44 protein-coding genes and 1 pseudogene (1 of these 45 running past the window's edge) are annotated in these 57,671 nt (G+C 63.0%); 18 read left to right on the top strand and 27 right to left on the bottom strand.

What is annotated here, in order from left to right:
* Positions 1–31, bottom strand: partial view of a hypothetical protein gene (locus tag ASE79_RS19340; RefSeq protein WP_056420714.1) — the 5' portion only. It extends 893 nt beyond the left edge of the window; 31 of the gene's 924 nt are visible here — the first part of the coding sequence; it begins with the start codon at positions 29–31; its stop codon lies beyond the left edge, outside the window.
* A gap of 136 nt (positions 32–167) precedes the next feature.
* On the opposite strand from ASE79_RS19340, the gene ASE79_RS21340 reads away from it, so the two are divergent.
* Positions 168–1,430 (top strand): hypothetical protein, encoded by a 1,263-nt coding sequence (locus ASE79_RS21340; protein ID WP_056420711.1) that lies wholly within the window; start codon positions 168–170, stop codon positions 1,428–1,430.
* Entirely contained in the window at positions 1,427–2,458 is a 1,032-nt protein-coding gene (locus tag ASE79_RS19330; protein ID WP_056420705.1) for a rhamnan synthesis F family protein, read from the top strand. The genes ASE79_RS21340 and ASE79_RS19330 overlap by 4 nt, the downstream gene beginning before the upstream one ends.
* Positions 2,459–2,465: 7 nt before the next feature.
* Here ASE79_RS19330 and ASE79_RS19325 read toward each other — a convergent pair whose 3' ends face one another.
* The 6 genes from ASE79_RS19325 to ASE79_RS19300 all read right to left on the bottom strand — a co-directional run bounded on the left by ASE79_RS19325 (position 2,466) and on the right by ASE79_RS19300 (position 10,179).
* The gene (locus ASE79_RS19325) at positions 2,466–3,275 is read right to left on the bottom strand and encodes a glycosyltransferase family 2 protein (protein ID WP_056420702.1); all 810 of its coding nucleotides are present in this window, start codon (positions 3,273–3,275) and stop codon (positions 2,466–2,468) included.
* Positions 3,272–4,546, bottom strand: coding sequence for a hypothetical protein (locus ASE79_RS19320; protein ID WP_156359780.1), 1,275 nt, complete (start codon positions 4,544–4,546; stop codon positions 3,272–3,274). Before ASE79_RS19320 ends, ASE79_RS19325 begins: the two co-directional genes overlap by 4 nt.
* Positions 4,546–5,838, bottom strand: a complete 1,293-nt coding sequence (locus ASE79_RS19315) for a hypothetical protein (RefSeq protein ID WP_156359779.1) — start codon at positions 5,836–5,838, stop codon at positions 4,546–4,548. The genes ASE79_RS19320 and ASE79_RS19315 overlap by 1 nt, the downstream gene beginning before the upstream one ends.
* Before the next feature lie 15 nt (positions 5,839–5,853).
* Positions 5,854–8,040, bottom strand: coding sequence for a GumC family protein (locus ASE79_RS19310; RefSeq protein ID WP_056420692.1), 2,187 nt, complete (start codon positions 8,038–8,040; stop codon positions 5,854–5,856).
* 26 nt (positions 8,041–8,066) lie between these two features.
* A complete protein-coding gene (locus tag ASE79_RS19305) occupies positions 8,067–8,774 on the bottom strand; it encodes a polysaccharide biosynthesis/export family protein (RefSeq protein ID WP_082445467.1) in 708 nt (235 codons plus the stop codon).
* 73 nt (positions 8,775–8,847) lie between these two features.
* Positions 8,848–10,179: an O-antigen ligase family protein gene (locus ASE79_RS19300; RefSeq protein ID WP_056420688.1), complete on the bottom strand. Its 1,332-nt coding sequence runs from the start codon at positions 10,177–10,179 to the stop codon at positions 8,848–8,850.
* 1,361 nt (positions 10,180–11,540) lie between these two features.
* Between ASE79_RS19300 and ASE79_RS19295 the strand changes: the two genes are divergently transcribed.
* The gene (locus tag ASE79_RS19295; RefSeq protein ID WP_235517081.1) at positions 11,541–12,761 is read left to right on the top strand and encodes a sugar transferase; all 1,221 of its coding nucleotides are present in this window, start codon (positions 11,541–11,543) and stop codon (positions 12,759–12,761) included.
* On the opposite strand, the gene ASE79_RS20580 is transcribed toward ASE79_RS19295, so the two are convergent.
* The 5 genes from ASE79_RS20580 to asnB form a co-directional block, all read right to left on the bottom strand.
* Positions 12,762–13,172 carry a DnaJ domain-containing protein gene (locus tag ASE79_RS20580; RefSeq protein WP_082445465.1) on the bottom strand — a complete coding sequence of 137 codons (411 nt, stop codon included), beginning with the start codon at positions 13,170–13,172 and terminating at the stop codon, positions 12,762–12,764. It abuts the gene before it with no gap.
* Positions 13,169–13,927, bottom strand: coding sequence for a M48 family metalloprotease (locus tag ASE79_RS20575; protein ID WP_162237074.1), 759 nt, complete (start codon positions 13,925–13,927; stop codon positions 13,169–13,171). Before ASE79_RS20575 ends, ASE79_RS20580 begins: the two co-directional genes overlap by 4 nt.
* Before the next feature lie 338 nt (positions 13,928–14,265).
* The gene (locus tag ASE79_RS19280) at positions 14,266–14,499 is read right to left on the bottom strand and encodes a hypothetical protein (RefSeq protein WP_156359778.1); all 234 of its coding nucleotides are present in this window, start codon (positions 14,497–14,499) and stop codon (positions 14,266–14,268) included.
* A gap of 241 nt (positions 14,500–14,740) precedes the next feature.
* On the bottom strand, positions 14,741–15,736 hold the full coding sequence (locus tag ASE79_RS19275) for an NAD-dependent epimerase/dehydratase family protein (RefSeq protein ID WP_056420673.1): 996 nt from the start codon (positions 15,734–15,736) through the stop codon (positions 14,741–14,743).
* A 74-nt stretch (positions 15,737–15,810) separates the two neighbouring features.
* Complete coding sequence (asnB, locus tag ASE79_RS19270) at positions 15,811–17,772, bottom strand: asparagine synthase (glutamine-hydrolyzing) (RefSeq protein ID WP_056420670.1); 1,962 nt, start codon at positions 17,770–17,772, stop codon at positions 15,811–15,813.
* Between the two features lie 180 nt (positions 17,773–17,952).
* Here asnB and ASE79_RS19265 point away from each other — a divergent pair, with 180 nt between their 5' ends.
* The 3 genes from ASE79_RS19265 to ASE79_RS19255 are packed head-to-tail and all read left to right on the top strand — an operon-like array spanning position 17,953 to position 20,968.
* Complete coding sequence (locus tag ASE79_RS19265; RefSeq protein WP_162237073.1) at positions 17,953–18,753, top strand: FkbM family methyltransferase; 801 nt, start codon at positions 17,953–17,955, stop codon at positions 18,751–18,753.
* Positions 18,750–19,853 (top strand): glycosyltransferase, encoded by a 1,104-nt coding sequence (locus ASE79_RS19260; protein WP_056420666.1) that lies wholly within the window; start codon positions 18,750–18,752, stop codon positions 19,851–19,853. Before ASE79_RS19265 ends, ASE79_RS19260 begins: the two co-directional genes overlap by 4 nt.
* Before the next feature lie 2 nt (positions 19,854–19,855).
* Entirely contained in the window at positions 19,856–20,968 is a 1,113-nt protein-coding gene (locus tag ASE79_RS19255) for a glycosyltransferase family 4 protein (RefSeq protein WP_056420663.1), read from the top strand.
* Here ASE79_RS19255 and ASE79_RS19250 read toward each other — a convergent pair.
* The 5 genes from ASE79_RS19250 to ASE79_RS19230 form a co-directional block, all read right to left on the bottom strand.
* On the bottom strand, positions 20,950–22,041 hold the full coding sequence (locus ASE79_RS19250; protein ID WP_056420659.1) for a glycosyltransferase: 1,092 nt from the start codon (positions 22,039–22,041) through the stop codon (positions 20,950–20,952). The genes ASE79_RS19255 and ASE79_RS19250 overlap by 19 nt on opposite strands.
* Entirely contained in the window at positions 22,034–23,443 is a 1,410-nt protein-coding gene (locus tag ASE79_RS19245; protein ID WP_162237072.1) for an oligosaccharide flippase family protein, read from the bottom strand. Before ASE79_RS19245 ends, ASE79_RS19250 begins: the two co-directional genes overlap by 8 nt.
* A gap of 107 nt (positions 23,444–23,550) precedes the next feature.
* Positions 23,551–24,024: an N-acetyltransferase gene (locus tag ASE79_RS21955; RefSeq protein ID WP_056420651.1), complete on the bottom strand. Its 474-nt coding sequence runs from the start codon at positions 24,022–24,024 to the stop codon at positions 23,551–23,553.
* The gene (locus ASE79_RS19235; RefSeq protein WP_056420648.1) at positions 24,021–25,118 is read right to left on the bottom strand and encodes a DegT/DnrJ/EryC1/StrS family aminotransferase; all 1,098 of its coding nucleotides are present in this window, start codon (positions 25,116–25,118) and stop codon (positions 24,021–24,023) included. The genes ASE79_RS21955 and ASE79_RS19235 overlap by 4 nt, the downstream gene beginning before the upstream one ends.
* On the bottom strand, positions 25,115–25,531 hold the full coding sequence (locus ASE79_RS19230; protein ID WP_200910420.1) for a sugar 3,4-ketoisomerase: 417 nt from the start codon (positions 25,529–25,531) through the stop codon (positions 25,115–25,117). Before ASE79_RS19230 ends, ASE79_RS19235 begins: the two co-directional genes overlap by 4 nt.
* A gap of 152 nt (positions 25,532–25,683) precedes the next feature.
* On the opposite strand from ASE79_RS19230, the gene ASE79_RS19225 reads away from it, so the two are divergent.
* On the top strand, positions 25,684–26,610 hold the full coding sequence (locus ASE79_RS19225; RefSeq protein ID WP_056420646.1) for a glycosyltransferase: 927 nt from the start codon (positions 25,684–25,686) through the stop codon (positions 26,608–26,610).
* 3 nt (positions 26,611–26,613) lie between these two features.
* Here ASE79_RS19225 and ASE79_RS19220 read toward each other — a convergent pair whose 3' ends face one another.
* Positions 26,614–28,521: an acyltransferase family protein gene (locus tag ASE79_RS19220; protein ID WP_082445462.1), complete on the bottom strand. Its 1,908-nt coding sequence runs from the start codon at positions 28,519–28,521 to the stop codon at positions 26,614–26,616.
* 167 nt (positions 28,522–28,688) lie between these two features.
* On the opposite strand from ASE79_RS19220, the gene ASE79_RS19215 reads away from it, so the two are divergent.
* Entirely contained in the window at positions 28,689–30,611 is a 1,923-nt protein-coding gene (locus ASE79_RS19215; RefSeq protein WP_162237071.1) for an acyltransferase family protein, read from the top strand.
* A gap of 35 nt (positions 30,612–30,646) precedes the next feature.
* Here ASE79_RS19215 and ASE79_RS19210 read toward each other — a convergent pair whose 3' ends face one another.
* A complete protein-coding gene (locus ASE79_RS19210) occupies positions 30,647–31,864 on the bottom strand; it encodes an EpsG family protein (RefSeq protein ID WP_082445460.1) in 1,218 nt (405 codons plus the stop codon).
* Between ASE79_RS19210 and ASE79_RS19205 the strand changes: the two genes are divergently transcribed.
* Positions 31,812–32,933, top strand: a complete 1,122-nt coding sequence (locus tag ASE79_RS19205; protein WP_056420636.1) for a glycosyltransferase family 4 protein — start codon at positions 31,812–31,814, stop codon at positions 32,931–32,933. The genes ASE79_RS19210 and ASE79_RS19205 overlap by 53 nt on opposite strands.
* 11 nt (positions 32,934–32,944) lie before the next feature.
* Here the strand turns inward: ASE79_RS19205 and ASE79_RS19200 are convergent, their stop codons facing one another.
* From ASE79_RS19200 to ASE79_RS19185, 4 genes are all read right to left on the bottom strand, one after another.
* Positions 32,945–34,291 (bottom strand): O-antigen ligase family protein, encoded by a 1,347-nt coding sequence (locus tag ASE79_RS19200; RefSeq protein WP_056420633.1) that lies wholly within the window; start codon positions 34,289–34,291, stop codon positions 32,945–32,947.
* The gene (locus ASE79_RS19195; RefSeq protein ID WP_235517080.1) at positions 34,288–35,448 is read right to left on the bottom strand and encodes a hypothetical protein; all 1,161 of its coding nucleotides are present in this window, start codon (positions 35,446–35,448) and stop codon (positions 34,288–34,290) included. Before ASE79_RS19195 ends, ASE79_RS19200 begins: the two co-directional genes overlap by 4 nt.
* Positions 35,449–35,572: 124 nt before the next feature.
* A complete protein-coding gene (locus tag ASE79_RS19190) occupies positions 35,573–37,819 on the bottom strand; it encodes a GumC family protein (RefSeq protein ID WP_056420630.1) in 2,247 nt (748 codons plus the stop codon).
* 27 nt (positions 37,820–37,846) lie between these two features.
* Positions 37,847–38,674 (bottom strand): polysaccharide biosynthesis/export family protein, encoded by an 828-nt coding sequence (locus tag ASE79_RS19185; RefSeq protein ID WP_082445459.1) that lies wholly within the window; start codon positions 38,672–38,674, stop codon positions 37,847–37,849.
* A 35-nt stretch (positions 38,675–38,709) separates the two neighbouring features.
* Here ASE79_RS19185 and ASE79_RS19180 point away from each other — a divergent pair, with 35 nt between their 5' ends.
* Together ASE79_RS19180 and ASE79_RS19175 are read left to right on the top strand one after the other, a co-directional pair.
* The gene (locus tag ASE79_RS19180; RefSeq protein ID WP_056420628.1) at positions 38,710–39,024 is read left to right on the top strand and encodes a hypothetical protein; all 315 of its coding nucleotides are present in this window, start codon (positions 38,710–38,712) and stop codon (positions 39,022–39,024) included.
* Positions 39,021–39,392 carry a hypothetical protein gene (locus ASE79_RS19175; protein WP_056420626.1) on the top strand — a complete coding sequence of 124 codons (372 nt, stop codon included), beginning with the start codon at positions 39,021–39,023 and terminating at the stop codon, positions 39,390–39,392. The genes ASE79_RS19180 and ASE79_RS19175 overlap by 4 nt, the downstream gene beginning before the upstream one ends.
* On the opposite strand, the gene ASE79_RS19170 is transcribed toward ASE79_RS19175, so the two are convergent.
* Together ASE79_RS19170 and ASE79_RS19165 are read right to left on the bottom strand one after the other, a co-directional pair.
* Entirely contained in the window at positions 39,384–40,190 is an 807-nt protein-coding gene (locus tag ASE79_RS19170; RefSeq protein WP_235517078.1) for a metallophosphoesterase family protein, read from the bottom strand. The two genes, ASE79_RS19175 and ASE79_RS19170, sit on opposite strands and share 9 nt — an antisense overlap.
* A 45-nt stretch (positions 40,191–40,235) precedes the next feature.
* Positions 40,236–41,522 carry a nucleotide sugar dehydrogenase gene (locus ASE79_RS19165; protein ID WP_056420833.1) on the bottom strand — a complete coding sequence of 429 codons (1,287 nt, stop codon included), beginning with the start codon at positions 41,520–41,522 and terminating at the stop codon, positions 40,236–40,238.
* Between the two features lie 337 nt (positions 41,523–41,859).
* Here ASE79_RS19165 and ASE79_RS20570 point away from each other — a divergent pair, with 337 nt between their 5' ends.
* The 7 genes from ASE79_RS20570 (at position 41,860) to ASE79_RS19135 (ending at position 56,444) form a co-directional block, all read left to right on the top strand.
* Positions 41,860–42,273 (top strand): glycosyltransferase, encoded by a 414-nt coding sequence (locus ASE79_RS20570; RefSeq protein WP_082445458.1) that lies wholly within the window; start codon positions 41,860–41,862, stop codon positions 42,271–42,273.
* Between the two features lie 138 nt (positions 42,274–42,411).
* Positions 42,412–43,413, top strand: a complete 1,002-nt coding sequence (locus ASE79_RS19160; RefSeq protein WP_056420623.1) for a site-specific integrase — start codon at positions 42,412–42,414, stop codon at positions 43,411–43,413.
* A 571-nt stretch (positions 43,414–43,984) separates the two neighbouring features.
* A complete protein-coding gene (locus ASE79_RS19155) occupies positions 43,985–44,701 on the top strand; it encodes an FkbM family methyltransferase (RefSeq protein WP_162237070.1) in 717 nt (238 codons plus the stop codon).
* 467 nt (positions 44,702–45,168) lie between these two features.
* A complete protein-coding gene (locus ASE79_RS19150; RefSeq protein WP_162237069.1) occupies positions 45,169–46,908 on the top strand; it encodes a TolC family protein in 1,740 nt (579 codons plus the stop codon).
* The gene (locus ASE79_RS19145; RefSeq protein WP_056420620.1) at positions 46,905–48,653 is read left to right on the top strand and encodes a type I secretion system permease/ATPase; all 1,749 of its coding nucleotides are present in this window, start codon (positions 46,905–46,907) and stop codon (positions 48,651–48,653) included. The genes ASE79_RS19150 and ASE79_RS19145 overlap by 4 nt, the downstream gene beginning before the upstream one ends.
* Positions 48,654–48,664: 11 nt before the next feature.
* Entirely contained in the window at positions 48,665–49,966 is a 1,302-nt protein-coding gene (locus ASE79_RS19140; RefSeq protein ID WP_056420618.1) for an HlyD family type I secretion periplasmic adaptor subunit, read from the top strand.
* Positions 49,967–50,129: 163 nt separating this feature from the next.
* On the top strand, positions 50,130–56,444 hold the full coding sequence (locus ASE79_RS19135; protein WP_056420616.1) for a Calx-beta domain-containing protein: 6,315 nt from the start codon (positions 50,130–50,132) through the stop codon (positions 56,442–56,444).
* A 125-nt stretch (positions 56,445–56,569) separates the two neighbouring features.
* Here ASE79_RS19135 and ASE79_RS19130 read toward each other — a convergent pair whose 3' ends face one another.
* Both ASE79_RS19130 and ASE79_RS20565 read right to left on the bottom strand, forming a co-directional pair.
* Positions 56,570–56,845: a hypothetical protein gene (locus ASE79_RS19130; protein WP_162237068.1), complete on the bottom strand. Its 276-nt coding sequence runs from the start codon at positions 56,843–56,845 to the stop codon at positions 56,570–56,572.
* Positions 56,846–57,065: 220 nt separating this feature from the next.
* A pseudogene (locus ASE79_RS20565) lies at positions 57,066–57,671 on the bottom strand (IS5 family transposase); the annotation flags it as partial.

The following is a 57,671-nucleotide window of genomic DNA, read 5'->3' as shown; positions in this document are numbered from 1 at the left end:
CCAGCGCCTGCGCATTCGCAAATGCTGCCATGCCGCATCGGGCTGAGGCGGGTGGAACCGGTATGGTCTTTAGACGGGTGGAACCCGCATTGGCTTGAGGCGCGCGGATCGGCCGATTAGGACGATCGTGTGCCGGCGAACCTTCGGCGATGACATTTAGGACTTTCATGGCCTTTCTTCGGCGCGCCTTTGCTGCGCTGCCCGTTCAGCTCCAGCGTCCGATCGTCCGGGTGATGAAGCGCCGTCGCCAGGATACGAGGCTGCAGTCGGTAGCGACGCTCACGCAGCAGGCGCTGGGGGACTTGCGGCCGTTGCGGACGATCCACGATCCCGCGCTGCCACCCCGGATCATGCTCGTGATCGACAGCATCGTTCCCGAACAGCTGATGGGCGGGGCGGGGACGGCGTTGTTGCTGGCGGTTGCGTTGGCGCAGGCGCGGGATTGCGGCATCTGCATCGTCACGCGCCAGCAGCGCCACGACCTGCCGGCCCTGCATGCGCTGCTCGATCTTCAGGGGTCGGCATTCGGTGGCCCCATCGAGGTTCGCCACTTCACCGGCGCTGCAGGTGATGCGCCCGTACCGCTGGGAGCCCGGGATCTGGTCCTCACCACGTCCTGGTGGAGCACTTGGGCGGCCCGCCACGCGGTGCCGCTCGAGCAGATCGTGTACCTGCTGCAGGAAGACGAGCGAATGTTCTACCCCGGGGGCGACCAGCAGCTGCTGTGTGCCGAGGTACTGGACGACACGCGGCTGCGCTATGTCGTCAATACGCAGCTCCTGCTGACGCATTTTTGCGAAAGCGCCACGGCCGGACCGACCGCGCACGGGATCGCGTTCGAGCCCGCATTCCCCGCGTCGATCTATTACCCGATCGCGCATGGTGGGCGGCGCAACCTGTTCTTCTATGCGCGGCCCAATCACCCCCGGAACCTGTTTCTACGCGGTATCGCAACGCTGGAGCGTGCCTTTGCCGAAGGCCTGTTCCCGGTCGAAGACTGGGACGTGCACTTCTTCGGGATCGATGTGCCGCGGATTGATATCGCCGGCCGCCCGATCCAGTATCACGACACCGTACCCTGGGCCGATTATGCACAACTGGTGCGGACCGCGGATCTTGGCCTGTCGCTGATGTATACGCCGCATCCGAGCTATCCCCCGCTCGATCTGGCCGCGAGCGGCGCCGTCGTCGTCACCAATCGGTTCGGGCCTAAGGGGCGCACCAACGACTATTGCGACAACATACTCTATGCCCCGCTGTCGATCGACGGACTGCTCGATGCACTCAGGGCAGGGGTCGAGCGGGTCGGCGACACCGAGACCCGGCGCGCCGCCTTCGATCGCGCGACGCTCGGTCGAGACTGGACCACGAGCTTCGCCCCGGTCGTGGCTGCGCTGGCCGACGTTGCACGGCCCGGCGCCTCCTCGTGAGCGACCAGCCATGGGCGCAGGTCGACCTTGAGCGCCTGCGTCGCGCACGCCGCCTCTGCCTGTTCGCGCATTATCATCAGGATGCGGTCGTTGCCGAGCATGTCCTGCGGTATCTTCAAGCACTCGGTGCGGCAGGCTTCACGGTTCTCGTCCTGTCGACGTCGCCACTGCCCGATGCGGAATGCGCCAAGCTGCGCGCGGTCGGCGCAGAGGTCGCCTTGCGCGAAAACCGCGGGATGGATTTCGGCGGATGGATCGAGGCCTGCCTCGAGCTGTTCCCGATCGAAGCAGAACTGCTGTTGCTCGCCAATGACAGCGTCTACGCGCCGCTCGGCGACCTGCCCGCCTTTGTCGAGACTCTGGTCGACACCGAGGCGGATTTCTACGGCGCGCTGGAATCGCTCGAGGTAGCACCGCATCTTCAGAGCTGGTTCGTGCTGCTGCGCCCTGCCGCCTACACCTCGGACGCGTTTGCCGCGCTCATGCGCACACCGATGCCCGAGATGGGCAGCAAGCTTGCGCTGGTACTGCGGTACGAGATCGGCCTGACGCGCAATCTGGCGGCTGCGGGGCTGCGCTATCACGCCGCCTTCACGCTTGCGGGACGCGCCGGAATCGCCGGCGCACTTCCTTACAATCCCGCGCATCTGCTCTGGCGCGCGCTGATCGAGGCCGGTGTACCGTTCCTCAAGACAGAGGCACTGCGGCTCAACCTGATGCGGATCGGCGACATCGGCCAATGGCGCGACGTGGTCGCCCGCCATGCACCCGACATGGTCGCGCCGATCGAAGCGGATATTGCGCGCCGCGGAATGGCGCGGCGCCCCGGTGTGCTGCTGATGAGCCGGTCGCGGCCGATCTACTGGCCCGAACTGCGTCCGCTGATCCTGGCGGATTATCGCGCCGGACGTACCCGATCGCGGCTGCTGCTGGCGCTCAGCCGCACCGTGATCGCTGCGATGTGGGCGCCGCGCTGGGGGATCGCCAAGGCCATCGGCGCAAGGATGAAATTGCAGCGCCGAGGCTGATGCGCCGTCAGAACGGCCGCATGCCGTGCTTTCGGACATAGCGGGCGAGGCTGCGCAGATGCTGTCGACCGCTCCGGGACAAGGGGCCGGACGCGCTGGCGCGTTGATGATCGTGGATCAGCACGGCATCGACCGCGGCGACGACGCGCCAGCCGGCATCGGCGACGCTCTGGCAGAGATCGACGTCCTCCATGTAGAGGAAGAAATCGGTATCCATGCCGCCGACCGCATCGAATGCCGCACGACGGATGACGAAACCGGTCCCCATCACCCAATCGGCTGCGAAACTGTCGCCCACCCAGCTGCGCGTCATCAGGTGGCGTGCATCGCGCCTGGCAAACGGCGCCAGACGTTTCAGTCGCGAACGACGGATCGCGATGTCGACCAAACTGTAGAAGCGTCGCGCCGAATATTGCCGGCTGGTATCAACGTTCCGCAGATCGAGACCGACGATCCCGATCGTCGGGTCGGCCCGGAGCAACGCGACAGCCTTGGCGAACGACCGATCCACGAACCGCGTGTCCGGGTTCAGGACGAGTATGAATTCGCTCTGCGTGTGCGCCACGCCAAGATTGACGCCCGCGCCGAAGCCCTGATTGTCCTGCGTGACGACCAGCGGGATGTCCGGCAGCTCGGCGCGCAGTCGCGTTGCCGAATCGTCGCCCGACCCATTCTCGACGACGACGATCTGGTCATCGGGAATGATGCCGTGGTCGCGTATCGAGCGGACGCAGCTAACGACCAATTCGGGTGTGCGGAAATTGACGATGACCGCATCGCACGCATGGGTAGCGTTCCGGGCTGATGACCGTGTCATGCGAACTGCTCGCGATCCTGCGCGACGGGGGCGCTCAGTCTTGTTCGATCCCGACGAAATTCCAGGAACAGATACGCGACGACAAGCATGAAGACGGTACCGGAAAAATATCCCACGCCTCTGACGAACATCTCGACCGCGAAACCGACGATGAAGCTGTAAGGGGCTATCATGCTCAAATTCGGTGCGGCCTTGCCGAGCGCCGCCTTACGCAGGCGAAGAGCAAGCCTGCTGGCAAGGACTGCAAAATAGAGCGTCATCCCGATGCCGAAAACGCCAAATTCGCTGACGATCTTGGATACGCCAAAGCCACCATCATACACGTTGAGTGAATCACCCCTCGTGATCGCATAAATGACGTTCGAGGCTAGGCTTTTCATGGGAATTACGCTGAGTTGCTGAAAGCCCATGCCCCAACCCGATGTCAGGTCGAAGCTATCGATCATGAATTCATAACCCTGGATATAAACAAGCGCGGAGAGATTGGTCGTGTCAGCGGACAGATCGAGGCGAGAGAGATAATAGGTCAGATCCATACTGAGGGCCGCACCGGCTATAACGATCATCAAGATGACGATCTGCCACAGCGGAGCGGTAATCAGCGCGACCAGGGCGAAGCCGATCAATACCGTCAAATTTTGCAGCAGCAGCGCGATCAGTAGTCCGACGACAAGCCATACCGACCGGCGCCAGCCGCGCGCGCGAACGCATCCGTCTAGAAGCAGCGGTGTGAAGACCAGCGCGAAATGGGAATGCTCGGTGAACGGAAAGATCGCCTTTTCCGGAACGCTGAGATCTAACCGACGGGGTTCAAGATGCAGGATCGACAGGATCGCGACCAGGACCATGCCGATCCTGAGCCAGTGCAGCGCGCGCTGGAGCACCGTGTCGGGGAGCTCGACCAGCCACTGCGCCACGAAATGCGCGGCTAGGATCACGCCTAGCAGCAGGACCAGCGATGAGGCGAACCGCCCCGTGCTGGCCGGGATCATGTAGCGCGCAACGAAGAAATGGCCGAAGATCGCCGCAACTAGGATCACCATCGCAAATACCCTGATCCGAAACCGAACGACGGGCGCAAGGAACAGGCTGGCAACTGCCGCCATGAGCGCGGTGCCGACGGCCTGCGATGATGTGAGAAACAGATAGGATGCCGCGGACGGTGTGGCCAGGATGATGCCGAGAAGAAGCGCCGCGAATAGCGGCGTCCGGATGAAGCGCTGGTACCCTGTCGACGTGCCGACCGAGCTCTCGATCGTGATCGCGTTCATCATCGACCGATGCGCTGAACGACGATCCGATCAATCCAGGGATCGCTGTCGACCGGGTCGAACGAGGGCGTGTTGCGTATCGCGATCCATTGCGCGGGGCAGTTGGCCGGTACGGTGAACATTCCCTGCATTGCAGCGGGCTTAGCGCCGGCAGCGGCAAACGGCGCCGACATCACCGCACGATTGTCCGAAACGCAGCTGATGGTGAGCAGCGGGCGGGTTTCGCGTTCCTGACGCACATTGGCCGTATCGGCCGACAGGCGATATTGCCCGGGCACGAGCAGAAGCAGCTGGCGCGCGACATCATTGGCTTCGGTCCCGGCGATCGTCAGCACATTGCCGTGCGGCCAGCCGGTGCGCGTCTCGATGATCCCCGAATAGGTGGGTTCGCTAGCGATGATCCAGTCGAACGGCTGAAGCGTGTTCGCCCGCTCGAAGCTGGCGTTGCGAACCGTCTCGTCCGCCCCGCCGACTGACCGCCGGTACAGCGTGCGCGCTTCGCCATAGGCGCCCAGCGCCACCAGGCGGTTGAGCGTCATCGAGACGAAGGGGGCCTGTCCAGGGTCGCGCCCGTCGAACGCCATGACGTTTGCGATATGCGCCAACGTTGCGGGATTTTCCCCCTGTCCCATCAGCCGCTGATAGAATTCGGGCAGCCACCGCGGCTGGGTCTTGAGAAGCTTGGCAAGCTCGGTGGCGACGTTGGGCTCGGCAGAGGCCGCGATGAGGATGTTGCCCAGCATCGCCCGGCTCTTCACCGAAACGCTCATGGCGACATCATAGTGATGCAAGGCGGCGCGAATATCGCCACGCGTCACATTGGATTCGATCCAGTAGAGTTCCGTCGGCAAGTCGCGTCGCGAAAGGCGCGCGGCGTAGGTGAAGGCGCGGCCCGCCGTCGCATTGTCCCGTGCCGATAGCGCGGCCACGCCGATCGCGCGGGCCGCACTGGCCTGCACCGGAGACCGGTCCAGCGCCTGCTGCGCCAGCGTGCGGGCCTTGGCGATCGTGGCAGGATCGGCCGCCGTGCCGGCACCCGTGGCGGTCGCGGCACTGCCCGCCGTATCCGTCGCCGTGTCGGTTGCTAGCGCGGTGCTCTGCACGATCTTAGCCTGTGCGCTCCACGGCGCCCATCGCAACGCGACCACGGGATCGCGCCGCGCGAAGACGCCCTCGAACGACACGGCGACCGACAGCCAGAGCAGCACGATCAGGACCAGACCCACCGCCACCTTGTACGCGATGCCTTGCCTGTGAGCGATGCCGGGGAAACGGCGGGACGTGGAAGTCATCGCGCGGACCAATCGTTAAGCAGGCTTCTTGGCGGTATCGCCGTACCCGTAGCCATAGCCATATTCATAGCCCGAGCCGAACAGGCCGCGCTTGGTATCGAACTTCGTCAGCACCGTGCCGAAGATACGCGCATTGGCATTCTGCAACCGGCCGAGCGCAACCTTGGCCATCGACACATGCGTCCCGCTGGCCTCGATGACGAACACCACGCCTTCCACCGCACTGGCGATCAGGGGGGCGTCCGCGAGACCCATGACGGGCGGAATGTCGAACACGACATGGTCGTAGCGTGCCAGCAATTCACCGATCAGCGTGCGGAAGCGATCGCCCGACAGCAATTCCGGTGCGCTGGGCGGCTGCGGCCCGGCGGTCATGATGGCCATAGGCTCGTCCGCGGCGCGGACGATCAGATTGTCGAGATCGTCCTCGCCGGTCAGGTAGTTGCTGAAGCCGCGGTCGTTGCTCAGGTTCAGAAGGTGGTGGACCGAGGGTGAACGCATGTCGGCGTCGACGAGCAATACGCGCCGCTTGGTGCGACCCAGCGACTGCGCGATCGCAAACGCGGTCGTCGACTTGCCTTCCGCGGCTCGCGAACTGGTGACCGCGAGCGAGGCAGGGAAGCCGCGATGCGTCGAGAAGCCGAGATTGGTCTGAACCGACAGATAGGCTTCGCTGATCGCAGTCTTGCGATCCCCCAGCAGGGTGACAGGATCGCCTGCGAGTTTTGGGGTCGTGCCCAGCAGAGGAACGCCGAGCGCGCCCTCTACCTGACCCGGATCGGTGATGCCCTGATCGATCTGCTCGAGCAGGAAGGCTGCCAGGGCGCTCAGGCCGATGCCCAGCACCAGCGCGATCGCCATGTTCAGCAGCAGCTTGGGGCTGGACGGCCGGGTCGGAAGTTCGGCGGTATCGACGACCGAGATATTGTTGACCCCGACGCCGCCAGCGACGCCGATCTCCTTGTAGCGCTGAAGCAGTGCATCATAGAGCTGGCGGTTGGTATCGACCTCGCGCTGCAGGATGTTGTACTGGATGCTGCGCCGACGGAAGTCGAGCACGCCCGACTTCAGCGTCTTCATACGCTGTTGGAACTCGGTTTCCCGGCGTTCGGCCGATGCGAAGGATTCCTGCAGCGTCCGCTGGACGCGACTGACCTCCTGCGCGATCGAACGATCGACCTGCGCCATCTGCTGACGCAGCGCCCGCGCGGGCGGATAGCCGGGTTCGAACTGCGCCATCATCTTGGCATAGTCGGAAGCCTGTTCGGCCCGGCGCTGACGCAGCGAATTGATTGTTGAGTTGCCCAGCGCCTCATCGACCGCACCGCCATTGTTGAGACGGCTTTGCGCACGAACACGATCGGCCACGGCACGCCCGAGTTCGCCATTGGTGTTGGCAAGATCCTCGGCAACGATCGAGCGCTCGCCCCCGGTCGTGCTGGCAGGCAGGTTCACGATGCCCTGGCGGGACGCGTAATCAACCAGCTGGCGCTCGCTGTCGTTGATCCGCGACCGCAGCTGGACCAGGCGCTGCTCGAGGAAGTTACGCGCATAGGACGTGGCATCGTAGCGGCGCGCCAGCGTCATGCGGATGAAGTCGGTGCTCCAGGTGTCAATGACACGCTTGGTGAGGGCCGGATCGGTCCCGGTGAATTCGATCGTTACCAGACGCGAGAATCGCTCCGGTTCGACCTTGAAGCGGGCAAGAAGATAGGCGGCCGCTGCGCTGGTGCGGTTCCGACGGTCCTGCGCGGAGATCGCGGTGGTCGGCGTCGCCGCATCATCGTCCTCGACGATACCGGCCGCCTTGAGGAAGTCGGTGTTGCTGTACAGCGCCAGATCGTTCGCGACCCGCTCGGCGAGCGACTTCGAGCTCAGCAGGCCGTATTGCGTCTGATAGAATTCCTGATCGGCGATATTGTCGCTGCTGGTCGCGCCTTCGACCTTCACGAAGCTGCCGGTCTCGCGCTGGATCTCGAGTACCGCGGACGCGGTGTACTTGCGCGTTGCGAGCAGCGAAAACAGCAGCCCGACCACCAGCAGCGCCGAGATGATGACCGCGATCAACGTGCGCCGACGTCGGATGACCGACAGTATCTCGGCTAGAGCCGACGGCGCCGATCGTTCCTGAAGATGTGGCGTCATTGTTCGCGGCGCGGTTGCGTCCGCGGCCCCGACGCCCTGCTCGATCATCCTGTTCATGCGATGTATCCGTAATTCTCGAGCGGTCAGTTCAGGATGGCGATCAGCGGACCGCTCAACAGCGCAGCGCTGCTGATGAGGGTCTGAATCAGGCGGCGGTTGGCGTCGTCGCCTACGAAGATGATATCGTTCGTGAAGACCTCGGGATCCGCATACTGGCCGCGCCGGACGGCGCGCAGGTCATAGACCCCGGCCATCTGACGATCGCCGACCTTGCGGAACACGACCACGTAGTTGGTATTGGCATAGTCGGTCACGCCCTGCGCCGAGGCGATCGCCTTCTGCAGCGTCATCTTGCCGAGGACCGGATACAGACCCGGAGTCTTTACCTGTCCATCGACGGTGATGATCTGGTTGGTCGTATCGGCATTCACGGTCACCTGCGGGTTGCGAACGAAGCGCCCCGTCAGGCCGGCGGTGATGAGACGCGACAGTTCGGCCGGCGATTTGCCCGCTGCATCTATCGTACCAAGCAAAGGCAGCGAGATCTGGCCGTTGGCGTCCACCTGGAGCGTGCGGGTCAGCTCGGGGACGTTGTAGACCTCGATCACCACCTTGTCGCGCGGACCGATCAGATAGGGCCTGCGCTCCAGAATCTGGTCGGCATCGGTTGGCGCCGGAAGATCGGAGAACTCCATGACCGTGAGATCGGAGCGCCCGATCATCTTGTCGGGGGATGCACATCCCCCGGAAAGGAGCAGAAGGAACGCCGCTACTCCAAGCCGAATATTCATACGTATCAAATCCCCACCGTGCAGGGCGCACGAGGCTGCCGGGTGCCTAGCGATATGCTGCACATTTTGCAATTCACCCTTCGCCTTCAAGCAGTTTGGGCGAACTGCGATAGCCGTTTTCGAGCCACATGCAGGCCAGAGTGAAGACCGCCGTGATCAGCGGCGTGCGAACGGGATAATCGGTGATACTCGCCAGGATCAGGCCGAGGATCACCACCGCCGACATCCGCGCGTAGATCGCCGGCAGACCGCGTTCATTGCTGCGAACCAGGACGATGCACCGATGCATGAACCAGCCGGCGAACACCAGCATCACCGCGATAGTGAACAGTCCGCCTGACATCGCCAGTTCCAGCAGGTCGTTATGCGCGCGGTTGAAATAGGTAGGGGTCAGCAGCGCATCGGGCTCATAGGCCCGGAAGACGGGTTCGAACGCGCCATAGCCAAGGCCGACCGGGAAGAAGTCCTTGAGCATCTGGATCATCACCGGGGCGGCCAATATGCGCTTTTCGGCGCGCAGTTCGTTGGTGTCGAGCAGGCGGCTGATCGAGGTGGCCTGATCACTGGACACCATGTAGCCGATCACCGCCACGACCAGCAGGACGACCGCAAGCGCGGCATAGGTCACGATCTGCGACCGCGTATTCCCGAGCCGACGCTTCAAGCTGACCCGGAGGATCCACGGCAGCAGCAAAAGAACGCCGAACGCCATGATGAGGCCCGAGCGCGACCCGGTCAGGATGATGACGGGCATGAACAGCAAGAGGCCACCAACAACCAACGCCACGCGGATCGGCAAGGCCACCTTGCCGCTGCCGCGCAATCCCCAGACGCTCAGCGGCGCCAACGCCAGCGCAAGGAAGACCGCCTGATGGTTACGGTTGGCGAACAGCCCGACGGGCAGGCCCTGCGATGTCGGGCGATAGAGATAGGCAGGGCTGTTCCCGCCGCCGAGGATCTGGACAAGGCCCAGCATGGCGCTGATTGCAGCAATCGCGACCAGCCATGGCAAGAGGCTTAGTCGCTGCGCAGGGTTCAGCCGCACATAGCCCAGAATGACGACCAGCGCCGGCAACAGTGCGATGAGCGCATTGAGCGTGAGATCGGGATAGAGCGAAATCGGGCGCCATCCTGCCGCCGGTCCGGCAAGATCGAACGACGGTGCGAATAGGCCATGCCCCGGCAGCGCGAGCCATATCTGTGGCGGCAGCGGGATGAGCTGGACAGCGATGGCGGCGGCGAAAAGCGCGAGGAATATCCCCGGCGCGCGCGCGATCGCCCGATCGGCACCGCCCGCGATCAGCAGGACGCCGCCGAGCAGCGCCACAACGACCGGACGCAACAGAAGCAGCGCGCCGGCATCGGGGCGCGAGGAACCGCCCAGCAACGCCGTCGCGGCGATCAATGCTGCGACCAAATAGAAGTGTGCGGAACTGCGCCAAGTTCCAGTTCTGATCCCCAGCATGTATACTCGTCTTTCACATCGCTCGAAGGGGGCGGCTCTAGCGACATTATCGCAAGTTCGGAAGCCGTGGTGGATTCCAAGCCGCTCAATTCATCTCGCGGGCTCTGGGGCGGGGTAATCCGGGGTGACGACAGTCGCCGCTACGAGTTCTGCGATCGAACACCGTGTCGCGGGGGTGTTGCGGTGAAGGAAGGACTAGGCATCAATGCCCGTGGCGCTTGATTCCGCGTCTGCGCAGACGGTCGCGGTGACGCTTGAGCTGCATGCGGATGATGACGGGAACTGAGATGACCACAATGATGGCGATGATTGTATACGCAATTGTTTCTCGCGTTATCTCAATCATCGGAAAGCCATCGCATAAATCGGATCTCGTTTTATCATGGTTCCAGCTAATAACGAATATGGATCAAATTTACAGCCGTTTAGCCATGGTGACACGTCAGCAGCGAGTTGGTCGACAAAACGAATGACACGGCCACCACTTCTAAGCCCGCATAGTCGGGTGAAGTATGGGGGGTGGGAGGCGTAGACCGCCAGCAAGGTTGCCGAGCGCTGCGCTATTGGTTGATGGGCGAGCGGTGGAAAAACGATGGGTGATTAATCTGGATGGACGGTGTGAGATCAGGCGATATTAACCGGGATTATCATACCAAGGTTTTATTCGTTATAGGCCATATAAATAGTATTAATTATTTGAGGTAGGGAAGTGTATTTATTAAGACTAGACACATAATTATCTGAAATGTAATTTAGTTTATTATATATTTTAACGTATTAACTTATAAGATGGCTGGATGGCCGTCATACCGTTGCAAGGGACCATAGCTCTCATACGTTGCCTAGTTGGTCGTAATAGTGGGGGGGGGCTCGTCAACAGTGAAAGTTCGGGATCGACACCATTGCGTTCGTGGTTCAGCGTCAAAGTACGGCAGGATTTAATACCTTTATTGCGCAGCGCACTTCGGATGGGAGGCGCTAGGTGTATCAGTTGGCGCAAATTAAAGCCTGAGCATCCAATCGCCTATTTGATCCAGATGCGTGTTTGGCCAGCTTGCGCTCGCAAAACTGTATTTTAGCTTCAAAATTCTGGTGTTTGTAAGCTTCTGCGTCTTGCCGAAAGCCACCATGGGCCATACGGGGGCATGGCCTTGCCGGGCAGGTTGGCTCTACTACAGCCCAAAAAATATAGCGTTTGAGTCTCTGACTCCGGTATGAGGTGTGTGTTGCTGATAATTGGCGATCATGGGCGATCAACGCGCGCGAGTCATACGGACGTTCGCTTGCTAAAACCGCTATTGATGGTCGGATTGGCGGCCTATCTCGTCCCACTTGTTGCGCCATTGATAACGTTCGGAACGTTGTCTCTGGATCTTCCAAGCACAGTCAATACACAGCTTACGTCGCTGATTGCAGCAGTCGTCGCTTTGCTTGTTTTCCGTCGGGTAACAGTTTACCCAGGCGCACGTGCGTTCGCCTTTATCCTGCCCGCCTTCTCAACAACGTTCGGCGCCGCTGCGGCCGTGTTGCTGTTTTCGCGATCAAGCTACAGCGGTTCGATGCTGTTGGCGGGTTATCTCGCTTCGGTCGGTGTTGCCTTTGTGTTGGGCTACTTCAACCAGCGTGCCGAACCGAAACGCATGTACTACGTCCCTGTCGGCAAGACCGGCATCGTTGGCGATACGCCCGACGTCGACTGGATCAGGCTTGATGAGCCGATTGTCCCGAACGATCCAAACGCATCGATCGTCGTCGATTTGCGCTCCGATCATTCGCCCGAATGGGAGCGGATGCTGGCGCAGGCAGCGCTGTCCGGGATACCCGTCTACCATACCAAACAGCTGCGGGAGTCACTGACGGGGCGTGTCCAGATCGAACACCTCTCGGAGAACAGCTTCGGGTCGTTGCTGCCGGGGCTCGGCTATCGGGGGATCAAGCGGACGATCGATATCGTTGCGAGTATCGTTTTGTTGCCGATCCTGGTGCTGCCGCTGATCGTCGTCGCGCTGATGGTGCGTGCGAGTTCGCCTGGACCTATCTTGTTCCGTCAGCGTCGGATGGGATATCGCGGCATACCGTTTGACATGATCAAGTTCCGGACAATGGTACAGCAGGTGGTGACGACCGGTGACGATGCTGCGCGCCATTCGGCGATTACGCGCGATGCCGATGATCGTATTACTAAGATCGGCCGGTTCCTGCGGCGGTCGCGGATCGACGAGCTTCCGCAGATCGTCAACATTCTCCGTGGTGAGATGAGCTGGATCGGTCCGCGACCGGAAGCCGTATCGCTATCGACTTGGTACGAGAATGAACTGCCCTTCTATGCCTATCGCCATATCGTACGGCCTGGGATTACTGGATGGGCGCAGGTCAACCAAGGTCATGTGGCAGGGCTCGACGAAGTGCACGTCAAGCTCCACTATGACTTCTATTATATCAAGTTCTTCTCGTCATGGCTTGATCTGCTGATCGCGATCCGCACCATCGGGATCATGGTCACCGGTTTCGGCGCAAAATAGTCAGCCAACCAAGGTGAGTATGCGTGCCAGAATGGTCGCGCTTACCGTCGCGACCAGTAGCGATGGCCAGCGGATACCCCGAAGGCGGGAGCGTGAATCGGGCTGGGGGCGGGGCTGTGGATGAGGATGACGCCCATCATAGCGGCGAAGGCGGTGTTGCACGCTGCGCTGGCGTGCAAAGTGAAGTCTTTCACTTTCCTTAAGTGCCAGATCGTGCGCTGCACGCGCGCTGTCATCAGAAAGGCAGCGATAAGCCTGCTGCACCTCCTGCAAACGCCCCGGAAGCTCGCTCGCGTTGCGGGCGTGATCGGGATGGTGATGCTTGGCTAGCCGTACGAAAGCCGCGCGAATATCGGTGGATGATGCAGTACGGGTCACGCCGAGAACCTGATAGAAATCGCGTAGGCTCATCGCGGGATCCGTGCATTTGCTAGAACGCGCATCGCAGCGATGCGTTTGCCCGCAGAGTCGTGCGCAGCAAACAGGTCGATACCCAGATCGCCCCCACCGAGGCGCTTAAGTATGGCGGCTCCCCTGACAGGATTGAAGCCAGCATCAATCATCAGATCGCCACCGAGCGCGTCTGCCTCGCGCTCCGTCTTTCGCACAATCTGGCCGCTTCGTCCCAACGTATGTTCGAGACCATGTTTCACGTCGCCACCCCGCATGATAGTCGCATGATGCAGGATGTTGTGTGCCATCTCGTGCGTAATGATGAACGCTAGCTCGTCATCATTCTGAAGTCGTGACAGCAGGCCGGTCGTCAGGAAAACATGGCGTCCGTCGGCATAGGCATTGCGCTGGTTTGAGCGTGCAAGGTGGGCATGCGATGGGCAAGCGGGCAAGGGAGTCACGTCGGTAACCGTAACCCCATCCTTGCGCAGCAGCGTGATTGGAAAGCGGCGTGTGCCAGTCTTCTCCAACAAATCTTGGACAGCATCGGTTCGGGCATGAGCGTGTGCCGCATCAAAGGATGCGGACAGAGCGGTTTCGGGAGGCAGGGCGTGGCCATCAACTGCCACCAGTATGTCGCCTGGGCGAATCCCAGCTGCCGCTGCTGGACTATCTGGAACCACGACTATCACGCCCGGCCCATGGTCAAGTGACTGGCTCGCGATCATGCCGGGACGATCAACGAGTTCAAATTGTGAAAGATGTTGAAGCACAAGGCCAAGATTTGGCGTTAAGTCCGCGCATCGCATTCGGCCGGCAACCGCAAGGCGGAAGGCAATCTGCTCGACCCGGCCATCCTCTTCTCGGCCTGATAATGTCGAAGCTCGTATTAAGCTCGGCGTCACCTCGACGGGTGTCCTGCGGCTAGTTGAGCTCTGTATTTCAGTATGACAGTATGCTGGTCCGCCCACAGTTGATGCAAGAAGGCCTAGAATTCCAAGTCGAAGATTGATCGAGAACATGGGCGATCGATCGATTAAATTTTATGGACAAGAAAAAGGCCCGGAATGGCGAGCCACCCGAGCCTTTTTCTAAAACAAAACCAATCAGCTCACGGGCTGTTGGGCGAGTCATCGGAATCAGCTGCAACGTAGACGCCAAGGCCGATTGCAACAACAGCAAACGCAGCGATGATGAAGCCACCACCAGCAAGGGCGTTATCGCCATCGACCGATTCGGTTGCTGGCTGGGTCAGCGGCGTGGCAACAGGTGCCGCAGCTGCGATGGTCGGCGTTACGACGAGCGAAAGCGCCGCCACTGCCGTATAAAGAGACTTCAATTTCACGCCTTCATCCCCTTTTAGGAATCGGAGAACCTAATATCGTGAACCCCATAAACCGGAGTAGCTTACATTGTCACGTAAAATCGCTGCGAAACTTTTGGTTGTAGGAACTTCCAGATCGCAGAAAGCGGAACTCTGCATCTGTCGGCAGGTTCCGCTTTTCGGCTGTGTGGAGCAAACTGACTTATCATCAAATCACTGTGCCGAAAGGTTCGCGATACAGCGCGCGGCCTGACCCATGATATCAGAGGCCGTGATACTCGCGATACCATTGTACGAAACGTGGCACACCTTCAGCAATGGTAGTGCGGGGTTCGTAGCCCAGGTCACGCTGGATCGCGCTGATATCGGCAAAGGTGTCACGCACGTCGCCTGGCTGCATCGGCAACAGCCGACGTTCGGCCGGACGGCCACACTCCCGCTCGATCAGCGAGATCATCTCGCCGAGATCTTCCGAGCGGCTGTTGCCGATATTGTAGATGCGGTGCGGGCTGACGCTGCCGCCTGCCTTTAGCGTACCATCGTCCGCAGGCGGATTGTCGAGGCAGGCGATGATACCGGCGACGATGTCGTCGATATAGGTGAAATCGCGGCGCATGTTGCCCTCGCCGAACACGTCGATCGGCCGCCCGTCAAAGATCGCCTTGGTGAACAGCCACATCGCCATGTCGGGGCGGCCCCAGGGGCCATAGACGGTAAAGAAGCGCAGTCCGGTCAGCGGAACGCGGTAGAGATGCGCATAGGTCTCGCTCATCAGCTCGTCCGCCTTTTTGGTGGCGGCATAGAGCGACAGCGGCTGGTCGACACGGTCCTCGACGCGGAACGGCAGCGTGTCGTTGCCGCCATAGACTGACGACGACGAGGCATAGACCATATGCTCGACCTGTCGGTGCCGGGCGACTTCGATCATGTTGAGATGGCCGGCCAGGTTCGCCTGGAGATACGCGCGGGGGTTCTCGATCGAGTAGCGGACTCCGGCCTGCGCGCCGAGATGGACGATCCGGTCGAACGCTTCGCTGTCGAGCGCGGCATTGAGCGCGACATGGTCGGAAAAATCGACCTGCTTGAACGCGAAGCCGGCACCCAAAGTGGCGAGCTCGGCCAGCCGCGCATGCTTCAGCGTGACGTCGTAATAGTCGTTGAGACTGTCGATGCCGAGCACCGTATCGCCGCGCGCCAGCAGGTGACGGCTGACGTTGAAGCCGATGAACCCGGCCGCGCCGGTAACGAGAACGCGCATGCGATCACTCCTGGAAAATTTGGCTGGCTCTAAGGGGCAGGTCGTCAAACGGCAACGCTAAGCCCTTTTAGCGATCAGTTCGCGTTCCACTCACGGGCCCATGCTTGAAACATCAGTACACCCCAAAGCGACGCGGTTCGGTCGTGCGTACCGGCGAGGTGCTCGGCCCAGCGTGCCCGGATCATGCCGGCATCGAGCGCAGGTTGTTTTGCTAGCGCGTTGTCTGATAGCAAATCCTCCGCCCACTCGCGCAAGGGCCCTCTCAACCACGTGCCAATTGGGATCGCAAACCCCGCCTTGGGGCGCTCGATCAACTCCTTGGGCACATAGCGGTACAATATTTGTCGAAGCGCCCATTTTCCCTGCCCGCCGCGCATCTTGAACTCGAGCGGTGTTGCCCACGCTTGTTCCACCACGCGGTGATCAAGCAAGGGCACGCGCGTCTCGAGGCTCGCCGACATTGCCGCGCGGTCAACCTTCACCAATATGTCGTTAGGTAGGTACGACTGCATATCCCAGTGCATCATCTGTTCCTGCGCAGTGTCACGCAGCACCGGCGGAGTATCGATCCCTGCAGCAAGTCGCGCAGATGATTTTAGTGGCAGCCTGCCGACCCATTCCTCACTCGACGCGCGGTAGATGTCGGCGATGCCCAGAGAGGTCTGCAGCATCCGCCCGACCTTGTGAACCTTGTCGCCGAGTTGCGAGATGCCCGGCACCGCGGGCAGCCCGGTGAGACTGTCCCAACGCGATGGCGAAACCGACGTTAGGGCCTTTCCAAGCCTGCGCCGCACGGGCTCCGGGATGCGTGCTGCTCTTTCCCAGGTGCGGCGTGAAATAAGATAGCGGTTATAGCCACAGAACAGCTCATCCCCTCCGTCGCCCGACAAGGCAACCGTCACCGACTGACGTGTCAGTTGGCTGAGCAGCACGGTCGGTATCTGCGAGGAATCCGCGAACGGCTCGTCGTAGATACGTGCAAGATCGGGGATCACGGCGCGTACGTCCTCGGCGCCTACGTACATTTCGTGGTGATCGGTGCCGAGATGTTCGGCGACTGCACGTGCATAAGGCGCCTCGTCGAACCCGGTTTCGGCGAACCCGATCGTAAAGGTCTTTACGTGCGCCTCCGTCACATTGCGCATCAGCGCGACGATCGCTGATGAATCGACGCCGCCCGATAGGAATGCGCCGACGGGCACGTCGGCGATCGCCTGCTGGCGCACCGCCTCGGACAGCCGCGTCTCGAGACCGGACAGTGCCTCGGCTTCGGTCATGCCGTCGTCCGTACCGGCCGCGACAATTGCGCTCAGCGACCAGTAGCGCCGCACGGTGATTCCCGGATATGCCGTGCCGTCGGCGGTCGGCGGGGCAGGGGGGGCGTTACCCAACGCTTCATGCGTGAACGTCGCGATCACGCCGGGTTCAAGCTTGTAGATATCGCGTAGGATCGACCAGGGCGCGGGCACGTAGTTGAAGCGCAGGTAGAGCGTCAGCGTGTCGGGGTTCACTGCATTGTCGAACCCCGGCGCCTGGCGCAGTGCCTTCAGTTCGGACCCGAACATCAGCCCGTCCTTGGCCCAGCCGTAGAAGAGCGGCTTCTCGCCGATCCGGTCGCGCGCCAGGCTGAGTGTATGTTCCTGCCGGTCCCAGAGTGCGATTGCGAACATGCCGACCGCGCGTTGCAAGGTCGCCTCCAACCCCCATCGCACGATGCCGTGCACCAGCGTCTCGGTGTCCGAATGACCGCGCCAGGGAATTTCAGCCGTTTCTTCCAGTTCGGCTCGCAGATCAATATGGTTATAGATCTCACCGTTATAGACGATCACGTAGCGCCCGTCGGGCGAGGCCATTGGTTGCGCGCCAGCCGGCGACAGGTCGATGATCGCGAGTCGGCGATGCGCTAGCGCGATGCCGGCCTGGGCGTCGGACCACGTAGCCCCCGCGTCGGGCCCGCGGTGCAGTAGTGCGTCGGCCATCGGCGTCACATCGACCGACCCGCCCGCCTCACTCCAGAAACCGGCGACGCCGCACATACCCTGACCCTCATAGCTACCAGGAAGACCTCGTGGTCACCTGGCGGTTTCGCACCGACTGTGCGAAAGCCGATTGGATGATGAAAGTCCAGATGTTCCGCCGTTTACGCGCGATGCATCGGAAATTTTGGGTTGAACTGATTATACGCTAACGGCATCCGCTTCTCGCGAGGAATGTACATGTTGGGGTTGAAGGGTGTCATGCGGGATCTGTTGCCTCCCAGGCTGCAGGTGCCAATCAAATATCATTACGGGCGGCTGCGCCAAGAACTAGAACCGGAGATGTCGCTGCTGCCGGCGCTAGTGTCGCGCGGCGACCGGGTGATCGACGTCGGCGGCAACCGCGGCACGTATGCTTACCGCCTGCACGCGCTCGGCGCGCGGGTCGAGGTGTTCGAGCCCAATCCGGTATGCCTGCGCGTGCTTCGCGACTGGGCATCGCACCAGGCGGCTGTAAACGTCCACGCGGTTGCGCTGTCGGCAAGCAGCGGCACCGCCGAGCTGGCGATCCCGATCGATCGGGTAGGGATCGAACACGATGCGTCAGCCTCGATCGAGCATGGCATCGAGCAGGGGGACGGTACTGATGTGAGGGTCGAAACTGTATTGATTGCGACGCTCGACGGATACGGCTTCCGCGACGCGACGCTGATCAAGATCGATGTCGAGGGGCACGAGCAGAGCGTGATTGAAGGTGCGCTGTTGACGATCGCAGCATCGTTGCCCGCACTTTTGATCGAGATCGAGCAGCGCCATCTCGCTAAGCCTATCGGCGACATCTTCGCGCGCATCTTGGCGCTCGGCTACCAAGGCTTTTTCCTGCGCAATGATAAACTGGTGCCGCTCGCCGAATTCGATCCAGCGCGCCATCAGCTGTTGGCGGATTTCGAGGGTCACACAGGGCAATATTACAACAATTTCCTGTTCCTCGCCGCAGCCAGGCTCGACGCTGGCGCGTACCGGAGTCTGCTTACGCGATGACGCGCCTGAAGATTGCGGTCATCACGCCGCGCTACGCCATTTCGGGCGTGCCGCTGGCGCAGTGGCGCTTTGCCGCCGCGTTTGCCACGATGGGGCACGAGGTCGATCTGATCATCGGGCGCTGCGATGCAAATCTCGAGATCCCGCCCGCGCCTGGCGTGCGCGTAACTGTCATTGGCAGCGGACAGACGCGCGGTATGTTCTCCTATCTTGTGCGCTACTTGCGTCGTGCCAAGCCCGACGTGGTGTTCTCGGCCGAGGATCATCTTAACACGATTCTGTTGGTTGCGGCGATCCTGACGCAGTCGAAGGCCAAGATCAGCGGCTCGTCGCGCGTGACGCCGTACGACACCTATTCGAGCACGCCTTTCACTAAGCGCTGGCTGCTTAAGTGGATGGCGCGTGCGGTCGCATGGCGCGCCAATGCGCTGACCTGCGTATCGCACGACATGGTCGATCAGTATCGCGACGTGTTTCCCGACGCCAAGCACGTCTGCGTCTACAATATCGTCGATCAGCCCGCGGCGCGCGCCAAGATCGCCCAGGCAGTCGACGACCCGTGGTTTAACGACAAGACGCGTCCGCTGATCGTCGGCGCAGGCAGCTTGATGCCGTGGAAGGGATTCGATGACCTCATTCGCGCGGTACGCATTCTGATCACTGGCGGCCGTTCGGTGCGGCTGGTGATCCTAGGTGAGGGCGGTTCGCGACCCACGCTGGAGGCATTGGTGGGTGAACTCGGGCTGGAGGAGCATGTCCGCCTGCCCGGACGCACCGACAATCCGCTGGCGTATTTCGCACGCGCCGACGTGTTCGCGCTGTCCTCGCATGTCGAGGGGCTACCTAACGTGCTGGTCGAGGCGATGATGGCAGGCTGCACGCCGGTGTCTGTCGATTGCCCGACGGGCCCCCGCGAGGTGCTGCAGGAAGGGCGCTACGGTTACCTCACGCGGATGCGCGACCCTGAGGACCTGGCCGCCGGCATTGCCCGCGCGCTCGAACGTCCGATCGCACCCGATATCCTCGCCGAAGGAGTTCGGCCGTTCCACCAGGATGTCGTGATTCGCCGACATTTTGAACTGCTTGGCATCGTCGCCTAATTATGCGTATCGGTCTTAACGCCACCTGCTTCAACGATCGGCCGTCGGGCGCCAACCAGCGATTTTTGGGGATATATGGCGCGCTGATCCGGCGGAACCCGGACATCGAGTTCGTAGTCTACGAACCATCGGACCAGCGGATCACTACCTGGTTCGGTGTCGCGACCAATGTCACGGCTTGTGCGACGCCGATCCCTAGTGTTGGCCGGCTGGCGCGCGTGCGGGCCGGTATGGGCTATTGGCATCGACAGCTGCGGCAGGATCGGCTCGACGTGTTCGAGGCCTTTCACCTTCCACTGGTCCGTGCGCCCGACTGCCCGACCATCCTGACGATCCACGATCTTCGACCGTTGCGCGCCGATGCGCCGGTCCTCACGCGCATGATCGCCAAGCCGATCATGCGCCATGCCTTGTCGCATGCCGACCGGATTATCGCAGTGTCGGATGCGGTGTCGGACGAGATCACGGCGTTCCACCCCTCGGCCCAGGTATCGACTATCTATAACGGCGTCGATCGGACGGCGTTCGCGGTGGCTTCGGCTGCGTCGATCGCCAATGTGCGCGCCCGTTACAGCCTGCCCCAATCTTATATCCTCGCGCTCGGTCATCTCGAGGCGCGCAAGAACGTGCCGTTACTGATCGACGCGGTCGCGGTGTTGCGCGCGCGCGGCACATCGCATCCGCTCGTAATCGTCGGCAACGATGGCGGCGACCGCGCGACGATCCGCGCGCACATCGTCGCGCATGGGCTGAAAGATCTGGTTACTCTGATCGAGCATGCCGACGACGATGCGGTCCGTGCAATCTATGCGGGGTGCCGGCTGCTCGCCTTTCCTTCGCGCTACGAGGGGTTTGGGATCCCGATCGTCGAGGCGATGGCGGCGGAGAAGCCGATGGTGCTCGCCGATACCGCAGTCTTCCGTGAACTCACGTTAGGACAGGGTGTATACTTTCCGATCGACGACGCGGGCGGTGCGGCAGACGCGATCGAGCGGGTCTGGGGCGTTCAGCGCGAACACGACCGGCAGATTGCCTTCGGACACGATCGGTTGAAGGACTTCACGTTTGATCGCCTAGCCGACCAAGTCGCCGACCTCTACGCGTCGCTCGTCTGATTGGGTATCCTGAGGATGCGCGCTAGTCGCGCGCGAGCGGCTGACGGCGAATGATCACGTTCGTAGAGCGCTCGCATGGCCGGATCGTAACGCGGCGGGGGAGAGGCGAGGCTCGCGTCGATTGCCCGGACGAACGCATTTGCATCGGCGCAGCAGCGGTTCGTGGCAACCACGTCGTCGGCATAGCCCGAGAAGGCCTCGGGCGTGCCGACGACATGCTTACCGTGCATCAGTGCCTCGGCGACCTTGGTTTTCATCCCCGAGCCGTCGAAGATTGGGGCTATCACTAGCGCCGCATCCGCATACCAGGGTGAAAGATCGTCAACACCGCCAACCAGAGTTACGCGATCGTTGCCGGCGAACCGCTGCGCCAGCACGTCCATGCCGCGGCCGACCACCATGACGCGCAACCCAATCTGCGGTGCCACCACGCGCGCGAACCAGTCGATGCCGGCAATATTGGCATAGAAGGCGCCGCCCACGAACAGCGCATATGCCTGCCTCGACGACGACGTGGCGGTAACGAAGGACGTGGTGTCGGCCAGCACCATCGGTGCCACCGTGTCCGCGGCGCGGCCGTAAAGGCGGCGTAGTCCGGCAGAGTCACGTGCGCTCAACGTGACCAGCACATCGCTATGCCGCACCGCCTTGCGCTCGGCGAGATAGTTGGCGGCGAGTACCGCGAACGATTTCGCGCTGCGGCGCGCTTGGAATGCGCCCCAGAAAAACCGTGCCTCGACATTGTGGAAAATGGTGATGATGCGGACATGCGGCGCGCGCGACTTAACCACAGCGATGGCGGCTCCAAAATTAGATCCGTCGATGACCATCTGCGTGATACCACGATCCGCGATGGTCGTGAGCAAATCGGCAATCAACGCGGTATCGATCCCGTTGATATGGCCACGCCACGCCTCCCGCAGGGGCGATTTGGCATGTCGTGGCCGGATATGTACCAGACGATCACCCAGCAGATCGTGCAGCAGGATCAGGTTGATCCGCCCAAGCATCTCGCGGCCCCCCGACGGCGCGGAAAGGTCAGCCAGGCTGAGCAGCAGGACGCGCTCAGCCATGTCCGACGATCCGGCGCAGGCGCGCGACGACGGTCGCGACCGGCCCGGGCAGCATGTCGCGCAGCCGCCACAGGAACAGCCCACCCGCATTCCCCGCAAGTGCTAGCCCCAGCAGCGCGCCGGTGATCGGCATCACTCGCGACACCAGCAACGTCGCACCGCTGGCGGCCAACAGACCGGCCATCAACCGGATGTTGATAGGCGTCCAGCGGAAACCATGACGGACATGCGCGACGCCGTACACATAGGGCAGGTAGAACAGGTACATGCCGACCACCGCTAGGCCGGCCGCCTGGAGACCGAAAAGCGGCAGCGCGAGCGCAAGGACCGCGAGCAGCGTGATCACCGCGCCGATCTCGCCGATCATGTAGCTCCTGCTGGAATTGGCAGCGAGCAACAGATAGCCGAGAGGCCAGCTTGCGACTTTCAACACGTCGCCCAGCACCTGCCATTGCAGCACTGGCACGGCGGGCGAAAAAGCACTGGAATAGAGCAGGCTCATAATCCACGGCGCGACCCCAAGCGTGCCGAGCAGCACGGGGGCTGCGAGCAGGATAGCGACTTCGGTCTGTTCGTTCACCAGTCGGTTGGCGGCTGCGGCATCCAGGATCGTCGCAGTCAAGCGAGGATAGAAATCTGCCCCCATCGCCTGCAGTACGAAGGTGATGTAGGTTACCGATATCAACCAGGACGCCTGGAACCAGCCGACCGCTTCCGCTCCCAGATCGCGCTGGATCAGAGTGCGCGCGGCGAGCTGGCCAAGCTGTACGCCGACTGCCGCGACCGTTAGCGCGAGCCCGAACTTGATCAGCACGCGCATTTCGCCCACGACCGCACCCTTTGAAACATCAGCGGCGGGCACCTTTGGTAGGCGTGCGACAAAGATGTGGCCAACTATAAAAGTTGCCGCGGCCGGCATCAGCACAAAGATGGCGATGCCGCCTTCGCCGAACCAGGCTACCGCGACGATGCCGACGATCGCCGCGATTACGACCGAGGCGATGCTCACCCACGCCATGTCGCCGATCCGGCGAAACGCGGCGAGCAGTGACGATTGCGCTTGTGCTGCAATCGTCAGGCCGACGCCGAGCGCCAGCCACCCGAGCGACCGGCCGAGCGCGCCGTCGGGCGCAACCCAGACGGCGAGCGCGTCGCGCGCAAACCAGAACACCAAGCAGGCCGCGATCGCGAGGAGTCCAGTAATTAGCAGTAGGGCGCGGCGGACGATGGCGATGCGTGGCTGATCCTCGGCGCCGATCGCCGCGGACAATTGACGCGTTCCCGACGAGGCGAGACCGAGCGCGCCGATCGCGGCCGCGGTGGTTAGAAGATTCTGGAGCAGCACGATCAGGCCTAGGCCGGCGGGACCGAGTAGAAGCGCCACGAACTTCGTCTTGGCCAAGCCGACTGCGATGTTGATGACTGCAGCCCCCCCGATGATTGACGAGGTACGCAGAATACGGCGATGCGACTCTGTCTGGTCGATATCGTTGTTAGCCATGGCGAAGATCAGGTTCTGGCGACGAGGTGACGGGCGGGGTTGCCAACCCACGTCTCGCCAGCGGGCACCGATTTGGTAACCACCGCCCCCGCGCCAATCATTGCGCCCGCGCCGATAGTCAGACCGGGCAGGACGATTGCCCCCGCGCCGATGCTCGCGCCCTTCTCTATGCGCGTGACGGGATAGGGCTTGCGCTGGCGCGAACGCGGATGGCTGTCGTTGGTGAAAATACAGTTAGGGCCTAGAAAGGCGTCGTCTTCGATCACTAGCCCGTCCCATAGGAAGACGCCGCTCTTTACCGTCACCCGGTCGCCTATCACCACGTTGCCTTCTACCAAGGTGTGCGCGCAGACGTTGCAATCCTCGCCGATCCGCGCGCCGGCGAGAATGATTGCATATTGCCACACACGCGTGCCCATGCCGATTGTCGCCGTTGCGGCGACATCTGCCAGCGGATGGACAAATACAGGCGCGACCGTCATGTTGCGGCGATTACCGCGGCAATCACCTGGTCCACCTCCGCATCGCTCATGTGGGGACCGATCGGCAGGCTCAGTACCTCGTCGGCGAGTGCTTCTGCGATTGGGAAAGCACCTTTGGCATGGCCGAGATCGGCATAGGCGGCCTGAAGATGCGGCGGAATCGGATAATGGATCAGCGTCTCGACACCTGCGGCTTTCAGCGCGGCCATCAGCGTTTCGCGCCGCGCCGTGCGCACGACGAAGAGATGCCACACAGGATCGGCCCAATCGGGCACGTGTGGTAGAACCAGATCGAGGCCGGCCAGCTCTTCCAAGTAACGCGCTGCGATCGCGCGTCTGCGGTCATTCCAGTGATTAAGGCGCGGCAGCTTGGCCGCGAGTACCGCCGCCTGGAGTGGATCGAGCCGCGAGTTCACGCCGCGCTCTTCGTTCACATAGCGTATACGCGATCCATAGTTGCCAAGCGTGCGGATTCGTTCAGCGAGCGCGGAATCGTTTGTCGTCACCGCCCCGCCATCGCCCATCGCGCCCAGATTCTTGCTCGGATAAAAGCTCCAGGTCACCGCATCGCCATGCCCACCAACCGGCTGGTCGCGATAGCGCGCGCCATGAGCCTGCGCGCCATCTTCCAGCACGCGCAGACCGTACGCGCGAGCGATTTCGAAGATCGCGTCGATGTCCGCCGGTTGGCCATAAAGGTGCGTCGGCAAGATTACCCGGGTACGCTGCGTAACAGCCGCGGCAATCCGCGCCGGATCGAGATTATAGGTGGCGGGGTTGGGCTCGACTAACACCGGCGTCGCGCCTGTCATGCTGACCGCGAGCAGGGTCGCAACGAAGCCGTTGGCGGCGACTATCACCTCGTCGCCCGGCCCCACGTCCATCGCGCGGAGCGTCAGGTGCAGCGCATCGAGGCCGTTGGCGCAGCCAATCGCATGATTAGCCCCCATCTGCGAGGCGAACGCGCGTTCGAAGGCAGCGCATTCGGGGCCTCCGATGAACCAGCCCGAGGCGGCGACCCGAGCCAGCGCCGCGTCGATCTCTGCGGCCATCTCCCGATATGCGGCGCCGAGGTCGAGGAACGGGACGGTCATGCGCACGCAATCTTGAGGAATTCGGCATGGTCCCGGATATAGTCGGCCTCGTCATAGACCGCGTCAGCGAGCACCAGCAAGACCGTGCCGGGACTAAAATCATTGATCTCACGCCAGATCATTGGACGGATATGCAGACCAATTTCCGCACTATTGAGCATGACCGAGCCACGTGTGGTACCGTCGTCTAGCGTTATCTTGCACGATCCGGCGACGCAGATCACCCATTGCTGGAGAGCGCGATGCGCATGGAAACCGCGCTCCGTGTTGGGGACATTGTCGAAAAGGTAATAGATCCGCGCGATGTCGAACGGCACCGAAGTACCCCCTTCAAGCGCGACGAGTTTGCCGCGTTCGTCGCCACGAACCGGGTTTTGGTGCATCGTGCACCCGGGAGGAAGGCTGTCGACCATAGGTGTCGGAATTCTCAATATCAGGAGCAAGAGTGCAAGAGTTCTATGCATCGCTTGCGGGCCGATGCAACCGGCGAGTCTGCCAGTACCATCAATGTCCTAAAGGCGGCAGGCAGGCTTGCATCGCCCCTGTCGATCTACGACAAGCCCGCATGGCCTCAATCGACTCCGCGATCACGCCCTTGGTGTCGATCAGTATCATCAGCTGCAACCAACAGGATTATATTGCCGAGGCAATCGAGAGCGCGCTGACGCAGACCTATCCCAATGTCGAGGTGGTGGTTGCCGACGACGCCTCCACCGATGAGACGCAGGCCATCATTCGGCGCTACGAGCGGGCGCATCCAGGTCGCGTGCGGGGAATCTTTAATCCTGCGCGGTTGGGGATCACTGCCAATTCCAATGTCGCGCTCTTCGCTTGCCGCGGCGATTTCGTCGCTTTCATGGGTGGCGACGACGTGCTTCTGCCCGACAAAATCGCCGCGCAGGTCGCCTGGTTCAAGGTAGATCCGCGCCGGCGGGTGTGCGGCCATCAGGTAGAGGTGTTCTATGAGGACGGATCACGCCCGCCGCACGATTTCTCGCCAGGTCTGATGGCGGGCTCCGACGCAGCCGACATCCTGCGCAAGGGGTTCTATTGCGCCTGCGCGGTGATGGTCCGCACGTCAGCGATGCCCGCCGCTGGCTACGAGGTGCAGCTGCCGATGGTATCGGACCACATGTTCTGGTTCGAATCGATGCTAACCAACGGCAGTTCTGACGGGATGTTCGGCTTCGTGCCGGGTATCCATGCGCGTTATCGCCGGCACGCATCAAATTTCACGCTGCGCGCGATCGACGGTTTAAGCGAGGTCATCCGCTATTATGAAATCGTCGCCGAACGTTATCCCGCTTTTCGTCGCGTGGCGCGCCGCTCAATTGTCGAGCGGCATTACGACATCGGCGTTGCACAGCTGCGGCTCGGGCAGCACGGCTCCGCGCGGCGGACGCTGGCCGGGGTCATCGCGCAGCGCCCGCTCTTCGCCAAGGCTTGGGTAAGGCTGGTGCAGACGGTGTTGCCAAGTCGCGCCCCGGCTTGAGCTTCAGCGCTGCGTGATCTTCAGCATCGGCAGGATCGCCGGCGCTAGAATCGTCCGACCGACATAGCGCGACGCCTCGGGCGACAGATGGCCGTAATCCACCGCCATCAGCTGATCATAGGGCAGTCCTGGCACGCGGACGAGGCAGCCGCGCGCGTCACATAGCGACGTTTCGAGCGAGACGTAGCGCAGGGAGGACGATAACGCATAACGGCGCGCGAGTACCCGGTCCGCCGCGATCAGGTCTTGGTCTAGGCCGATAGCGGTATGAGTGTCCGATTTCCCCCAAAGATTGCTGGCGACGATGTCAGGGAGCGAGGGGATCCATTCGGGTGCGGGGCCGATGAGCACGACATGAGCCACGCCGATGCCGTGCAGCCTGGTCGCCAGCGCGTTCCAGTCGGTCCGGGCATGATTCTGGCGCTGCGCGAGAACGACAACCGCGGGCTTCAGCCGGCGGATGCTATCGATTGCCAGCCGCGTGCTGCGTCCGCAGGCGTCGCGCTGCATCTCCGCGAGCGATTCGAATGACGGGCGGCAGCCGCCGGAGGCGACCTGCGCCAGCGCGATGCCCGGCGGCAGGATCGCACGCAGCCCCGCAGACAGCGCCTGCGCGTGAGAATCGCCCCACAGGAAAACCGTTGCGCGTGCACCCCCCACCGTGCAGTCGCGCGGGATAGCGTTGCGCGTGCTGCCCGTCGTCGGGTCCATGAAATCGCAGTCCAACCGATAGGCATCGCCAAGACCCGTACGATGCAACTGCTTGTATGCCTCGACGAAACGACGTCGCGGATTCTGGTTGATTGGCCTCTGCGGAAAGCCGGACAGTGCGATGCCCAGGCCGGCAAGCGCGACGACCACCATCGCGATCGCCAGTCGCATGACGGTCAGATGACGTCGCAGCCCCACGTTGTTCTCGATCAGGTAGAAGGATGCGATGGCCAGCGAGACACTGAGCGCAATCAGCCCGATTTTGGCAGCACCGTGCGGCAGATCTCCATAGTGGAGAATTGCGGCTAACGAGAAGATCGGCCAGTGCCACAGATAGAGCGAATAGCTAATTAGCCCGCCGAAGACGAACGGCCTTGATCCTAGGATCGTCCGATTGAACCAACTGCCTTCGCCGTAGATCAGCAGCGCAGTGCCGATGCACGGAAGCAATGCGCTCCAGCCGGGAAAGGGCGTGTTGTAGTCAATCAGCACCAGCCCTGCAGTAATAAGTAGCAGGCCCGTTACGGTTGCACTCTCTGCGATTGGCCGCGCGAGCGTGCGCGGATACAGTGCAACAAGTGCGCCAACCATCAATTCCCAGGCGCGACTCATCGGTGAGTAGAAGGCAGCGGTGGGATTGTGGCTGCTCAGCCACACAGCGCATACGAACGAGGCAAGCGCGATGAGGATCGCAGTCGCGCGCAGGTTCACGCCGAACCGGAATGCAGCGGCTAGGATCAGCGGCCAAGCGAGATAGAATTGCTCCTCCACGCCAAGCGACCAGAGGTGCAGCAACGTGTGATCAAGCGCGCCAGCGCTAAAATAATTAGCCTGATGCCAAAACAGCAGGTTGGCAACGAAGGCAGTCGCACCGACCGTCTGCCAGCCGAGGTCTGTATAGGCGCCCGCCATCAGCGCGAACCAGCCGGCGACGAGCGTCGCAGCCAGCACCAGGATTAGGAGCGGATAGATCCGCATCACGCGCGCAGCGTAGAAACCACGCAAGCTGAAGCTGTCGCCCGCGAGCTTTCCCGCTATGATCCGCGAGATCAGGAAGCCCGAGATGACAAAGAAGATATCGACGCCGACGAAACCGCCCGTCAGTCGGCCGGGATAAGCGTGGAACAGCAGCACCGCGCCGACTGCGATCGCCCGGAGCCCATCAATATCTGCCCTGTACGCCGAGCCCCTGGGTCGCATCTTAATCGCCCTCTACCGGCTTGTTTCTGCCGGTTCGCCCGGCCTGTTCCACTGCGCCGTTACGGCACACGACCGCGCTTCGTCAAACCGATCGAAGGCGTTCGCAGACCGGGCTTGCCTTTTCGTGGAGGCACCCGGATAGCTCTTTCGAGTCGGGGGATGAAGGCGTGCAGCGAGCATTGAGGCAGGATATTCAGTTCCTGCGCGGGATAGCGGTCTTGGCGGTCGTCCTCTTCCATACCCGCCTCAATATTCTCGTTGGCGGATATCTCGGCGTCGACATTTTTTTTGTCATATCCGGCTTTCTCATCACCGGCATGATCGCCAAGCAGCTTAGCGAGAAAAGGTTCAGCTTCAAGGCGTTCTATTTCCGGCGCGCGAAAAGGCTGCTGCCGGCCGCGTATGTAACGTTCGCCATGACTTCGGTCGCCGCCTCCTTCCTGCTGACGGCGCAGGATTATCTGCTGTTCGCGCGGCAGGTCTTCGGGGCCGTCACGTTCACAGCCAATATCTTCCTGTCGCGGCAGGGCAGCTATTTCGGCGGCGAGGCGGATTTGAAGCCGCTCCTGCACACTTGGTCACTGTCGATCGAGGAACAATATTATGTGATCGTCCCCGCAATGCTGGCATTCCTGCCAATGCGATTGTGGTTGCGCGTTGCGCTGATCCTGACCGCGATCAGCCTTGCGGCCTGCATCGTCGCCGGATACCGGCAGCCGAGTCTTGCCTTTTACATGTTCCCGATGCGCGCATGGGAAATGGGGATCGGATCGGTCGGCGCGCTGATCACTGGGCGGGCATCGGTCCGGCGCATCGTCGTGCCGCTGTTCTGGCCAGCGCTGGCTACGATCCCTGTCCTGTTGGTCTTTCCGATCGGAGGATTGCACCCCGGGGCGGATGCGGTGCTCGCGTGTTTTGCCACTCTCGTCGTGATCCTGCGCGCGCATGTTGGCTTCGACGCGTCCGTGTTCAGGCCGGTGACTTGGGTGGGCGACATCTCCTATTCGCTGTATCTCGTGCACTGGCCCTTGTTCGCGCTGGCGAACCATATGTGGATCGGCGATCTGCCGCTGCCGGTCACGCTCGGTCTGCTCATCGCCAGTCTAGTCGTCGCATGGCTGCAATATTCGCTGGTCGAGCAGCCGGTACATAAGGCGCGCTTCGGGTTCACTTGGCCAAGGGCAGCGATGGCGCTGGCATTATCGGCCATGGTCATCACGCTTCCTATAGTTGCGATCGCACTTGGTCGGGCACCTGCGCGCTTTGTCGAGGAACGCGGTGGCGTCACCGGCTTCATGCCATCCTGCGTGTCGGATCGCAGCTTCGTCTTCTCGCCGGCCTGCGCTACCTCCAATCGTCCGACCGTACTGGTATGGGGAGACAGCTACGCCATGCACCTGATACCCGGTATCGTCCAGGAACGCCGGGCGCAGGAGATCGCGCAGGCAACCAAATATATCTGTGGGCCGATCCTCGGCATCTCGCCGCTCTCGCACCTCCAAGGATCCGAGCAGAACGAATATTGGGCTAAGGGGTGCTTATCGTACAATGACGACGTCTTCGCATATCTGAAAGCGACGCCAACCATTCATACAGTAATCCTCGCCAGCGTTTTCGATTCTTATATGTATGACGGGATTAATCTCTATGCCAACGGTAAGGGTGAATTGGCGGGCGGCGTCGCACCGGCGGTGAAAGCGTTCGACGCCACGATCCGGCGTATCCGGGCGCTCGGCAAGAAGGTGGTCGTGGTCGGGCCTCCACCTGCGCTGCGATGGGATGCTGGGCGATGCGTCGAGCGCCGGCTGCGGTCGCTGCCAACCCTCGGGCGCTTCGCCGACTGCAACATCCCCGATGCGGACTACAAGCTGTTCCGGGCCAGGGTGCTGCGCTTTGTGTCCGCCGTCCGGACCACCTCAGACGTTGATGTGATCATGTTCGATGACTATTTACGCCGCAGTGATCATTATGTGACTTGGCCTACGCGGCGCATCTGGTTCATCACGAACGGGCATCTCTCGCATCAGGGATCGCGCGACATCATCCGCGGCATGGGTTTGATGCCGAGAGCTATGGCCACGGCACGCTGAGCATCAGGTTTCGTAATTTGTTGGCGCTGCGCTCTCTAGAGAGACGCAGTGTAGGGCAGCCAATACTCAACGTTCTGCGCATAGTTCAGCCAGACGAATTGGACGAGAAAGCTGTAGGCGACGACTGCCATCAAAATGGAGGGCATGGCCCGACCGTTACTGGAAAGGATATAAGGCAGCCGCGAATAGACGACGAGCTGCAGCGGGATGATGTAGAGTGACAGGCGATCAATGCCGGATGATGCTGACGCCGTTGCAAGCGCGAAGACCGAAACGATCGACAGTACCGCACAGGTCGCCCAGAAACTCTTGACGAAAGGCGGCAGATCGATGCGTTTGCGCAGTATGAAGAAGATGACGGCTGGCACAACATTCATCGCCGCGCGAATGGCGGCACCCTGCGAATCGTAATCACCCTGAACGTAGTTCGTGAGCAGCTTGTCCGAATTGTCGCGAAGCAGCAGCATGAACAGAATAATGAACAATAGGATGCCGATACCGCCAAGCAGGACGTTGCGCCGGAACACCGGCACCAGCGCGATCGGCAGGATCAGGATCGCGGTTTTGTGGAACAACGCGGCGATACCAATCAGGATAACCAACCTGATGAGATGCCGTTCTGATGTATCCGCGATCGCGAAACATATGATACCGATAGCCGCGGCCTGCCTGGTATACCCCATCGCCACGACAATGATGAAGTACGGCACGGCGACCAATATGGCTAAGGCCGGGTTGGGCTGACGCCAAGCGAGCCGCGCCAATCCGCTCATGAACAGCATGGCGCAGACGAGGTTGACGAATGTTATGTCGAGGCCGATCTGCGCCGCTAGCCAGTTGAGCGCCGCATAGCCAGAATCGGTCGTCGTCAGCGCGTTCGGTAGCGATAGGAAGAAGATGTCGTTGTACATACGCTGATAGGCGCCCCAGTCACCGCCCACTTCGAACCTAAGTCCGATTATCAGCGTCGTTAGGATGGTCGCCCCGACGAAGAACAACAGTCGCGCGTTCTGCATGCCTCGGCGTTCGGTCTGAACGGCACCTGCCGACCATAGCATGAACAGCAGCCAGTAGGGGAGCAAATCGGATCCAATCGTTCGAGACCCGGCGTCGGGCGACGTCAGCGATATAGCTCTCGTCACGACCGGGTCCAGCGCATAGACGCTCGGCCTGTATCGACATAGCGGTTCGCGGAGGCCCATGAAGACCCCAATCAAAACGATCGTCCTGTCGATCAACACGAGCTGGAACATTGTCAATTTCCGTCGCAACTTGGTCGCGCGGTTGCAGCGGGAAGGGTATGACGTCGTTGCGCTGGCGCCGCGCGATGCACACAGCGAAGTGCTCGTGGCGCTCGGCGTGCGATATTTTCCAATTACGATCGACAGCAAGGGGCTGTCGCCGGTGCGCGACCTGAAGCTCGCCGCACAGTATTTCCGCATCCTCAAACAGCTACGCCCGGTCGCATTTCTCGGTTGGACGATCAAGCCGAACGTCTATGGCTCGTTGGCCGCGCACGCGCTAGGCGTGCCGGTGATTAACAACATCTCGGGCCTCGGCACGGCCTTCATCAAGGTGGGATTGCTGACCCGGCTGGTACGCCAGCTCTATCGCGCCGCACTCTCGCGATCGGCGACCGTCTTCTTCCAGAACGCGCACGACCGCGACCTGTTCGTCGCCCAGCGCATGGTGCGCGATGGTCGGACCGCGCTTTTGCCGGGCTCGGGCATCGACCTCGCGCAGTTCGTTCCCGCGCCCGCGCAGGAATCACCGACGCCCGTCCTGCTGATGGTCGCGCGGCTGCTGCGCGATAAGGGTGTGGTGGAGTTCGCAAATGCCGCGCGGATTGTCCGCGAGGCGCGTCCCGATGTAGCGTTCGAACTGCTCGGGTTTCTCGATGTGGCGAACCGCACCGCGATCGACCGGGCCATGGTTGAATGCTGGAAGCGCGAGGGTGTCCTCACCTATCTGGGCGAGTCCGCCGACGTACGGCCGCATTTGGCGCGCGCGACCGCGGTGGTGCTGCCGTCCTATCGCGAGGGCATGCCGCGCTCACTGCTCGAGGCAGCCGCAATGGGACGGCCGCTGATCGCCACCGACGTACCCGGCTGCACCGAGATCGCGCGTGCCGGCGAGAACGCCTTCCTGTGCGCGGCACGCGATGCGCGGTCGCTGGCCGACGCGATGCTTGCATTGCTTGATCTGGACACCGACACACGGGCGGCAATGGGTGTACGCAGTCGCGAGATAGCCGAGCGCGAGTTCGACGTGACAGTCGTCGAGGATCGCTACCTAGCGGCCATCGCGCGCGCAACCGCCTGAGTCACGAGTATCTACAGCGTGAGGTGTCGTGCTTCGGACGGGATGCGACTGCGTCGGATATAGGGGCGCACTCCCGACATCAGGGCGATGCATGCCGCGAACACCGCCGACAACGCCGCGGTGCGTAACGGATAATCGACCAGGCTGTGCAGCATGATCGCGGCGCTCGCGATGACGGCCGCCTGCGCGAAGGGTTCGGGATTTTCTGTCCGCCAGATCGCGCGGAGCCGGACGACCCACCAGGCGAGGAACAGCGCGGCGAAGGCGATGCCGACGAGGCTGGTCTCGAGCAGCAGCTCGATCCAGTCGCTATGCGCATGGTTCATAAAAGTGGTAGTCACCGACCCCAGCGGCTCCTGCATATGATAGATCGGCTGGAAGCTGCCGATCCCCGAACCGACCGGAAAATAGTCGCGCGCCGCGCGCAGCGTCAGCGCGAACGACGTCTGGCGTGACAGTTCGACATTCTCTCGCTGCTGACCGAATAGATTGTTGCCGAACGGGCCGATGGCAATTGTCGCGATCGCCGCGATCGATACGACGCCAGCGGCGATAGCGAGCCCGCGCCGGACACCCGCCCGCTGGCGACCGAAGGTCAGCCACGACGCGAGCGCGACGGGAACGCTGAGACCGATACCCGCCAGCGATGAATTAATCAGCAGGCCGACGAAAATGATTGCATAGGCCGCGGCTACGAGCAGGCGGATCGCCGACGCGCTGCGCTGCGACTTACTCTTCTTCAACAGAGTCGCCTGCAGCGCGACCAGGAAGGGGATCGCGACTAGCAGCAAGGTCGCGTTGTGGTTGGCGTTGGCGAAGAAGCCGACCGCGACGCCGTAATTGGTGATCCGGTAGAAATAGGCGTTGCTCCCGCCGATCACCTGCAGCGCGCCCAATCCGACCGAGGCGAGCGTGACAAAGACGATCGCCGCGGCGAGCCCGCGCCCACGGAACGCGCCGAGCACGATGATGCCAAGCATCGTGGCGAAGGCGGGCAGCAGCCAGAGTAGGCTCGCGAGCGCAGGCTCGGGCGCGAGTGTCAGCGGCAACCAGGGGAGGGGCACGCCGAGCAATCGGTATCCCTCGACCACCGATCCGCGACCCGGCAGCACTGTCCAGACCGCAGGCGGTAGCGGCACCAGTTGGACGAGCGCGATCGCAATGAACAGCGCCAGCAGCCCGAGTGGCGCGCGGATCGCCGTAGATGGGCGTTCCTGTAACAGGTGCCACAGCGCCCAGCCGATCAGCGGCAGGGCGGCGATCTGGAGAATCAGATTGGCGATGAAGCCCGCGGCACTTGCGCCGCCCAGCAGTAGGCAGGCGAGCAGATAGATGGGGACGACCGCATGGCGGATCATGATATGGGTCCCGCTGCGCTGTCGGAATTGGGGGGCGAAAGGGGGCGAAGGTCGAGATCGCGGATCGTCACACCGAGCGGCGCGGGGAAATCGCCTGCCTCGCCGCGCAGGCTGAGCGTCTGCGCGGGGCAGCCGTTCGGGACGGTGACGTCGGTCGCGATGCGGCGTGGCCTAGCGGTGGCGGTCACCGCGACATTGATCAGCCGTCCGGGATCGCTCGACGGTTCGGTCAATCCGCAGGTAAGCGACCAAAAGAGTTTGGATGCGGTGTCGGTCTTGCCGGGATCGACGCCGAACGCGAACTGGTAGCGACCGGGTCGCAGGACAAGCAGCTGGCTTGCTAGCGTGCCGCTGTCGCGGCCGTAATAATCGACGGTGAGGCCGCCATTCCGGATATCGGCTGCGCCGAGCCCGCTGGCGGTCAGTGTCCAATCGAAAGGCGGTGCCGGCATGGTCCTGGCGAAACCGCGATTGGCGATGAGCGCCGTGGCCTCGGCAGGCGCTACGTCATAGATGCGCTGCCACGCCGATCGTGCGACCGCATACTCACCCTTCGCCACTAGGCGGCCGACAAGGGCGGGGCCCCAGCTTCCGCCGTTGCGCGCATCGGCACGCGCAGCGGGACTGGCGAGCGCGAACATCGCCTCCGGCGCGGTGTCGGACTTGGCGAGCGCGACGAGCACCCCGCGCTCGAGTGTCGGGTCGGTGCGCAGCGTGCGGCGGACTGCGTCGCGGGTTTCCGGTTCTTTAATCATCTGCGCCATCGCGGTCGCGATTGCCGGCTGGGTGGCGCTTAGAATGCGCGCTAGCACCGAGAATTGCGCCGCGGCGTCCGTATAGCGCGCGGTGCGCAGATAGCGGTCGAGCAGTAGCAGGTGGATGAGCCGTTGTCGCGGATCGAGCCGCTGGCCCGCCTCCAGCGTAGCACCCGCACGCACGGGCGTGCCGTCGAGCAACTGCTGGTGCCCAAGGATCAGATAGGCGCGCGCATCGAGCGGCGCGGCCGCAGCCGCCCGCCGCACTGCGTCGAGCATGGCCATATCGAGGATGCCGCGTTGCGTGACGAGGGCTGTGGCCGTCCGATCAAGCACCGCGGCGGGATAGTCGGGCGCGAACCGCGTGATGGCCGGCGCGGTCGCTGGCAAGACGCGGACCATCGCTGTCCGGAACGACAACCAACCGACTCCCGTACCTGCCGCGAACAGCACCGCAGCGGATATTAGGCCACGGACGCTGCCCAGGCCAGCCAGCCCCTTCCTGCGGGAGGCTCTACTGCTTCGCTCACGTCTCATCGTGCATGGTCAGCATGATCCGGCGCTTCTTCTCATTGCCGCCGGCGACGTAGCGATACTGGTCCTTGCTCTGTCCATAGCCATAGCCATAGCCATAGCCATAGCCATAGGATGCTTGCGGCTGATAGCGCGTCAAGATTGCGCCGACCATGTGCGCGCCGGCGGTGCGCAGGCGGTTCTGTGCCTCGATCGCTGCGCGTGTCCGCGTCCGGCCGGATTCGATTACCATCAGCGTCGCCTGCGCGATCGACGACAGCAGGGGCGAATCGGCGAGACCGAGGATCGGCGGGCCATCGATCACGACGACATCGAACGTGGCCGCGACGTCGGCGAGTAGCGAAGCGAAGCGCGCCGACGCGATCAGCTCGGGCGGGCTCGGCGGGATGGTGCCCGACGGCATGATCCACAGCCCGTCGACATCGGTGTGCAGGACATGTTCTTTGAGCGATCCGGTGTTTGTAAGGATGTGCGACAGCCCGATATTGTCGCGCCCGGTGACGAAGGCCGGACGACGCATGTCGGCGTCGATCAGTAGCACCGACTTGCCGAGCCGTGTGAAGCTGTATGCCAGCGCCCAAGCTGATGTCGACTTGCCCTCCGCGGGACGCGTGCTGGTGACCAGCAGCGTTTTGGGCGCGCCGCCCTCGGTGACGAACTGCATTGCCGACGCGGTCGATAGATAGGCCTCGGACACTGGCGACAGCGTGTCGCGCAACTCCTCGATCGGCTTTGCCGTCTTGGCATTGGGGATGCCGCCCAGGAACGGCAGCTGCAGCTTGTCGCGCACGTCGTCGGGCGTCTTGATGGTGTCGTTGATGAACTCAAGCGCAATCGCCGCCAGCATCCCCGCGATCAGGCCAAGGACGGCGCCGATCATGAGGTTCTTGTAAAGGCTGGGCGAGAACGCATTGCCCGGCACGATCCCACGATCGACCACCGATGCGACCGCAGTGCCGATGCCGCCCGCGACGCCGATCTCCTTGTAGCGCTGCAGCAACGCATCGTAGAGTGTGCGGTTCGTGTCCACGTCGCGCTTGAGGATATTGTACTGGATCAGGCGACCGCGCTGTTCGAGCACTGAGCCGCTTAGGCCCGAAACCTGCGACCGGAGCCGGTCTTCTTCGGCGCGCGCAGCCTGGAATTCCTGTCGCAGCGTGCCGAGGCGATCCGAATTTGCGGTGCGCGTTTCGCTGACGACCGATTTGCGCAGCGCGTCGATCCGCGCCTTCAGCGCGACCATCTCAGGATAATCGGGGCGGAAGGTCTGCAGCTTCTGCTGATATTCAGCGTCGAGCGCGGCAATCTGTCCGCGCAAGGGTACCGCGTTGACGCTGCCCTCGGTCGTGGCGCCTCCCAGCGCCGCCTCGCGGTAGCGCTGCTCGGCTGCAATGCGGCGCGCCTGCGTCGCGGCGAGTGCGGAATTGAGCGCAACTAGGGAGCTGCCGGTGAGCGAATTGGTGTCGCCGCCCTCCTCGCTGCCGCCCGTGCTGATCAGGCGCTGCGCCTGCGCATAGGCGGTCAACTGACGTTCGGACCGTTCGAGATCGCGCCGCGTGGTCGCGATCTGTTTCTGTAGGAAGTCGCGCGCATAGGATGAGGACTGGTAGCGGCGCTCAAGGTTGGTAGAAATATAGGCGTCGGCGACGCCGTTGACGACCTTTGCCGCGGTCTGTGGATCGCGCGCGACGAACGACACGTTGACGATCATGCTCTGCGGCAGCAGGCGGACCTGCGTCCCGCTCTGGACGAAGTCCGCCGCGGAGGCGGTGTTGCGAGTCCGATCACCGACTTCACCGACGATGGCCGGGTCCGCCGCGAGATTCAGATTCTGTGCTACGCGCTCGGCGAGCGCTCGACTGCCGAGCAGGGCCAACTGCGTGCCGACGAAATTGGCGTCGCCCCGCATGCTGCTCTGTCGACCGCCCTTGCTGCCTTCATCGGCCATGATCTCGACCTCGGGCGGGTTGAGCTCGAGTGCCGCTGTCGATCGGTACAGAAGGGGCGTCAGCAGCGTGATGAGCACCGCCCCGGCGATGCCGGTGCCGGTCGCCGCCAGGATCAACCAGCGCCATTCGACAGCGACGCGCCACAGCAGCGCCAGCGATAATTCCCGCCCGCCAGCCCCCCCGTTGCCATAGCCGCCATAATTGCCCGCCTGCGACATTGAAGCGAGATCGCGGCGCTGATCCGGCTGAACGGTCAGGTTCGTGGGACCCGCGGCCCCTGGGCTTGCCATGTACAGAAATCCTAAAGGCGAACGGCGTCAGAGCGCCATGAATATGGAGGCGAGCGGCAGGCTCTGCATCAGGTCGCGCTGAGTTTTCTTCACGCCTGAACCGTCGACCACAACCGTATCTCCCGGAAAGACCTCGGGATCTTTCATCTCGCCGCGGCGGATGCTTGTCAGGTCGAATGCTGCAGCCATGCGCTTGCCACCGATCGTACGGAAGATGGCTACACGGCGCGGATTGGCCAAATCATCCGTGCCACGCGCGAGCGCGATCGTCTGGACGAGCGAGAGCGGTCCGGTCGCTGGATAGATACCAGGCTGGCGGACCGATCCATCGACCGTGACGACACGGCTGGCCGATGCCTTCAGCGATACAGTAACGCTAGGGTTACGCAGGTATTTCTCATCGAGCCGCTTGGCGATCAAAGTGCCTAGCTGGCTAGTGCTCAGTCCCACTGCATCGACACGGCCGACCAGCGGCATGGTGATGCGACCGCTCTGATCAATATCGTAATCGCGCGTGAGATCGCCGACCTGGAATACCATGACGCTGATCGTATCGAGCGGCGCAAGCTTGTAGGTGTCGTCGACCGCGACGATCTTGGGGGCATCCGGCGCACCAAAATTGCTGGAATCGTAGGAGATGTTACCGCCTCGCGTCGAAGCACAGGCCGCTAGCAGAAGCGCCAGGCCAAGAGCGATTATCCGGCTCATCGATCCGTTTCTCGTCATGTCGTCGCCTTGCAAGCCGAACCGCATCCCCATGATGCAAGCCGTCACGTCTACAATTAACCCCGCTTTGTCGCAACCCGCGTGGTGAGCAACTTGGCGCAGACCCCCGTGGTGGTGATGCATGGCCATTGACAGGATTGGGCTTGCGACGGATGCGATTTCGCATGTCGCTGTATCTTGCGCTCACGCTGCTGCTTCAGGTCGATGACGCTGTCAGCCAGGCTATAGCCGACGAGATCGTTGTCGTCGCGAAGCCCCGCAAATGCGATCTTTCGGTTGCGGGACGCACCATGCGTGACCCCGAATTTAAGGCACGCGCGGCGGAATGGGCGGTGGGACGGCCGGTGCGCGTCGTCGTGCCTACCGATGCCCGAACCAAATGCCTCGCCAAGATCATGTTCCGCCTGCACGATAACGGGGTGGCGCGTGCCGAGTTCGTGGATGCGCCCACCACGATGGGCGGGGGCGACAAGCGATGATCGCACTCGTACTCGACTGGGAGGCGTTCAAGGTATGGTTGACCGTGACGACGGGCCTCTCGCATCATGACTGGCATCTCTTGCTCGGGGTGTTGCTTATGCTCGGCTTCACACGGCTGCTGCGTCTGCCGCTGGGCGCATGGGTACCGTTGCTGATCGTCCTTGGCCTAGAACTGGTCAACGAGGCGCTCGATTTCACCCGCTATCATATCGATGGCTACCCGTGGGGCCCTGGTCCAATGTTGGTCGATATCGCGCTCACCATGCTGCCTCCGCTCGCGATCGTGCTGGCGGCGCGGTGGGACTCGTTCGACTTCTATCGTTTCAGGCGACGTCCACAGGGCATGATCAAGATCGCGCTACGCTAGCGCCGGTTGCAATCCGGTGGCTAGGAAACGTAGATCGTCTTCCTCGATCACGGCCGCGGTGAGAACGCCGGTTCGATAGGCGCCGGTATCGATGCCTATCCGGTTGGTGCGATGGTCGATGCCGTCGCTGATCGTGTGACCGTGGATCACCATGCAGCCATGATCGTGCGCGTCGGACAGGAAGGGCTGCCGGATCCAGCGCAGATCGCGGGGCTGCTGCTGCTCGATCGAAATGCCCGGTCTAATACCAGCATGGACGAGCAGATAATCGCCGAACGCGAACGTATCGCCGAAGGTCGTCAGGAACGCGACGTGCGTTTCAGGAATAGCGGTCTTTAAAATCTCGGCGATCCGCTGTTCATCCATTGTCTGCAGTGCTGAGGGCGCGATGCCATAGCTTTCCGCGCAGGCGTCACCGCCAAATCCCAGCCAGTCGTGCGCGACACCGGTCTCCCCCGCCAAGGCGCGCAGCAGAAACTCCTCGTGGTTGCCGAGCAAAAACAGCATTCTGGCAGGAAAATGCTTTAGGCTCTGCAGGCGTTCGATCACGCCGGCAGAATCTGGTCCGCGATCGATCAGGTCGCCAAGAAAGACCACCACTGCGGTGTCCACCGGACGATCGGCAATGTCGTCCTCGATGCGGCCGAGGAGATCGTCGACCAGATCGAGCCGGCCATGGACGTCGCCGATCGCATATAGGCGTTTGCCCTTGGGACCGGCGAAGCTTCGCGTCGACGATACGCTGGCCGACATGCGGCGAAACAGTTTAGAGAACACGAAAACCTCGAACGCAAACACATGCCATCGTACACTGATCGCTCCGTCTGCTTGTAGGGCCGTGTTCTACATCGTCCATAGTTTTGACCCGGCGGGCACCTGTTGCGATCCCGCAAGCGCATTCTTCAGATCGACGATCGCGCCCCCCGGTGCAAGCAAGGGGGGGAATTGGCTAAAGTTTTCGACCAGTTCGCGATGCGGCACCGCCAGGACGATCAGGTCGTATTCGGCCGTATCGGGGACCGCGACGATCTCCAGGCCATATTCGTGCAACGCTTCGGGTGCGGAGACGAGCGGATCGTGTACGTCGACCTGATGACCGAGCCCTTCGAACGCGGCGACCAGATCGGCAACCTTCGAGTTGCGCAGATCGGGCACGTCCTGCTTGAACGCCAACCCGAGCATTAGCACCTTGCCGGCTCCGCTGCCGCCCGACCTCGCATGCCAGTCATGCACGTCCTCGGCCACCCATGCCGCCATACCGTCGTTCATGTCGCGGCCCGCCAGGATGATCCGCGGATCGCAGCCGAGCTCGGTCGCGCGGTGCGCGAGATAATAGGGGTCGACGCCGATGCAGTGCCCGCCGACAAGGCCGGGCTCGAACCTCAGGAAGTTCCACTTGGTGCCTGCTGCCGCCAGCACGTCCCACACCGATAGATCCATTTTTGCGAAGATCTGCGTGATCTCGTTGACGAAGGCGATGTTGATGTCGCGCTGCGCGTTCTCGATTACCTTGGCGGCCTCTGCCGCCTTGATCGACGCGGCACGGAAGACGCCACCGCTCGTTACCTGATTGTACAGATCGGCAATATCCTCGAGCACTTCTGGTGTCTGGCCGGAGATCACCTTGGTTATCCGGTCGACGGTATGCTCGCGGTCACCCGGATTTATGCGCTCGGGCGAATAACCGAGGAAAAAGTCCTTGCCGCAGACAAGCCCGCTCACGCGTTCGAGTTCAGGACCGCACATATCCTCGGTGACGCCTGGATAGACAGTGCTTTCATAAACGATGATCGAGCGTCGACCTGCCTTCAACATACCGCCCACGGTACGCGTCGCGGCCATTACGATACCAAGATCGGGCCGGTTGTCGGCATCGACCGGTGTCGGCACGGTGACGATGTAGAAATCGGCATCCAAGCATGCTGCAGGATCGGTCGTAAGGCGGAGGCTCGAAGCGGCAAGGCGTTCGGCGTCGATCTCCCCGGTACGGTCGTGATGACGTTCAAGCTCTGCGATGCGGCGAGTATCGACATCGAGCCCCCAAGTCTCGAAGGATTTTGCAAGCGCAACGGCGAGCGGCAACCCGACATAACCAAGCCCGACCACTATTACGCGCTTGTCTCCGGTCATCTTCAACACCTTTGCTTGTTCGATTACACCGTGGTCCTTTAGCAACGCGCTACGCTTCGACAAGCCGCATCGCATGTGCCGATACGGATCTGGTCAACGGCAGGCAGATTATGGATATGGGATGGCGGCGCTAGCTTACTTGGCAACTGGATATTATTGGATGCTGAGCTGAAACTATCGGTTGCTGGCAGCTGCCAAATGTACCGGTATGGTGGGATTTTCCTGGTGAAGCGATAGTGGCGTTAGCGGGTGCCTGACGCACAACGCGTCCTTCTCGTCACTCCGGTCTCGCCATTGCCGCAGACGTCGGGTGGCGCGTAACACACCGCGCTGTTTTATGTGGCGCTCAGTTTGGGTTGAGCGCCGGTCGGCGATCCCTGGCGTCGAAATGGTCGGCATCGTGGACAAAGCCGAGTATCGCGCAGCATGCGTGGCAATTGCGCCAATCCGACGAGGCGGTGTGACCAAGATAAAGGTCATCGAAGCGCTGACCATGGGGGTGCCCTGTGTCTGTACCTCACATGCAGCGAATGATTTCGACGTACTGACGAGTCTGACAGTCACCGACGATGCGGTGTTATTCGGAGAACGGTGCATGAATCTTCCAATGGATGCAGCGCAGCGTGCGGACCTGGCTCGTGCCGGATTCAATGAGATTGCGGATCATTTTGCACCCGACGATTTTGCCAGAGGCGTTGAAGGTCTTTTGCATAGCATAAGCAGTTTGCAGACGTGTCCTTTATTCCGATAAATGACATTCTCGGAATAAAGAATCATCGCGTCGGCGCGACGGAATTGCCATGCGATTCTTGGTGGATCACAGGATCGCCCGATCGGATTGCGGTCATGATCGAAATTCGGGCCGTCCGAACCGCTGGAGCATCGCCGCATGACTGACGACCCCAACGACCGTGATGACACCGCGCTGACGCGGACTGCGTCGACGCCGTTGATCCCGTTGCTGCTCGACGACGAGATCGAGGCAGCACGCGCCTATGTCGCCGCGGCGCGCGCGCCGGCGACGCGGCGGGCGTATGAATCGGACTGGCGGATCTTTCTTGCCTGGTGTGCGGCGCGCAACATCGATCCGCTGCCGGCCGCGCCCGGCGCGGTGGCGATCTTCCTGTCGGCCGAAGCGCATGCGGGTGCGCGACCCTCGACGATCGGGCGACGCCTGGCCGCGATCGGCTATATGCATGCGCAGGCCGGCTATGATCCGCCGCAGCAACAACAGGGCGCGGTCGCGATCCGCAATGCCGTGGCCGGAATCAGGCGGACGCATGGCATCAAGAAAGTCCAGAAGCGTGCGGCCGATGGCGATATGCTGCGCGATATGCTGCGCGCTTGCGAGGGCGACAGCGTGCGCGCGGTGCGCGACCGGGCATTGCTCGCGATCGGCATGGCTGCCGCGCTGCGCCGCTCCGAACTGGTCGCGCTGGATATCGACGATGTCGCCATCACCCCCGACGGGTTGCTGATCACGATCCGCACGTCGAAGACCGATCAGGAGGGCAAGGGCGCGACGATCGCGGTGCCCGAGGGGCGCCGGATCCGGCCTAAGGCGCTGCTGTTGGCGTGGATCGCCTGTGCAGGGTTCAACGCCGGCCCGGTGTTCCGCAAATTGACCCCGCAGGGGCGGATCACGACCAAGCCGATGAGCGATCGAGGCGTTGCGCTGGTCGTCAAGGCGCGCGCTGCGGCCGCGGGCTATGACCCGGCGCAGGTCGCAGGCCATTCGCTGCGCGCGGGCTTCCTGACCGAAGCGGCGCGGCAAGGCGCGACGGTGTTCAAGATGAAGGAGGTCAGCCGGCACAAGTCGCTCGAAATCCTGTCCGATTATGTCCGCAACCATGAACTGTTCCGCGACCATGCCGGCGAACGGTTTCTGTAGCGGGCGAAGACGTATCGGTCGCAGCGTCGCGGATGCACGTGTTATCGCAATCGATCAAAGCCGCATGGACGTTGGTTCTGGTGGCGTTCGTCGATACCGATCGGTGCGATACAGGCAACACGAACACATAGGCGCGCTGATCGGATCACCAGCGCCGACTGCGGCATGCTACGCCTGTTGTCAGGCACCGATCGCGCTATTCCGAAAGGCTCTGGCCGGTAAGTATCACGGCACCGCGGCAGGGAGGCGTCTTGGGGATGCTCACCTGCCGCGATGATTTTGGATAAAGCGCGTTCCGACGAATTGCAATGCCGCCATTGGGTTGGTCAGCAAGTATTTGAAATAAGATAAAATCGCGGACGGTGTTTGAGCGACTGCGATAGGCAGTGTTCGTTTTTGATATCAGTCGACTAAGACCTAGGTTATCTAGCCATGCAAAAAAATAACTTCGGCATTATGATAGTATAATATTAATAATTAGACGTAAACTGTGTAATAAAAATATAACCAGAAAGCACTAGATGGACTTTGAATTGTTGCAATGCGGGCAACGCCGCAAAATGACACATACATGTTCCAAAAGCTTTTGCCGTTGAGCAGTCATATCCTTGGCCTTGATCCGCGAACAATAAGATTCGTGGGATTTTCTACGTCTCACATTGGTATTTATAACTCGCAGATCTTGCAGGATTTATTTGTTCTATGGGTGTTGCGCGAGAAGCGTAACGGGTATTTTGTCGATTTTGGCGCGACCGACGGTATCGAGCTCAGCAACAGCTATCTTCTTAAAACAAAATACGGCTGGAATGGCATAGTCGCGGATCCTGCCAAGGACTGGCACGCGAGCCTGCGACGCAATCGTCAATGCTCGGTCGAGTTTGATTGCGTCAGCGATCGATCGGGAAGCCTTGTGTCCTTCGATGAGACGCCCGGTCTCGGCCTATCGACGATGGCGTCTTTCGCGGAGGACGACAGACATGCCGAGTCACGTCAGGATAGCGTACGGTATGACGTCAAGACCGTGTCGCTGAACGATCTTCTGCAGCGTCATGATGCACCCGGCAGCATCGACTATATTTCGATCGATACCGAAAAATCCGAGCTCAGTATTCTCGGTGCATTCGATTTCCAGACGTACAAGCCCAGTATCGTGACCGTCGAACATAATTTCGTCGATGCAAAGCGTGGGGCGATCTTCGAGGTGATGACAAGAAACGGTTATAAGCGACATTTCGAAGCGCTTTCGATGTTTGACGATTGGTATGTCCACCAGGATATCGAATTCTGATTTCGGGCATTCGAGTCAAGCGCTGAGACCATGCCTAGAATGTCGTCCGTGTCGGCTCGCAGCGATGCGCGCGGTCCTTGCCGCGCGGTCGATCCGGCATCGGCGGGTACTTTGCGCCCGGCCGGTTCTGCGCAGAAGACCTGTCCCAGGCCCCTATCCGTCCCTGCAGGAGAGCGCGGCCGTTAAGGGCTAAGCGCGCGCCACATCCCATCGACGAAGCGGTCGTCCCGCTCGTCGCGTGAAACCCTTGTCGCGAGCGGAAAAATAGAAGACTGTGACCGCAGGGGACCGGTGACCTGGGAGGGGCGCCACCGCGATGTATAGGGGAGCAAGGGCATCGGCTGTCCTGACCGCCAGCGTGGCGGGGTACAGTCGAACCTGAGTGCCGAGCTGGGGTGCGACGACATGACAGGTTCGACGGCCATCGTGCTTTGCGATGGCTGCATGCGGGTAAGCGACGGCAAGGATTGCTGGTTCAAGGATTGCCGGTCCAAGAATTGTCGGTCATCGTCACGATGCAGGTGTTAGGACGGATGGCGCACGTGCGCCGTTCCGGCTGTGGTACCGTTGTCGCGGCCGGTCTGGCGCTGGCTGCCGCACCGGTCTCGGTACCGGTCTATGCCCAGCGTACGCCGCCGGCGACGCAGGGATCGCTGGTGGTCGATCCGCAACAGGGCGCGACGCCGCGACCGCTGCCACCCTCGCCGGCTTTGCCCACGCCCTCCGTTCCGACCCCGGTGACCGTGTCACCCGTGCCTGCGCCGGCAGTCGAGCTGGCGGTGCCGAGCGCGCCAATCGCGCGGACGTCGAGCGGCTCGTACGGGCCACCATCGCCCGTCCAGGGGACGCCGCGTCTCGGGGCCTGGGCACGGGGCGTACCCGGCGGGCTGCCGGCGCCGAGCCAGGATCCGTTGCACATCGATCCGACCGCGGATCCCATCCTGCAACTGGCGCATGCGCAATCGCCGCTCGCGACCTTCCAGCAGGTGATCGGCGAGGCGGTCGCGCGCAACCCGTCGCTCGACGAGGCGATCGCGCAGGCGGACGAAGCCAAGGGCGTCCGCGGCGAGGCGCGTGCGCGCGCGCTGCCTACTGCCGACCTGTCGATCTCGACGTTCCGGATCATCGATCGGGCGTTTTCCAACGATCCCAACAACGTCCTCGAACGCTCGCGTCCCAGTCATCGCACCGACGGGTTGCTGCGCGTCCAGCAGCCGCTGATCGATTTCGGCGCAAGTCTCAGCCGGATCCGCTCGAGCGAAGCGCGACTGAACGCGGCGCGCGTCGGCATCGAGGATATCGGGACGCAGATCGCGTTGCGCGCCGTCTCGGCCTGGTACACGGTCTATGGCTACCGCGTGCTCGTCCGGCTGGGCGAGGCGTTTGCGACCAGCCAGCGCAGCCTGCGCAGCAGCATCGAGGATCGCATCCTCCAGGGCGCGGCCGCGCCGGGCGATGTGGCGCAGGTCGACAGCTATATCGCATCCTCGGATTCGCAGCTGGCCGAGTTCCGGCGTCAGCTGGCCGGCGCGGAGGCGCAATATGCCGCCGTCATCGGGCATGCACCGCCTGCCGCGCTGGCGCGCGCGCCCGAGCCGTCGCTCGCCGGCATCGGCACCGCGAGCCTGGTCGCCGATATCGATACGCTGCCCGCGATCCGCGCTGCCAAGCTCGGCGCCGATGCGGCGCGCTCGGACGTCCGCGCGGTCAAGTCCGATCTGCTGCCGCAACTGTCCGGCGGGATCGATGCCGGACGCTACGGGATCATCGAGACCGCGCGAGACTACGACATTCGGGGCAGCCTCACGCTCAGCATGCGGCTGGGCGGCGGTGGACCGCAGCGCGTCGACCAGGCGCAGGCGCGCGCCGACGGCGCCGACGCGCGTCTGCGCCGGACCCGGATCGATTCGCAACGCGATGCCGAGATCGCGCTGGCCGACGTGACCGCGTTGCAGGACGCGCAGGCTGCGATCGAGGGCAATTATCTCGCCAGCCGCCGCGCGCGCGACGTGCTGGCGGAGCGGTTCCGCGTGTCGCGCGGGACGCTGTTCGACCTGCTGGGCGCCGAGAGTAATTATTTCGGCGTCGCCGCACGCTATGTGCAGACGGTAATCGAGCTCGACACCGCGCGCTACGCACTGCTCGCCCGGACCGGCCGGCTGCTGTCGGCCCTGGCCATCCAACCTGCCGCGCTGGAACCCCGATGACTGAACACCACGACCGGCCCCATCACGACCTGATCGAGCATCCGCGCCCGCGCTTTGCGCCGTGGCTGGTCGAGCCGATGCTGCGCAACAAGGGCACTTATCTGAAGGTCGCGCTGGCGGCTGCGATGATCAATATCTTCGGACTGATCACGTCGCTGTTCACGATGACCGTGTACGACCGCGTCGTTCCCAACAACGCCTTCTCCTCGCTGATCGCGCTGTCGATCGGGCTGGCGATCGTGGTCGTGTTCGATTTCGTGCTGCGGGTGCTGCGCGCCTATTTCACCGATCTGGCAGGCGCCGATATCGATCACGACATTGGCGGACGGGTGTTCCGCCGGCTGGTCGCGATCCGGCTCGATCAGAAAAAGGGATCGACCGGTGCGCTGACCGGCATGATGCGTGAGCTCGAGACGCTGCGCGACTTCTTCGCATCGGCCACGATGACCGCGCTGGTCGATGTGCCGTTCATCGTCATCACGTTGATCTTCATCGCGATTCTTGGCGGTGCGGTGGTGTGGGTGCCGCTGGCGGCGATCCCAATCGTCGTCGGGGCGGGCTGGCTGACCCGCCCCGCGCTCGACCGGTTGTCGGCGCGCGCGATGAGCGAAGGGCTGACCAAGCAGAGCGTGCTAGTCGAGACCGTGGGCGCGCTCGAAATGGTCAAGACCAGCGGCGCGAGCCGTCTGCTCGGCCAGCGCTGGACCAGGGCCAACCAGCAGCATTCGGACAGTTCGACGCGCCAGCGGCTGGTCTCGACGATCGCGACCACGGTCGCGGCCTCGGCGAACACGCTGGCCTATGCGGGGACCGTCGTCGTCGGCGTGTTCCTGATCGCCGATCACCAGCTGACCACCGGTGCGCTGGTGGCGTGTTCGATCCTGTCGGGTCGCGCGGTGCAGCCGCTGGCGACGATCGCGGCGCTGCTGTCGCGGCTGTCGGCGACGCGGACCGCGTACAAGCAGATCGACGCGATGATGGAGACGGGGTCCGAAGAGCCGCGCGGTACCGCGCTCAAGCCCGCCCGCTTCGATGGCCGGATCGAGCTGCGCGGCGTCGCGTTCCGCTATCCGGGCGCTGCCGAAAAGACGTTCGACGGGCTCGACCTAGTCATCCCGGCAGGACAGCGCGTGGCGCTGCTGGGCAAGGTCGGATCGGGCAAGTCGACGATCGCGCGGCTCATCCTCGGTCTCTACCAGCCGCAGGAAGGGCTGGTGATGATCGACGGCACCGACATCCGCCAATATGATCCGCACGCGATGCGATCGCTGATCGGCACTGCGTTGCAGGAGAGCGTGCTGCTCAGCGGTTCGGTGCGCGAGAACATCACGCTCGGCCGCCCCGGCGTCGACGATGCCGAGATGCTGCGCGTCGCCGAGCTGACCGGCACGCATGGCTTTATGGGGCGGATCGCCAATGGCTATGACCTTGTGCTCGCGGATCGCGGCGAAGGCCTGTCGGGTGGCCAGCGCCAGTCGATCAGCCTTTCCCGCGCGCTGGCCGGCCGGCCGCAGCTGCTCGTGTTCGACGAACCCACCAGCGCGATGGACCAGACGACCGAGATGCAGCTGATCGACCGGCTCCAGACCGAGTTGCAGGGCCGCACCTTCGTCCTCATCACGCACCGCCCTGCGCTTGTCCGGCTGGTCGACCGCATCATCGTCGTCGAGGCGGGCAAGATCGTCCAGGACGGACCGCGCGACGCCGTCCTGCAATCGCTCCAGCGTCCCCGCACTGCGGCCTGAGTACCAAACCCATGTCCGATACGCATCTCGAAGACCTTGCCGATCGCATCAAGCCCAAGGCGGTATCGAACCTGCTGCTGTGGCTGATTATCGGCTTCATCGTCGTCTTCATTGCCTGGGCCAGCATCGTGAAGCTGGATCGCACCGTCCACGCGCCCGGCCGCGTCGTGCCGAGCAGCCGGTTGCAGGTGCTCAGCAATTTCGAAGGCGGCGTCGTCTCGGCGATCCTCGTCCATGTCGGCGACCTCGTGAAGCGTGGCCAGCCGCTCGTCCGGCTCGACCAGACGCAGGCAGGGGCGGAATTCGGCAGCAGCGAGATCACGGTGGGGGCGCTCAACGCGAAGATCGCGCGGTTGCAGGCGGAAATCGCCGGGCGCGAGCCGGTCTATCCAGCCGCGGCCACGCCCGAGGTCGGGCAGCAGATCGGCATCGAGCGCTCGCTCCATGCGGCGCGGATGAGCGACCTCGCCAGCCTGAGCGCGGCCGGTGCGGCGCGTGCGGCGCAAGCCGAGCGCGCGGTCGCCGAAGCGCGATCCGCCTATGCCTCGCGGGTATCGGCGCGCGATTCCGCCAAGCGCCAGCTCGAGATGATCCGCCCGCTCGTCGACCGCGGGATCGAGCCGCAGCTGACGCTGATCCAGCTGGAGAACAGCGCCGCGGTCGCGGGAACCGATGCGGCGCAGGCCTCGGCCGCGATCGCGCGCGCGCAATCCGCGGTCGCCGAAGCGCGGGCGAGCCTGGCGCAGGTGCGCAGCAGCTGGCGCGCGCAGGCGGGGACCGATCTTGCCGCGGCGCAATCCGAAATGGCGTCGCGCCAGCGCTCGATGCCGGCGCTCGCGGCCAAGCTCGGGCGTTCGACGGTCGCCTCCCCGGTCGATGGCCGTGTCAATCGCGTGCTCGTGTCGACGGTGGGCAGCAGCATCGGTGCGGGCCAGCCGATCGTCGAAGTGGTGCCCAGCGCCGAGACGCTGACCGTCGAGGCGCTCGTCAGCCCCAAGGATATCGCTGCCGTGCGGATCGGTCAGCGCGCGCGCGTCAATATCACCGCGTATGAATCGGGCGTCTATGGCGGCATGGACGGCCGCGTCCTGACCATCTCCCCCGATGCCACGGTCGAGGAACGCACCGGCGAGAGCCATTACACCGTGCGCGTCCGGGCCGATGCGCAGAACTTCCGCGGCCCCGAAGGCCAGCGGCTGGTGATCGGTCCGGGCATGACCGCGGACGTGAACCTGATCGGCGATAAGCGCTCGATCATGGCCTATATCCTGACACCCTTCACCCGGTTGCGCGAAGAGGCGCTGCGCGAATAGGGCGACGCGCCTTACGATCGCTTGCGCGATTTAGGCTTTCCTTATGCGCCAAAGCTGACACGTTCGTCATGCTGCCGTCATGTAATGACGATAGGCGCATGAAATTGCGAGATTTTGCGCACAGGGGCGTAGAATCGCGTGGCGTAATCGGGGGGGATCGGTTGTGAGTGGATTTGCCGCAGGGAATGTCGTTGTCTATCGGGTCGGGACGGGCGCGACCGCGCTGTCGAATGCAACCGCGGCGGTATTCCTCGACGAATATACGACGGCCGGGGTCCTGGTTCAGTCGATCGCGCTGCCGACCGCCGACACCAGTGCGGGGGGGATCACCAACCAGACGCTGACCGCGATCGGCAATTCGGCGCTGGAAGGCCTTCTCTCGCGCAGCGCCGATGGTCGTTTTTTGATGCTGACCGGGTATGACACCGCGGTGGCGACGACCAATGTCGCTGCGCTGTCGGCCACGACCGGGCGAGTCATCGGCCGGGTCGGCGTCGATGGGCTTGTCGACACGTCGACATCGGTGGCTATCGGTTCGGGCAACGTCCGCGGCATCGCGAGCGAGACGGGCGCGACCTTCTACGTCAGCACGTCGACGACCGGCGTTTCCTACGGGACGTTCGGCACCGCGACGGTCACCCAGCTCAACACCAGCGCGACCGGCCCCGTCAATGTCCGCGGGCTCGGCCTCTATGGCGGCCAGCTTTACGAAAGCACGATGTCGGGGAGTTTCCGGATCGCGACCGTAGGGAGTGGCGAACCGACGACCGCGGGGCAGACCATCACGAACATCGCCAGCGACGGCTCGGCGACCTCGCCCAACGCGACCGCCGCGGCACCCGGCGCCTTCTTCTTCGCCGATCTCACCACCGCGGTCGACGGCGTCGACACGCTGTACGTTGCCGACAGCCGGTCGGGCGGCGGGCTGTTCAAATATTCGCTCGTCGGCGGGCTGTGGACCGCGAACGGCTCGATTGTCGATAGCGGGCTGACTGGCCTGACGGGGGCGATCAATGGCGGCACCGTGACGCTGTTCGGCACGACCGGCACTGCGCTCGACCTGTTCAGCGATATGACGGGCTATAACGGCATCCTGACGGGCGGCAGCACGCGGCTTGCCACCGCTGCGACCAACACGGCGTTTCGCGGAGTCGCCTTCGCACCGCAGGCCGCCGTCGCGAACGAGACGATCGCGCTGCAGACCACGGCGATCAGCCAAGGCGAAGGCACCGGCACCGTCTACACCGTCACGCTGACTCGGACCGGCAGCACCGCCGCGGCCGCCTCGACGAGCTATGCGGTCATCGCGGGCGGCACCGCGGATGCGGCCGATTTCGTCGGCCCGACGACCGGCACCGCGACGTTTGCTGCCGGGCAAAGCAGCACGACGGTGACGATCACGGTCGCGGGCGACACGCTGGTCGAAGGCAACGAGACGTTCGTGCTCGCGCTCTCCTCGCCGAGCACGGGCTATGACGTCAGCCCGGCCACGCTGACCAACACGATCCTGAACGACGATTCCGCGTTCGCGATCGCCGCGGGCAGCGCCAGCGAAGCCAGCGGCAGCATCCCGTTCGTCGTCACGCGCAGCGGCGATCTCAGCCAGGCGGCCACCCTATCCTATGCGGTGTCTTTGGCCGCCGGCGATACCGCCACGGCGAGTGATTTCGCGGGCGGCACGCTGCCCGCGGGCGAGGTGACGTTCGCCGCCAACGCCTCCACCGCGACGATCCTGGTCCCGATCGCCGACGATAGCGTCAGCGAACCGGACGAGACCTTCACCGTCACGCTGTCGGGCGCAGGCCAGACGATCACCACCGCGACTGCGGCCGGTACGATCACCAACGACGACCTGCCCGGGCTGTCGATCGCCAACGCCTCGATCATCGAGGGCGATGCCGGCACGAGCGTGCTGGTGTTCACCGTGACCGCGAGCGCGCCCGCCCCCACCGGCGGGATCAGTTTCCAGGCGGCCACGTCGGACGGCACCGCGTCCGCGGGCAGCGACTATGTCGCGCTGGCCGGCAATTTCACCATTGCGGCGGGTGCCACCAGCACCACCGTCAGCATCGTGATCAACGGCGATACGGTATTCGAGCGTAACGAAACGCTGCTGGTGACGCTGACCAATCTGACCAATGCGATCATCGCGGGCGGACAGGCGACGGGGACGATCGCCAATGACGACGCAGTGCCGGCAACCGCGTCGATCTTTGCGACCAATTTCGCCAATTTCGCTGCGTCGGGCTTCGCGCCGGGCGCCGTGGCGAGCAGCGGACAGCTCGACTCCAACGTCTGGCGCGTCGTCGGCCTGTCGGACCAGACCAACCCGTCCTATGGCTTTATCGGCGCCTCGGGCGGCGATTTCGGTCGCGGCCTGATCAGCGGCGATCCGGTGACCGCGGGAGTCTATACGCCGGTCAACGACCGGGCGCTTATCCTCCAGCCGACCGGTGCCGAGCTCGACGCAGGCGGCTTTATCGAGGCACGCATCCAGAACACCAGCGGCGCGACCGCGACCAGCTTCGACATCGCGTTCGACTGGGCGTATCGCAACAATGCGACGCGCGGCGAGAGCATGCAGCTCGCCTATTCGACCGACGGCACGACCTTCACGAGCGTCGCTGCGGCCAGCTTCACGACCCCGACGACCGCGGACAACACGACCGCCAACTTCACCAACCAGAACGAGATGGTCAGCATTGCCGGCACGGTCGCTGATGGCGGCTATCTCTATCTGCGCTGGATCCATGCCGCGTCGGTCGGCAGCGGCAGCCGCGACGAGGTGGGCATCGACAATGTCGCGGTCACCGCACATCTGAGCACCGATCCCACCGCCGCGATCAGCAACGTCAGCGTCGTCGAGGGCGATGGCGGCGCGACTGCCGCGGTCTTCACCGTCACCCGCTCGAACGGCATCGGCGCTGCGAGCGTCGATTACGCCACCGCCAACGGCACCGCGCAGGCGGGCAGCGACTATGTCGCGCAGACCGGCACGGTCACGTTCGCGGTCGGCGAGACGAGCAAGACGATCACCATCCTCGTCAACGGCGACCGGATCAACGAAGCCAACGAGACCTTCGTCGTCACCCTGACCAACCCGGTCGGCTTCGTCGTTCCCGCGCCCAGCGCGACCGCGACGATCCTCAACGACGATACCGGCCCGATCGCGATCTACGATCTCCAGGGCCTTGGCCATCGCTCGCTGTTCACCGGTCAGGTCGTCGCGACCAGCGGCGTCGTCACCTCGGTGCGCAGCAACGGCTTCTACATCCAGGATCCGAACGGCGACGGCAATGACGGCACGTCGGATGCGATCTTCGTCTCGACGGGGACGACCGTGCCGACGGTATCGGTCGGCAATGCGATCACGCTGTCGGGGACGGTCGCCGAATTCGCGTCGGCCACGACCAACCTGACGATCACGCAGCTCAACAGCCCGACCGCGATCACGGTTACCAACGCGTCGGTCGCGTTGCCGGCCGCGGTGCTGATCGCGACCGACGGCACCGGCCGCGCGCCGCCCACCCAGGTGATCGATGACGATCGCCTCACCAGCTACGACCCGACCACCGACGGCGCGGATTTCTATGAATCGCTCGAAGGGATGCGCGTCACCGTGCGCGCACCGCGGGTCGTTGCCGATACCAATGCCAATGGCGAGACCTATGTCGTCGCCTCGCTGGGCGCGGGCGCGACCGGGCTTAGCAGCCGGGGCGGCATGACGATCTCGGCAGGCGACGTGAACCCCGAGACGATCAAGATCTATCAGGGCACGGCCGCGGCAGGCGCCTATCATCAGGGCGACACGTTGAACGATGTGACCGGCATCGTGAATTACTTCGGGGGCGAATATGAAGTCGACCCGATCGGCACGGTCAGTGCCGCGACCAGCGCTGCCCCCCTGCCCCGCGAAACGACCACTCTGGTCGGGACCGTGTCGGGGCTGAGCTATGCCAGCTTCAACCTGGAGAATCTGGCGCCCGTGGCGACGCGGGCGACCGGCGATACCGACGTCACCTATGCCGCCAAGCAGGCGATCGTCGATGCGCGGTTCACCACCCATGCCAACGAGATCGTCAACGCGCTGCATAACCCCGACATCATCGGCGTGCAGGAGGTCCAGGACGCCGATGGCGAGAATGCGGGCACCGACCTGTCGGGTGCCGCGACCGCGCAGAAGCTGATCGACGCGATCACCGCCGCGGGCGGCGCGACCTATCGCTATGTCGAGGTCGCGCCCACCGCGACCAACACCAGCGGCGGGGCCCCCAACGGGAACATCCGCAACGGCTTCCTCTTCAACACCGAGCGGGTGAGCTATGTCGAGGGATCGACGACCGCGATCCAGGCCGAGGCCTATGCCGGCACGCGCAAGCCGGTCGTGGCCGATTTCGTGTTCAACGGGCAGATGTTCACCGCGATCGACATGCACTCGACGTCGCGCGGCGGGTCGGACGCGCTGTACGGCGCGAACCAGCCCCCCAACAACGCCGGCGACGCCGCGCGCACCGCGCAGGCGACCGCGGCCAAGGCCTATGTCGATGCGCTGCTCGCGCGCGATCCGTCGCATCAGTTCGTCGTCAACGGCGACTTCAACGGCTTCTACTACGAGACCGCGCTGCAGACGCTGGCACCGGCCGGCAATAGCGGAGCCTTGTCCAACCTGATCTACAAACTGCCCGTCGAGGAACGCTACACCTATTATTTCGACGGCTATTACCAGTCGTTCGACAACGTCATCGTCTCGACCGGGCTGTATGCGGAATCGAGCTTCGACATCGTCCACTATAATGCGGGCTATAATGACGGGCTGTCGACGACCGATCACGACCAGGCGCTGGCGCTGATCGGGATCGCACGCACGGGTACCGGCCCGGCCGTCGCGGTCGCCGACGGGTTCGCGATCACCGCGATCTCGATCTATGGCGGCACCGTGCTCGCCAACGATACGGGCGGCGATCCGTCGCTCGGCGTCATCGCGCTGAACGGCAGTGCGTCGGGCGTCGACCATTCCGTGCGCCTGTCCTCGGGCGCGCTCGTCACGCTGCTGTCGGGCGGCACCTTCTCCTACAACCCGGACGGCGCGTTCAGCGCGCTGGCGGCGGGTGCGACAACCACCGACAGCTTCACCTACACGATCAGCGGCGGGTCGACCGCCACCGCGACGGTGACGATCACCGGCATCGCGACCCCTGCGCCCGACAGTGCCGGCCATATCGCCGGGACCGCCGGCAACGACAGCTATGGCGGCACGCAAGGTGCCGATTATTTCGACCTGTCGAACGGGGGCGTCGATCGCGTGAGTGGCGGCGCCGGCGCGGATGCCGTCTTCTTCGGGGCCGCGCTGACCGGCGCGGACCGCATCAACGGCGGTTCGGGCATCGATCAGGTCGGCATTCAGGGTGAGTATACCGGCGCCAACCGCCTCGTGCTGACCGCCACGACGCTCAACGATGTCGAGATCCTCGCGGCGTTGCCGGGCTCCAGCTACGACATCGTCCTCAACGACGGCGTCATCGGCGATACCCGGACATTCACCGTCTTCGGCACGAATCTGGAGGCGGGCAACGCCTTTACCGTCGACGGGTCCACGGTGAGCTCGGGGTCGCTGGTCATGTATGGCGGGCTCGGCGTCGATACCCTGACCGGGGGCGCGGGCAATGACGGCTTCCTCTTCGGCCCTGATCGCTGGGGCGCGAGCGATGTCGTCGTCGGGGGTGCCGGCACCGACCAGCTGGCGCTGGACGGCGACTACACCATCACGTTCGACAGCCGTGCGGGTGTCGAGACCGTGGCGTTGCTCGCAGGACCGATCGTGCCGGGCAGCGCGAACGACTATAGCATCACCCTCGCCGACAGCTTTGTCACGGGCGGCGCGACCAAGACGGTCTGGGGCCTGCCGCTGACGACCGACCTCGTCGTCGACGGCCGCGCGGTCACCAACGGCAACCTGACGATCTTCGGCGGATCGGGCAACGACACGCTGACGGGCGGCAGCGGCAACGACATGCTGTTCGGCGGAGCGGGTCGCGACACGCTGACCGGCGGGGCTGGCAACGACCGCTTCGCCTATGATGGCGCGAGCGAGTCGACGAGCACGGGCTACGACACGCTGGTCGGCTTCACCCGCGACACGGACGTCGTCCAGGTCGCGGGCGTGGATCGCACCACCTACGGCGCCGATGTCACGGGTCGGCTCGACGATGCGAGCTTCGACACCGATCTCGGCAATGCGGTGCGTGGCAGCCTGACGAGCGGGTCGGCGGTGTTCGTCAACGCCAATGCCGGCAACCATCAGGGCGAGACGTTCCTGGTGGTCGATGCCAACGGGGTCGACGGCTATCAGGCCGGACAGGATCTGGTCCTGCACATCGTCTCGCCCGCCGCATTCCAGGTGGGCGTGGCACCGGTCGACATGGCCGCGTTCTCCGCAGCGCTGCCGGAGATGGTCGCGGTGCACACGCTGATCGCCTGATCCCGCTTTGACCCGGTACCGCGGTTGGTGGCAACCGCGGTACCGCCGTCACAGCCGTAGCAAAAATCCGACATGTCGACATGTCGCGGCGTTACCGGAGGGCGCTTCGGGCCCTGCCGCGGGATCTAAGGGGGCGTCGGGAAGCGCGTCTCCGATCCGTCAGATCGGCGCAATGCGATGAATGAGCCCGAACGAACACTGAGCATCGAAAGGCGTGTTTGGATCAACGGCAAAAGTGTGTCGGGGTGCGCGCCGGTGACAAATATGACGAAGAAGCCTTTCCCGATCTCATGTCCCTCAATGACGCCGGCAGGCTCTATGGCAGCGCCGATCGCGTCCTCGACATCATAGAGTTGGAACGTCTTGCCCTCAGCGCCATATTCATCGTTCGCCAGCTTCAAATGGATGGATAGCCGCTGTGGCTCGATCTCCTGAGGTGGAGCCGGACTGTGCATGAGCGTTAAACCTGCAAATGGTCACATGGCTGCGTGGAGCCTACGCTTGGCGTATCTTTGGGTCCGTTCCATGCACTCGACCCCTATAAGTCCCGAGCAATGCTCCCGACCGTTGCTGTCGTGCACAGATGCAGCCAGAACGCGCCCTAGGGTCAGGACTTATTGGTCATAGCCAGAAGATGACGGTGGCCGCGAGCGCGACGGCAGAGAAGAAGATAGTTTGGCAGCGGTCGTAACGAGTGGCGACGCGGTGGCAATCCTTCAGACGGCCGAACATGATCTCGATGCGGCTGCGGCGCCGGTAGCGGCGCTTGTCGTATCTGACCGGCTCGTTGCGCGATCTGCGACCCAGGATGCAGGGCTGGATGCCCTTGGCTTCCAGGGCGTCCCTGGAACCAATCGGCGTCATAACCACGGTCGCCAAGCAGCCACTGTGCTTTCGGCAGATCGTCGAGCAAGGCTGCCGCGCCGGTGTAGTCGCTGACCTGCCCGGCGGTCATGAAGAAGCTCAAGGGCCGCCCATCCGCATCGCTGACGGCGTGCAGTTTGGTGTTCATGCCGCCTTTCGTGCGGCCGATCAGGCAGCCGAGATCCCCTTTTTTACTCGCAGACTTGATGCCGTGCGGTGTGCCTTCAGGTAGGTCGCGTTGATCATGACCGTTTCGGTACGGCTTCCGCTGCCGCGAGCCCCTCCATCATGCGCAAGAAGACACCCCTCTCGCCCCACCGCTTCCAGCGATTGTAGAGCGTCTTGTGCGGCCCATAGTCCTTC

It is taken from the genome of Sphingomonas sp. Leaf28, from assembly GCF_001421685.1.
GTDB lineage: Bacteria > Pseudomonadota > Alphaproteobacteria > Sphingomonadales > Sphingomonadaceae > Sphingomonas > Sphingomonas aurantiaca.
Note: the sequence above shows the minus strand (reverse complement) of the source record. Positions and strands in the feature narration are given on the sequence as shown.

Excerpts from the sequence above, each read along its gene's own strand:
- ASE79_RS19255 (WP_056420663.1), top strand. The coding sequence starts at position 19,856 with ATGCGTATCGGTCTTAACGCCACCTGCTTCAACGATCGGCCGTCGGGC.
- ASE79_RS19165 (WP_056420833.1), bottom strand. The coding sequence starts at position 41,522 with ATGACCGGAGACAAGCGCGTAATAGTGGTCGGGCTTGGTTATGTCGGG.
- ASE79_RS20570 (WP_082445458.1), top strand. The coding sequence starts at position 41,860 with ATGTGGCGCTCAGTTTGGGTTGAGCGCCGGTCGGCGATCCCTGGCGTC.
- ASE79_RS19190 (WP_056420630.1), bottom strand. The coding sequence starts at position 37,819 with ATGGCAAGCCCAGGGGCCGCGGGTCCCACGAACCTGACCGTTCAGCCG.
- ASE79_RS19225 (WP_056420646.1), top strand. The coding sequence starts at position 25,684 with ATGGCCTCAATCGACTCCGCGATCACGCCCTTGGTGTCGATCAGTATC.
- ASE79_RS19310 (WP_056420692.1), bottom strand. The coding sequence starts at position 8,040 with ATGAACAGGATGATCGAGCAGGGCGTCGGGGCCGCGGACGCAACCGCG.
- ASE79_RS19265 (WP_162237073.1), top strand. The coding sequence starts at position 17,953 with ATGTTGGGGTTGAAGGGTGTCATGCGGGATCTGTTGCCTCCCAGGCTG.
- ASE79_RS19305 (WP_082445467.1), bottom strand. The coding sequence starts at position 8,774 with ATGAATATTCGGCTTGGAGTAGCGGCGTTCCTTCTGCTCCTTTCCGGG.
- ASE79_RS19145 (WP_056420620.1), top strand. The coding sequence starts at position 46,905 with ATGACTGAACACCACGACCGGCCCCATCACGACCTGATCGAGCATCCG.
- ASE79_RS21955 (WP_056420651.1), bottom strand. The coding sequence starts at position 24,024 with ATGACGGTCGCGCCTGTATTTGTCCATCCGCTGGCAGATGTCGCCGCA.
- ASE79_RS19140 (WP_056420618.1), top strand. The coding sequence starts at position 48,665 with ATGTCCGATACGCATCTCGAAGACCTTGCCGATCGCATCAAGCCCAAG.
- ASE79_RS19230 (WP_200910420.1), bottom strand. The coding sequence starts at position 25,531 with ATGGTCGACAGCCTTCCTCCCGGGTGCACGATGCACCAAAACCCGGTT.
- ASE79_RS19210 (WP_082445460.1), bottom strand. The coding sequence starts at position 31,864 with ATGTTCCAGCTCGTGTTGATCGACAGGACGATCGTTTTGATTGGGGTC.
- asnB (WP_056420670.1), bottom strand. The coding sequence starts at position 17,772 with ATGTGCGGCGTCGCCGGTTTCTGGAGTGAGGCGGGCGGGTCGGTCGAT.
- ASE79_RS19155 (WP_162237070.1), top strand. The coding sequence starts at position 43,985 with ATGTTCCAAAAGCTTTTGCCGTTGAGCAGTCATATCCTTGGCCTTGAT.
- ASE79_RS19205 (WP_056420636.1), top strand. The coding sequence starts at position 31,812 with ATGAAGACCCCAATCAAAACGATCGTCCTGTCGATCAACACGAGCTGG.
- ASE79_RS19200 (WP_056420633.1), bottom strand. The coding sequence starts at position 34,291 with ATGATCCGCCATGCGGTCGTCCCCATCTATCTGCTCGCCTGCCTACTG.
- ASE79_RS19235 (WP_056420648.1), bottom strand. The coding sequence starts at position 25,118 with ATGACCGTCCCGTTCCTCGACCTCGGCGCCGCATATCGGGAGATGGCC.
- ASE79_RS19320 (WP_156359780.1), bottom strand. The coding sequence starts at position 4,546 with ATGAACGCGATCACGATCGAGAGCTCGGTCGGCACGTCGACAGGGTAC.
- ASE79_RS19185 (WP_082445459.1), bottom strand. The coding sequence starts at position 38,674 with ATGGCCATGCATCACCACCACGGGGGTCTGCGCCAAGTTGCTCACCAC.
- ASE79_RS19325 (WP_056420702.1), bottom strand. The coding sequence starts at position 3,275 with ATGACACGGTCATCAGCCCGGAACGCTACCCATGCGTGCGATGCGGTC.
- ASE79_RS19195 (WP_235517080.1), bottom strand. The coding sequence starts at position 35,448 with ATGGTCCGCGTCTTGCCAGCGACCGCGCCGGCCATCACGCGGTTCGCG.
- ASE79_RS19160 (WP_056420623.1), top strand. The coding sequence starts at position 42,412 with ATGACTGACGACCCCAACGACCGTGATGACACCGCGCTGACGCGGACT.
- ASE79_RS19275 (WP_056420673.1), bottom strand. The coding sequence starts at position 15,736 with ATGCGCGTTCTCGTTACCGGCGCGGCCGGGTTCATCGGCTTCAACGTC.
- ASE79_RS19175 (WP_056420626.1), top strand. The coding sequence starts at position 39,021 with ATGATCGCACTCGTACTCGACTGGGAGGCGTTCAAGGTATGGTTGACC.
- ASE79_RS19295 (WP_235517081.1), top strand. The coding sequence starts at position 11,541 with ATGGTCGGATTGGCGGCCTATCTCGTCCCACTTGTTGCGCCATTGATA.
- ASE79_RS21340 (WP_056420711.1), top strand. The coding sequence starts at position 168 with ATGGCCTTTCTTCGGCGCGCCTTTGCTGCGCTGCCCGTTCAGCTCCAG.
- ASE79_RS19315 (WP_156359779.1), bottom strand. The coding sequence starts at position 5,838 with ATGACTTCCACGTCCCGCCGTTTCCCCGGCATCGCTCACAGGCAAGGC.
- ASE79_RS19250 (WP_056420659.1), bottom strand. The coding sequence starts at position 22,041 with ATGGCTGAGCGCGTCCTGCTGCTCAGCCTGGCTGACCTTTCCGCGCCG.
- ASE79_RS20580 (WP_082445465.1), bottom strand. The coding sequence starts at position 13,172 with ATGAGCCTACGCGATTTCTATCAGGTTCTCGGCGTGACCCGTACTGCA.
- ASE79_RS19260 (WP_056420666.1), top strand. The coding sequence starts at position 18,750 with ATGACGCGCCTGAAGATTGCGGTCATCACGCCGCGCTACGCCATTTCG.
- ASE79_RS19180 (WP_056420628.1), top strand. The coding sequence starts at position 38,710 with ATGTCGCTGTATCTTGCGCTCACGCTGCTGCTTCAGGTCGATGACGCT.
- ASE79_RS19220 (WP_082445462.1), bottom strand. The coding sequence starts at position 28,521 with ATGCGACCCAGGGGCTCGGCGTACAGGGCAGATATTGATGGGCTCCGG.